Origin of the sequence: Uliginosibacterium sp. sgz301328 (genome assembly GCF_041807905.1) — a bacterium.
Taxonomy (GTDB): domain Bacteria; phylum Pseudomonadota; class Gammaproteobacteria; order Burkholderiales; family Rhodocyclaceae; genus JBGVSA01.
The window spans coordinates 228,462-283,783 of the sequence record NZ_JBGVSA010000002.1; the positions used below are offsets into that span (position 1 = coordinate 228,462).

Sequence of the window (55,322 nt, forward strand, 5' to 3'; positions counted from 1 at the left end):
CATCGCCCTCGCGCTGAGCATCCTGACTCTGCCCTTGGTTCTATTGACCAAGGTGTCAGTCGGGTCGAGCCAGTTCTCAGTATCGTATCTGTTCATTTGTGTCGTGCTCGGCTGGACCGCGCTGGCAGCGCTGCATCGGATCAGCCCGCGTCAGCGCTCGACCCTGGGCGGCGCAGCTGCATTACCGGCCGCGTTCTTCTTCACGGTGGTGCTGTACACGATCGCGAACGGCGTAGACACTGCGTTTCTGATGAATATGCTCTTCTGGATCGGGGCTAGCTATTTGGGCCTGTTGATGGATCCTGACTTGGCCAGAAAACTAGCAAAACAGATGCGGGCAATCACCTTTTTTGCAGCTATTCTCGGGATCTTTCTCTACGTGGTGAATTTCCCACTTCTCGATATCGAATCGCTGGCCAGCGACATGTATTTCGTCAATGACTGGGGACACTATCGTGCAGCATCAATTTTCCTGAATCCAAACAGCTTCGCCTACTTTCTGGTCTTTTCTTTTTGCATTTATCTTTTCGGCCCCGATCGGCTGAATATGTGGCGGATCTTGAGCCTTGCGTGCGGCCTGGTCGCATTTGTTCTGACGGGCTCGCGGTCTGGTTTCATCGCCTTGGCGGTGCTTGTATGCTTTTGGATGGCCCGCTGGCTGAGACCGGGTCCTCGCTTCATTTTATACAGCATCACCAACTTGGCATTACTGTCCTTGCTCGTGATCCTTGTGATCCTGAGCGAGTACCTAGTCGGCTACGATGTGCGCTTCGAGAAGTGGGCATTTTCGGTTGAGCTGTTCCTGAGATCCCAAGAGTTTTGGCTTACCGGCATGCCGGTTGACGTTCAATTGGAGAATCTCGGGATGTTTTTCAGCGATAACATGTTTCTCACCTTCCTGTTTCGGATGGGAGTTTTTGGCTTCTTGTTCTTTGGGCTGTATTACCTGTACATCCTTTGGCGTGCCATGCAGTGTCTGATCTGGGGTGAGCCGACGGCGCGGCCCTTTGCCGCATTTTCGATAGTCTGTTCGATCCTCTTGTTTTACTCTAATTTCTTGTATCTTTATCCGTTGGTCTTACTGCACGGAATAGCTGTTGGGCAGGTATTGCGCGCCGAAAAAGGATCTCCATCTACGGTTTCTATAAAGGTTGTGCAATGAAAGTTGCGATCGTACACGAGTGGTTTGTGAATTATGCCGGCTCCGAAAAAGTGGTCGAGCAAATGCTTAAGTGTTTTCCCGAGGCGGACCTTTTTGCCGTCGTGGACTTTCTTCCGCCGACAGAACGCGGCTTCATCATGAACAAGCCGGTACAGACCTCGTTCATCCAGCGTTTGCCGTTCGCAAAGACAAAATACCGTACTTATTTACCTTTGATGCCGCTCGCCGTCGAGCAGTTCGATCTGTCTTCCTATGATCTGGTGCTGTCAAGCAGCCATGCTGTATCGAAGGGGGTTCTCACCGGCCCCGATCAGCTCCATATCAGTTATGTGCATTCGCCGATCCGCTATGCGTGGGACCTGCAGCACCAGTACCTGCGCGACTCCGGTCTCAATGGTGGTCCGAAAGCGATGCTAGCGCGCGCGCTGCTGCACAAGATTCGCATGTGGGACACCCGCACTGCAAGCGGCGTTGATCACTTCCTGGCGAATTCCCAATTCATCGCGCGCCGGATCAACAAGAGTTATCGCCGCCAAGCCGAGGTTCTGTATCCGCCAGTTAATGTCACCGGGTTCGAACTGAAAGAAAAGAAATCGGACTTCTACCTGGCAGCGTCCAGAATGGTTCCGTATAAGAAAATGGACCTGATTGTCGACGCTTTTACCGGCATGCCCGACAAACAACTGGTCGTCATTGGAGAAGGTCCGGATTTCGAAAAGGTTGCAAAGCGGGCCGGGTCGAACGTGAAGCTGCTCGGTTACCAGTCGTTTGCGGCGCTGAGGCAGTACATGCAGGACGCTAAAGCCTTCGTTTTTGCGGCGGAGGAAGATTTTGGCATTACACCGGTCGAAGCGCAGGCGTCCGGCACGCCGGTCATCGCTTTTGGCAAGGGGGGGGCGCTCGAAACGATTCGTCCCGTCGGCGTCGAACGCCCAACGGGGATATTCTTCACGGACCAAAATGTCGAGTCCATTCAGCAGGCGGTCGCCAGGTTCGAGGATGTTGCCGCGCAGATCACACCGACGAATTGCCGAATGAACGCAATGCGCTTCAGCGAAGAAGCGTTTCGCGAACGCTTCACCGCAGCGGTCGACCAAGCATATCGTTCGTTCAGCGAAGCCAAGGCCGTTGACTACGACGCCATCGGGCACCTGGTCTCGATTTGAGTCGTAACGTCGCCGAGTGCGCCAAGCGGCGAGCCCGTGGCGCGGCGGTGGGAGAGGGCCGCGCCAGTTGTTCGTGCCCCGCGCGCCAGGTGCTTAAGCGTGGCCGTACAGGTCCCAGAGCCGAACGATCTCGTCTTCGCCGAGGTAGCTGCCCGATTGTGCTTCGATAAGCTCGAGAGGCACCTTGCCCGGTCTTCGAGCGAGTGGACCACGCCAACCGGGATGTGGATTGGTTGGTTTTCCGTCAACAGGGGCTTCGTTGCACAACACCCCCACGCAGTGTGAACGAGCAAGCCCTCACTGCCTGATTCAAACAGACCTGCAAGTGTCCACTATCGAAACTTCTTGGATTTGATTTTGAAGAGAATTACTGAATTAACAGGCCTAAGATGCCTCGCAGTCATGATGGTCGTAATTGGTCATGCACAGCAAACAACTCAAGGGGGGTATAGTGGTTGGTTGTTGCCACTAAAATTATTCTCCAATGGATACCAAGGGGTTTTAATATTCTTTGTGTTGAGTGGATTCTTAATTACAAGCATATTAATATCAGAATATGGCAATACTGGAAAAATTGATTTCGTAAGGTTTTATTGCCGTAGGGCCTTAAGGATTTGGCCGGCGTCTTATGCTGTTATTCTGGCCATCGTTCTATTATCAGCGATTGGACTCATTAATGTCGCACGGCAGCAATCAGTATTTGCGGCCCTTCATTTATGGAACTACTCCGGCCCATTAGGCCTAAAAGAAGTACATGCCTCCCATCCTGATGGTGTTTGGTATTTTGGCCATTTTTGGAGCCTTGCACTCGAAGAGCAGTTCTATTGGGTCTGGCCGCCCCTGCTTATCTTTCTACTCCGGTTTAAAAATGAGAAAATCTTACCTGGACTCATCATTTTAATTCCAATTGTACGTATGGCAACCTACGTGCTATTTCCAGGTCTTCGTGACTATTTAGGTATGATGTTGCACACTAGTGTGGACGCCATGCTGATTGGATGTTACGCAGCGTTAAAACAAGAGAAGATAAAGAGTATGATGGATTCATCAAAGCACACCAATATTTTCTGTACAATATCAATTGTAATCTTGTTCTTCGCTATGCCTTCGATTGCAAATAATTATGGAGGCTACTGGAATGCGACCTACGGAAGAACAGTTGAAGCAATACTTGCTGCGGTTCTCATGCTATCAATTATTAATATTGAAAATTTCTGGCTATCGAAAATTCTTAGGGCTAAAATTTTCGTTTTTATTGGAACGATTTCATTTAGTCTGTACTTGTGGCAGCAGGTGCTTCTTGGGAAGGGTGCGCCGTTGGCATTTAAGTTTCCATTTAATATAATTCAGGCGGTTTTGCTTGCAAGTTTAAGCTATTGGTTTATAGAAATGCCATTTTTGCGAATAAAAAACAAAATCAAATTAGAGGATAATATTTGAAATAATTAGTCGTCCCTGAAGTGCCTAGGGCGACTGCATCTGTTCGTCATGGCGACTTCACGACCAGCACTGTGCCCGTTCTTCATCGTCCCATGCTCACCGTCATTCCCTCGATTATCACGTGAGCATGATCCACTGGGTCAATACAGACCTCGGCTGGTACTGGGAAATTCCGGAGGCCGGGATTGAGTATGATTGCAGGACTCGAGATTTGAAGTATCAGGAGATACTGTATAAGTTGCTTGCCAAGCAATATGAGTTGGCCAAGCTGGACGAGGTCCGGGGATAGCGGTGCGGGCATTCAAGTCTTGGGCAGGGCGGTAGTGCCACAGAATAAGGCACGCCCGAAGGACGCTGATCGTCGTATTATCTTTTTTTTGGAGACGCTTTCCTGAGGATCGTCCTCGCTTTCCTGAAGAGGGATGGCCGCGCTTAGCAGACAAGCCGGATCAGCGCGCCCGTCTCGATTAGATTCGGGCTGCATGGAAGGGACGACTCTCCTAAGGCCTAGGGCGTGGCTCTGTTCTGTGAAACAATCGCACGCCGACTTGACGCGGTGATGTTGTCAGCCGGCCCAAAGGCATGGTCATTGAATTGCAGAACGAATCTTCCAGCCCATTTGTTGACCTCGTCCACCAAGGACAACCCGCCCTTGTCGTCGACGAGGCGCATCCGCTCGCGCGCATCTACGGCGAGCCGATGGTGGAGATGCCGACGGATCTGTACATTCCGCCGGACGCGCTGGAGGTGTTCCTCGATACCTTTGAAGGTCCGCTCGACCTGCTGCTGTACCTGATCCGGCGCGCCAACCTGAACGTGCTCGACATCCCGATGGCACCGTTGACGGCGCAGTATTTGCAGTACGTCGAGGCGATGCGGGCGAGCAATCTGGAGTTGGCGGCTGAATACTTGCTCATGGCGGCGATGCTGCTGGACATCAAGTCGCGCATGCTGCTGCCGCGTCCGCCCAAGGAGAAGGGCGACGACGCCGAGGCGGAGGACCCCCGTGCCGAACTGGTCCGACGCTTGATGGAGTACGAGCGCATCAAGCGCGGGGCACAGAATCTCGCGGTGCTGCCGCGCGTGGAGCGCGACTATGAGTGGACGGCGGTGCACATTGCGACCGTGGCCGTGGAGCGACTACCCGATGTGAGCCTGGCGGATCTGCAACACGCATGGCTCGGATTGCTGCGGCGTGCGCGCCTGAATCAGCATCACCGCATTCATCGCGAGGAGCTGTCGGTGCGTGAGTACATGACCGAGATCCTGCGTGGCCTGCAGGGGCGCCACAACGTACCTTTTACGGAACTGTTCGACCTGTCGCACGGCGTGTCGAGTCTGGTGGTGGGCTTTCTTGCGGTGTTGGAGTTGTGCAAGGAGCGCCTGATCAACATTACGCAGAACGCGCCGATGGAACAAATCTATGTCCGACTTCCCCAGGAATCCAACGATGCAGGATGATAACGTCATCCCGCTGCATCCCGACGAAGCCGCCAACGACCTGAGCACCGACGACGAGATCATTCCTGCCGAAGAGGGTGGGGCGCTCGCGCCATTGGGGGATGCCGAAGCCGGTATCGATGTGGCGCTGGCGCGGCAGGTGCTCGAGGCCGCCCTGTTGTCGGCAACCGATCCGATGAGTACCGGTGAACTGCGCCGCATGTTTGAACCCGATCTCGGCGCAGAATTGGTAAACCGGCTGCTGGCGGATGTGCAGCGCGACTGGCAGGGCAAGTCGGTGGAGTTGGTGCGGCTGGCGTCCGGATGGCGTTTTCGCACGCGGCCCGAGCTGCAAATTTATCTGGACCGGTTGAAGGAAACCCGTGCTCCGCGTTATTCTCGCGCAGTCATGGAGACGCTGGCGATCGTGGTTTATCGCCAGCCCGTCACACGAGGCGACATCGAAGACATTCGCGGTGTCGCCGTTTCCAGCCAGATCATCAAGCTGCTGGAAGGGCGCGGTTGGATCGACACAGTCGGTTACCGCGACACCCCGGGCCGTCCGGCCCTCTACGCTACGACCAAAAAATTTCTCGACGATCTTGGTTTGCGCAGTCTCACCGAGCTGCCGCCGTTGACCGAGATTGAAGGAGTCCTGGACCTTGTCGACACAGCACAAAACACCGAAGCGCCCTCCGTCGAAGGCGCGCGGGAACTCCCAGCGCCGGTCGGATCGCCCGAGCGGTCCGCGCCCGAGCACCCCGAGGCCGGCGACGAGCCGCCCGAGGAGCGCGGCGCAGAAGAATAACGGTCCGCGCCGTCCGCGCGTACCGAATGGTGAAACCCAGGCCGATTTTGGTCTGATCGATCTTGAACCGCGCTACGACGACGAATTCGACGACGGCGATGACATGCAGCCCGGTGCGGTTGCGGCGGAATCCGATGCCGATGATGGCACTGCGGGCCGCGGTCGCAATGCCAAGGGTGGTGGCGCCAATGGCAAGGACGACGGCAGCGTAGCCGAGCGCATCCAGAAAAAGCTGGCCGAAGCGGGGGTGGCGTCGCGCCGCGAGATCGAAGACTGGATCGTTGCCGGTCGCGTGAGCGTAAATGGCTTGCCGGCCTTCCTTGGTCAGAAAGTCAGCGCAGGCGACCGGGTAAAGGTCAATGGCAAGCTCGTTAATCTGCGCTTTGCCGAGCGCGCCGCCCGCGTGCTCGTGTATCACAAGCCCGAAGGCGAAATCGTCTCGCGCGACGACCCGGAAGGTCGCCCCAGCGTATTCGATCGCTTGCCCGCACTGCGTCGCGGACGCTGGATCGCCATCGGGCGCCTGGACTTCAATACCAGCGGGCTGCTGTTGTTCACCGACAGCGGTGATCTGGCCAACCGTCTGATGCATCCGCGTTATGAACTCGAGCGCGAATACGCGGTGCGCATCATGGGGGAACTGACCGAAGAGCAGGCCAAGAGCCTGACCGAGGGCATTCAGCTCGAAGACGGTACCGCCCGTTTCAATAGCCTTCGCGATGAAGGTGGCGAAGGCGCCAACCACTGGTATCGCGTGACGATTTCGGAAGGCCGTAACCGCGAAGTGCGCCGTATGTTCGAATCTGTCGGCCAGATGGTGAGCCGCCTGATCCGCGTGCGCTATGGCGCCGCGGAATTGCCGCGCCGACTCAAGCGCGGCATGTACGAAGAAATGAGTCCCGAAGGCGTGGCTGCGCTGGGCGGCAAGGTATTGCCCAAGAAGCAGCAGCGCCCCGGTGATCGCCGCACGCCGAAGGGGCCGCGCTCCACGCGCCCGCATCGCACTCCCAAGGCGGCGGACGCTCCCAAGACACCGAAAGCGCCCAGGGCACCCAGGGCGCCCCGCGCTCCGCGCGCTGGCCGCTGAATCTTCGACGACACCTGCCCGGACGGGCGAAGAGGGCGGCTACATGCCGTCCCCGCCCGTCTGAGGCGCGCGTGCGCATTTACTGAGCAGGCGTCAGCGTGTTATCATCTCGTTGATTCGTTGGTAAGTCTGCTGACGGAACCTGAAACAGGCAGCCGTTTTTGGCGGGTCGGGATGGGCGTTATGCCCATTTTTTATTTGTAGCGCGCAAATGACATTCTTGAACAACGTCGAAGCAATCGTAGACAGTGCCGTGACCGGCCTGGGTTACGAACTGGTCGATCTGGAGCTGTCGCCCAAGGGGCGCTTGCTTCGTGTCTTCATTGACATCGACCGGGGCATCAACGTGGACGACTGCGCCACGGTGAGCAATCACCTGCAGCGTGTGTTCGAGGTAGAAGGCGTCGACTACGACCGACTTGAAGTGTCCTCGCCGGGGCTCGATCGTCCGCTCAAGAAGGCAGCAGATTTCGAGCGCTTCGCCGGCCAGGATGCCCAGGTTCGTATCCGCATTCCCGTGGGTAATCAGCGCAACTTCGCCGGCACGCTGGTGGGTGTGCGCGACGGTGCGGTGGTCATGACGACCGACAAGGGCGAGGTCAGCTTCGCCCTCGATCAGATAGAAAAGGCACGCCTCGTGCCGAAATTCGATTAAGCGATTTCGGGAGTTTTCAAACAATGAGCCGCGATATTCTGCTGCTTGTGGACGCACTGGCGCGCGAGAAAAACGTCGCTAAGGACATCGTCTTCACGGCCCTCGAACAGGCATTGGCCTCGGCGACCAAGAAGCGCATCCATGACGACGCCGACGTGCGTGTGTCCATCGACCGCGAGACGGGCGACTATGAGTCGTTCCGCCGCTGGCTTGTGCTGCCCGACGCTGAAGTCGAGAACGACGAAGCACAAATGGGCTTGATCGATGCGCGTGACCAGTTCGCCGACATCCAGGTCGGTGAATACGTTGAAGAGCCGCTCGAACCGATCGACTTCGGTCGCATCGGTGCGCAGGCAGCCAAACAGGTCATTCTGCAAAAGATCCGCGACGCTGAGCGCGAGCAGATCCTGAATGACTTCCTCGATCGCAAGGAACACCTCGTCACCGGCAGCGTGAAGCGTGTCGAACGCGGCAATGCCGTGGTCGAAGTGGGCCGCCTCGAAGCGCTCCTGCCGCGCGATCAGCAGATCCCGAAGGAAAACCTGCGCGTCGGCGACCGTGTGCGCGCATATCTGCTGCGCATCGATCGCAGTGCGCGTGGTCCGCAACTGATCCTGTCGCGTAGCGCGCCGGAGTTCATCTCGAAGTTGTTTGAGCTTGAAGTGCCCGAGATCGAAGACGGTCTTCTCGAAATCAAGGCAGCCGCTCGCGATCCGGGCCTGCGCGCCAAGATTGCCGTCAAGGCCAACGATCCGCGCATCGACCCGATCGGCACCTGCGTCGGCCTGCGCGGTTCGCGCGTCACCGCCGTACGTAACGAATTGGGCGGCGAGAACGTCGATATCGTGTTGTGGAATGCAGATCCGGCGCAGTTCGTGATCGCAGCGTTGGCACCGGCCGAAGTGAGTTCGCTGGTGGTCGACGAAGAAGCGCACAGCATGGACGTCGTGGTCGACGAGAGCAATCTGGCAATGGCCATCGGCCGCGGCGGTCAGAACGTCAAGCTCGCATCCGAGCTGACGGGCTGGACCATCAATCTGATGACCGAGACCGACGCCGTCGCCAAGGGCGAAGAAGAACGTGGCCGTCTGCGTGCCCTGTTCTGCGAAAGGCTGGACGTGGATGAAGAAGTTGCCGACATCCTGATCGAAGAGGGTTTCTCGTCGCTGGAGGAAGTGGCCTACGTGCCGCTGGCCGAAATGCTCGAGATCGAAGCCTTCGACGAAGAAACGGTCAACGAGCTGCGCCAGCGTGCACGCAATGTGCTGCTGACCGAAGCGATCGTCTCCGAGGAGCAGCTTGAAAACGTCGCTGACGATCTGCTCAGCCTCGAAGGTATGGACAAGCAACTGGCAGCCAAATTGGCCAGCGGTGGTATCAAGACCCGCGACGACTTGGCCGATCTGGCAGTGGACGAGTTGATGGAGCTGGCCGAGCTGTCTGAAGACGCGGCCAAAGAATTGATCACCAAGGCGCGCGCGCACTGGTTCGAGTAAGCAGGGAGAAGTTAAGTATGGCGCAAATGAGCGTGGCGGATTTCGCCACCGAACTGAAAATGCCGGCACCTGTGCTGCTTGAACAGTTCCAGAAGGCTGGCGTCGCCAAGGCCGGAGAAAAGGATGCTGTGAGCGAGCAGGATAAGGCGCGCCTGCTTGACTACCTGCGCCGCTCGCATGGCGAGACGGCGGGCAAATCCAAGATCACGCTGACGCGCAAGCAGACCAGCGAGATCAAGGCATCCGACTCCACGGGCCGAGCCCGCACCATCCAGGTCGAAGTGCGCAAGAAGCGCACCTTCGTCAAGCGTGATGACACGGCGGACGAGGGCGTGCTGGCGAGCGAAGGGCAAGAAGAAGCGCTGGTCGCCGCACCGGATGTCGTCGAGGAACCCATCCAGGTGGTTGCTCCCGAGCCGGTCGTTGAAGAGGCTGTGGTCGCCGAGCCCGAAGTGCTGGCTGTCGAACCCGAACCGGTTGCTGAAGTCATTGTCGAGCCTGAACCCGAACCGCAGCCGGAACCCGAACCCGAGCCGGTTGTTGAAGCCGCGCCCGAACCTGAGCCCGTGCCCGAGCCGGAGCCCGAAGTCGAATCCGTCGCCGAAGATGCGACCGAAGCCGCTGCGGCATCGCCCTCTGGCCCCCGTTCGTTCCTGACCGAACGCGACATCAAGCGACGCGAAGAAGAAGCTCGTCGCCAGGCCAAGCTGCGTGAGCTGCAAGAAGCCGATCTGCGCGCCAAGCAAGAGCGCGACGCCGCCCGTAAGGCTGCGGAAGAGGCTCGCAAGGTTGCTGAAGAAGCCGCCCGTGCCAAGGCCGCTGCCGATGCCGCCCGCAAGGAAGCCTCCGCCGGTGCGCCCGGCAAGAGCGGCACCCTGCACAAGCCTGCCAAGACGGAAGACAAGGGCGCCAAGAAGGCAGTCGCCGGCAAGGAGAAGACCGGCGGTTCCTTCCAGGACGAAAACTCCAAGCGCCGTACCATCAAGACCCGTGGTGACGCGGGCGGTGGCACGGGCAACTGGCGTTCGGGCCCGCGCGCCGGCGGTCGTCATGGCCGTCAGCAAGACAGCGGTTCCAGCTTCCAGGCGCCGACCGAACCGGTGGTGCGTGAAGTGCACGTGCCGGAAACCATCTCCGTGGCGGACCTCGCCCACAAGATGTCGGTGAAGGCGACCGAGGTCATCAAGAAGATGATGATGCTGGGCCAGATGGTCACCATCAACCAGGTGCTGGACCAGGAAACCGCCATGATCGTGGTGGAAGAAATGGGCCACACTGCGGTCGCCGCGAAGCTGGACGATCCGGAAGCCTTCCTCGATGAGTCCGCACAAAAGGATGTCGAAGAACTCCCGCGTGCGCCGGTCGTCACCGTCATGGGCCACGTCGACCACGGCAAGACCTCGCTGCTGGACTACATTCGTCGCACCAAGGTGGCGGCGGGCGAAGCCGGCGGCATTACGCAGCACATTGGCGCGTACCACGTCGAGACGGAGAAAGGCATCATCACCTTCCTCGACACCCCGGGTCACGTCGACCACGGCAAGACCTCGCTGCTGGACTACATTCGTCGCACCAAGGTGGCGGCGGGCGAAGCCGGCGGCATTACGCAGCACATTGGCGCGTACCACGTCGAGACGGAGAAAGGCATCATCACCTTCCTCGACACCCCGGGTCACGAGGCCTTTACGGCCATGCGTGCTCGCGGTGCGCAAGCGACTGACATCGTGGTGCTGGTGGTTGCCGCCGACGACGGCGTGATGCCGCAGACGCGTGAAGCCATCCACCACGCCAAGGCGGCCAACGTGCCCATCGTTGTGGCGATCAACAAGATCGACAAGCCCGAAGCCAACCCGGACCGCGTCAAGCAGGAGCTGGTTGCCGAAGGCGTGATCCCCGAAGAATATGGCGGCGACGCCATGTTCATGCCGGTGTCAGCCAAGGCCGGGACAGGCGTCGATGCGCTGCTCGACGCGATCCTGCTGCAAGCCGAAGTGCTGGAGCTGAAGGCTCCGGTGGAAGCGCCTGCCAAGGGTATCGTCATCGAAGCTCGCCTGGACAAGGGCCGTGGTCCGGTGTGCACGCTGCTGGTTCAGTCCGGCACGTTGCGTCGTGGCGACGTGATCCTGGCCGGTGCGACGTTCGGCCGCATCCGCGCGATGCTGGACGAAAACGGCAAGCAGATCGCCGAAGCCGGTCCGTCGATTCCGGTCGAAGTGCTGGGCCTCTCGGACGTGCCGGGAGCCGGTGACGAAGTCATGGCGCTGTCGGATGAGCGCCGTGCGCGCGAAATCGCGCTGTTCCGCCAAGGCAAGTTCCGCGACGTGAAGCTGGCCAAGCAGCAAGCCGCCAAGCTCGAGAACGTGTTCGACCAGATGAAGGACGGCGAGGTCAAGACGCTGCCCCTCATCGTCAAGGCCGACGTTCAGGGCTCGCAAGAGGCGCTGGTGCAGTCGCTGCTCAAGCTGTCGACGGACGAAGTTCGCGTCAATGTCATCCACGGTGCCGTGGGCGCCATCACCGAAACCGACGTCAACCTGGCGCAGGCTTCCGGTGCAGTGATCATCGGCTTCAACACGCGTGCCGATGCGGGTGCGCGCAAGCTGGCCGAATCGTTCGACGTCGATATCCGTTACTACAATATCATCTACGACGCGGTCGATGAGATCAAGGCGGCCTTGTCGGGGATGCTGGCTCCGGAGAAACGCGAACAGGTCATCGGCGAAGTCGAAATCCGCCAGATCTTCCGCATCTCGAAGGTCGGCGCGATCGCCGGTTGTTACGTGCTCGACGGTGTCGTGCGCCGCAACTCGCTGGTGCGCCTCATCCGCGACAACATGGTCGTCTTTACGGGCGAACTCGATTCGCTCAAGCGCTTCAAGGATGATGTCAAGGAAGTGCGAGCCGGCTTTGAGTGTGGTTTGTCGCTGAAGAACTACAACGACATCCAGGAAAGCGACCGGTTGGAAGTGTACGAAATCCAGGAAATCGCGCGCACGCTGTAAAGCACCGCTCGCGCGTGGGCCGGCGCTCGCCGGTCCGCCCGGATTACCCGCGAAGCGCACCACGGCATCCGCCCGGTGCGCTTTGTGGTTTTTGCAAGAAGCATTGTGCGGCGCCCTCGTTGTGCCGCCTGGAGCAACACCATGCCAAAAGATTATTCGCGCAGCTCGCGCGTGACCGAGCAGATCCGTCGAGAACTCGCCGAACTCATCCGGCTTGAAGTGAAGGATCCGCGTGTCGGCTTTATTACGTTGACCGACGTCGAGATCAGCGCTGACTACGCCCACGCAAAGGTGTTCTTTACGTCCATGAAAGGGCGTGAGGGACTGGACGAGATTCTGATTGGCCTGCGCCGCGCCAGTGGATTCCTGCGCCGCGAGCTGGGTCGCCGCGTGCGCATTCACACCACGCCTGAACTGCATTTCGTTTATGACGAATCGGTGGAGCGCGGTTCGCACCTGTCGGCGCTGATCGACAAGGCGCTGGAGACTTCGTCTGTCGAAGAAGAAGCGGCACCCGATCCTGATCTGCAGAACACCGGCAAGAAAGACTGATCGCCCGCGTTCGTTGCTGGCGGTCGCCAGTGATCGATGCGACGATTGGGACGCCTGATCCTATCTCCATGAGTAAAGCTTCCATGCGCCGCCGCTGGCAGCAGGTCGACGGCGTTCTGCTGCTCGACAAGCCGCGCGGTTTGAGTTCCAACGACGCACTCCAGAAGGCGCGTCGCGTCTTCCAGGCCGCCAAGGCGGGCCACACGGGTACGCTCGATCCGCTGGCGACAGGCCTGTTGCCGGTGCTGTTCGGCGAGGCGACCAAATTCTCGAATCTGCTGCTGGATTCGGACAAGACCTACGAAGCTACGCTTCAGCTTGGTGTGACCACCACGACGGGTGACGCCGAAGGGGAAGTGCTCGACACCCGGCCGGTGACGGTGGACGAAGCAGCCATCCGCGCTGTGTGTGCGCGCTTCATCGGCCCCATCAGCCAGGTGCCGCCGATGTATTCCGCACTGAAATACGAGGGCAAGCCGCTGTACGAGTACGCACGGCAGGGCATCCACATCGAACGACCCGCCCGTGAGATCACAATCCATGCGCTCGACGTACGCCGCGTCGCGGGTTCGCAGATCGATATCGTCGTGCATTGCTCGAAGGGCACGTACATTCGCACGCTGGCCGCGGACATCGGCGCTGCGCTTGCATGTGGCGCACACCTGACCGCGCTGAGGCGCACGCAGAGTGGTGGCCTCGATGTGGCTGACGCATACACGCTTGAAGGCTTGCTGGCGATCGAGGAGAGCGCACGAAGCAACGTTCTGCGCCCCGTCGATAGCTTACTTGCGCATCTGCCGCGCATCGATCTGGAGCCCGCGCTCGCGACACGTTTCGGCCACGGACAGGCGTTGCGTGCGCCGATCGACGCGCGTGGCCCCGTGCGCGTGTACGGCGAGCGCTTCATTGGAACGGGCGTGATCGACGAAGGCGGCGCGCTGCGTCCGCAGCGACTCGTCTCCCAGATCGATACCGACGCCGACTAAGGACCTTGCCGACCGGGCAACAAAAAGCCGCCACGTGAGAACGAGGCGGCTTTTTTTCGCGTGTCACGCGGAGCATCGAAGCGACCTTCCGGCCGCTGTCCGCTCCGCGCGGACATGTAGTGCGATCAGTTGCGCGTTTCGACTTGCTGCAACGGTTCTTCGCTGGCTGCGGCCGCCGGACGAGAGCGACGGCGAGCCGGGCGCGGAGCCGGTGTCTCTTCAGCGATAACGGGCGCCTTGGCCGTGCCGGGCACGGTTTCGACCATCTCAAGGCTGCTTTGGGCCAGGATGGCTTGCAGATCGAACGCTGCCGGAGCGACTGCCGCCGGGGCGACCGGAGCCTCTTCAGGCAAGGCCGGAGCGGTTTCTGCCACGACGGCCGGAACGGGTTCAACCGGTGCCGGTTCGGCAGCGACTTCCGTGGCGGGCGCCCCTTCGACTGCTACCGTCGGCATCGGCGTTTCAACGGCAGGAGCAAACACCAGATCTGCCGTAGGCGCCGGTTCGGTGACCGGAGCCGGCTCATGGGCTGCTGGGACCGGAACTGCGTCAGCGACAGGCGGCGCTTCGCGAACGGTTTCGACGCTGGCCACAGCGGCCTCGCGTTGCAGTTCGGCGGTGGTTTCCGTTGCGACTGCTTCGGTGACCACTGCCGGTTGTTCGACAGCGCTCACGGTCTCGCCGTGCGCGATTTCCACAGCGGCGGTGGCAGCTGCCGGCGTGGATTGGACTTCTGCAGCAATGCCTTCTGCCTCGACGCCCTCTGCGCCAGACTCGACGACACCCTCTGCCGTTGCCGCTGCGTTTTCGCCACGGCCACGACCACGGCCGCGACGGTTGCGGCGACGGCCGCTGCCTTCGCGTTGCTCGCCTGCCACGGTTTCGACGCCGGCGGTGGTTTCTTGCTCGGCGGCGCCTTCATTGACGGCAACCACGGCTTGCACGGCCAGCGCTTCCTCGCGGGCTTCGCGCGCCTCGCGGCTTTCACGCGGCTGGCGCTCGCGGCGTTCGCGCTGCGGCTTCTGTTGTTGCTGGGCGCCTTCGGCGGCTGCGGCAACTTCAGGGCGTTCCTGACGCGGCTGCTTTTCCTTACGTTCGCGCTGTTCGGTGCTGGCCTGGCGAGCTTCGTTCCGATTGCGCTCACCACGTTCTTCGCGGCTCTGGCGCTCTTCGCGTTGCGGACGCTCCTGACGCTGTTCGTCGCGACGATTCTGGCCCTGCTGGGCTTGGGCTTCGCGACGGCCCTGGCCTTCACCGCGCTCGCCACGTTGCTTGCGCTCGCCGCGTTCGCCGTCGCGGCGACGCTGGCCGTCACGACGGCCGTTGCCGTTGCCCTTGGCTGGTGCGGCGGGTGCCTGAGCCGCTTGTGCCGGTTCGCCGCGCAGCCATTCCATGATGCGTTGGAAGAAGCCCTTGGACGGGGCGGCCTCGGCCTTGGACGGTGCTGCCGCCACCGGTGCAGGCTGCGCAGGCGTGATGCCTTTGATGGCGGCTTCCGGGGCCTTTGCGGGTTTTTCCAGGTTGGCCGAGGGCGGCACGTAAGTCGCGTTGGCCGGTGTCGTGGCCATGCGATAGCTGGGGATTGCCGTCTCGTCCTGGTTGAGCTGGTCGTGGCGCAGGCGGATGATCTCGTGCGCCGGCGTTTCGAGGTGGCGGTTCGGGACGATCAGCAGGTTGACCTTGTGGCGCAGCTCGATCTTGGCGATGTCGTCGCGTTTTTCGTTGAGCAGGAAGGTGGCCACGTCGACCGGCACCTGACAGTGCACGGCGCCCGTGTTTTCCTTCATCGCTTCTTCTTCAAGGATGCGGACGATGTGCAGCGCGGCCGATTCCGTCGAGCGGATATGGCCGGTGCCCGTGCAACGCGGGCAGGTGATATAGCTGGTCTCGGCCAATGCCGGGCGCAGACGCTGGCGCGATAGTTCGAGCAGGCCGAAGCGGCTGATCTTGCCGGTCTGCACGCGGGCGCGGTCATAGCGCAGCGCGTCGCGCAGGCGGTTTTCGACTTCGCGCTGATTGCGTGGGTTTTCCATGTCGATGAAGTCGATGACGATCAGCCCACCCAGGTCGCGCAGGCGCAACTGACGGGCGATTTCGTCGGCGGCTTCGAGGTTGGTGCGAGTGGCCGTGTCTTCGATGTCCGAGCCGCGCGTGGCACGGCCGGAGTTCACGTCGATCGACACCAGTGCTTCGGTGTGGTCGATGACGATGGCGCCGCCGGAGGGCAGATTCACCTGGCGTGAGTAGGCCGATTCGATCTGGTGCTCGATCTGGAATCGCGAGAACAGCGGGACGTCGTCGCGGTAGCGCTTGACGCGGTTCGCAGTGCCCGGCATCACATGCGACATGAATTGCTGGGCCTGCTCGAAGATCTCGTCGGTGTCGATGAGGATTTCGCCGATGTCAGGCTGGAAGTAATCGCGGATGGCGCGAATGACGAGGCTGCCTTCCTGGTAGATCAGGAAAGCGCCGGTCTGCGCCTGTGCCGCGCCTTCGATGGCACGCCACAGTTGAAGCAGGTAGTTCAGGTCCCATTGCAGCTCGTCGGCGGAATGGCCGATGGCCGCGGTACGGGCGATCATGCTCATGCCGGAGGGGACTTCCAGCGCGTCGAGCACTTCGCGCAGTTCGGCGCGCTCGTCGCCTTCGACGCGGCGCGAAACACCGCCGCCGCGCGGGTTGTTGGGCATCAGCACCAGATAGCGGCCGGCCAGCGAGACGAAGGTCGTCAATGCGGCGCCCTTGTTGCCGCGCTCGTCCTTTTCAACCTGGACGATGAGCTCCTGGCCTTCGCGCAGGGCTTCCTTGATGGTGGCGCGCGAGGCGTCGACACCTTCCTTGAAATAGGCGCGGGAGATTTCCTTGAAGGGCAGGAAGCCATGACGCTCTGCGCCATAGTCGATGAACGCGGCTTCGAGGCTGGGCTCGATGCGCGTGATCACGCCCTTGTAGATGTTGCTCTTGCGTTGTTCCTTGGTGGCCGATTCGATATCGAGATCGATCAATTTCTGACCATCTACGATTGCGACGCGCAGTTCTTCGGCCTGCGTCGCGTTGAAAAGCATGCGCTTCATGTAGTTCTTCTCCCGCGCGCGAAACACGGGGCGCACAGAATCCTTGCCGCCTCGGGGTATGTGAGGCGGCGCATTCAGTCAGCTTGTCGGAGTCCGGGTTGGCATCGAGTCCGTGGGGCAGAGTGAAAACAGGGTTCAGTGAGTCTTCTTACACCTTGGAGCCAGGCATCCAGGCCGGCGTTCCAAGGCGGCAATATCTGCGTTCGCGCGCTAAATGGTGTCGATCAAATTGGTTTCGTATTACCATCGCGGCCCCATCCGGATGCGGATGCGGGAGCGGCGTGCGTTGCCGGCGACTGACCGAGGTCGTTATCGAATGACGTGATTCCGCGCGCGGAACAAGCAGGTGCGGCGAGGGCGGTGACCGGGGCCGGATCGTCTTGCCGTGGGCCTCGCGCTCGGGGAAGAATCGACCTGAGGGGCGCACTGCATTGGCACGGTCTGGAGCGCATATGTGCGGCGGAACGGGAATACCGCGTTCGACGGCCTGCAACGCTCGTGACCAGCTGACTGGAAATCCCGGACCGGTGACGCTCTCATGCACGGCAGACCGCGCGGATAACGCCAAGGACTCAGAGCCTGGACAACTGCCGCAGTATATTGGAAAAACATGACTATAGGCAAAGCCCATCCGGCGGAATCCCGCAGCACAGCGACCGTTCGCAAAGTGAGCATCGGCGAAGAAGATGCCGGGCAGCGGATCGACAACTTCCTCCTTCGCGAATGTAAGGGCGTGCCCAAGAGCCACATCTACCGCATCCTGCGTTCGGGCGAGGTGCGGGTGAACGGCGGGCGGGTGGCCCAGACATACCGTCTGGCGGCGGGTGACGAGGTACGTATCCCGCCCGTAAGGGTAGCCGAACGGCAGCCGACGGCGATTCCCCGCTCCGCCTTGGCCACCCCGCTGGAAGTGGTTTTCGAGGACGAGGCCCTGTTGGTGATCAACAAGCCGGCGGGTCTCGCAGTGCATGGCGGCAGTGGTGTGAGTTTTGGTGTCATCGAGCAATTGCGTCAGCAACGGCCGACCGCGAAGTTTCTGGAACTGGCGCATCGGCTGGACCGCGAGACTTCGGGCCTGCTCATCGTCGGTAAGCGCCGCTCCGCACTCAACGCCGTGCAGGACCAGATGCGCGCCGGGAAGATCGAGAAGCGCTACCTGACCATGGTGGCGGGGCGCTGGATCAATCCGATGCAGCATGTGAAGCTCGCTCTGCACAAATACCTGACGGAGGACGGCGAACGCCGCGTGGTGGCCAGCGAAGACGGCAAGCCGGCGCACAGCATCGTGCGTCTGCTCAAGCGTTGGGAGTCGTACAGTCTTCTGGAAGTCGAGCTCAAGACCGGCCGAACGCACCAGATCCGCGTGCACCTGCAGTCGCTCGGCTTTCCACTGTTGGGTGACGACAAGTATGGTGACTTTGCGCTCAACAAGGCACTGGTCAAGGAAGGCTTGCCCCGCATGTTCCTGCACGCGGCCATCCTGCGCTTTGCCCATCCGGTCAGTGGTCAGACGCTGGAACTGACTGCGCCGTTGCCGGCACAATTGCAGGACTTCGTCGCCCGGGTCGATGCGCAGCAGCGCAGCGATTTCACCAAGAAGGACCACGCAACGCATGAATGAGAGGGATCGCCGCTTCGACCTGATCGTGTTCGACTGGGACGGCACGCTGATGGATTCGACCTCGCTCATCGCACGGTCGCTGCAGGCTGCCTGTCGCGATCTGTCGCTGACTGTGCCGACGGTTGAGCAGGCCAATCACGTGATCGGGCTTGGCTTGGCCGAAGCCATTCATTACATCGCGCCCCAGTTGCCGCTGGCCGACCATTCGCGCCTGGCCGATCGCTATCGCCATCACTATCTTGGGCAGGACATCGAGTCCGAACTCTTCGTCGGTGTGCCGGAGCTGTTGGCCGAATTGCGCGATGCGGGCTACAACCTTGCCATTGCGACCGGCAAGGCGCGGCGAGGGCTCGATCGTGTGCTGACGCACACCGGCTTGCAGTCGCTCTTTCATGCGACGCGCTGTGCCGACGAGACTTTTTCCAAGCCGCATCCGCAGATGTTGCTCGAATTGATGGATGTCCTCTTCGTTGAGCCCGGACGCACGCTCATGATCGGCGACACGACGCATGATCTACAGATGGCTCGCAACGCTGGCACGTACGCCCTGGGCCTGACGCAGGGGGCGCATCCTGCCGCCGAACTGGCTGAGCTCGAACCGCTGGCGGTCCTGTCTTCCATCGTCGAACTGCGGACATGGTTGCGCACCAACAACTGATTTGTGCTTCTGCGGATCTGGTCGACGGTGGCGATGGCGTGCGGTTTGTTGTCGCGACCGACCGTGGTGAGGCTGCGGCTTTCGTGGTTCGCCATGAGGGGTGTGCGCACGCCTACCTGAACCGCTGTGCCCACGTGTCCGTAGAGCTCGACTGGACGCCCGGCCAGTTCTTTGATGAATCGGGTTTATACTTGGTTTGCGCAACTCATGGCGCGCTCTATGAGCCGTCGTCGGGGCGTTGCGTCGGCGGGCCTTGCACCGGCGCCCGCCTGCAAGGGCTAGCAGTGGAAGAGCGCGACGGTGCCATCTATCTATCAATGACTCCCCCTAATGAGTGATCTGAACGAACCCGGCTGGGAACGCAAACTGCTCGAAAAACTGGCCTTCGAGAATCTCAAAGAAACGCGCCGCCGTCGCCGCTGGGGTGTTTTCTTCAAGCTTGTCGGCTTTGCTTACGTGGGCTTCATTCTCTTCCTGACCTGGGCCTGGCAGAACGGCACTGATTCAGTCAGCGACGGCGCGGCGCATACCGCGATGGTCGAGATGAACGGTGCCATTGGTGTTGGCGATGCAGTCAACGCAGAACAGGTGAATCTCGCCCTGCAATCGGCGTTCGAGGACGCCGGGACCAAGGGCGTGATCCTGCGAATCAACAGTCCAGGCGGCAGTCCTGTGCAGGCTGGCATGATCAACGACGAAATCCGGCGCCTGCGCGCCAAGTACAAGGACATTCCGCTGTACGCGGTGGTCGAGGATATCTGTGCCTCCGGTGGCTATTACGTAGCCGCCGCCGCCGACAAGATCTTCGTCGACAAGGCCAGCATCGTCGGTTCGATCGGTGTGCGCATGGACGGATTCGGCTTTACTGGCGCGATGGAGAAGCTGGGTGTCGAGCGCCGCCTGGTAACGGCTGGCGAAAACAAGGCTTTTCTTGATCCGTTCTCACCGCAGGATCCGAAGCAGGTTCAATTTGCGCACGACATGCTCGAAGAGATCCACCAGCAGTTCATCGATGTCGTCCGCAAAGGGCGCGGCGCCCGCCTGCATGAGACGCCCGACATGTTCTCCGGCCTGTTCTGGACGGGCTCGAAGAGTATCGAACTGGGTCTTGCTGATGCCTACGGCACGGTGGACTCCGTTGCACGTGACGTAATCAAGGCCGAAGAGGTGCGCGATTACACGCAGCGTGAGAATTTTGCCGAGCGTTTCGCCAAGCGTTTCGGGGCGGAAGTGGCAGGTGGTGCGACGCAGGCATTGAGCCGCGTGGGTATCAAATAACCCGCCATGTCGCGTGGCAGGACAAAAGAAAGGGGCATCTGCGGATGCCCCTTTTTGTTTGTGTGCTGCACGGTCAGCTTGCCAGGAGCAGGAAGACTGTGGGCTGTCGTGCGAGGTCCGGCCGGGAGGACTTCTTCCATGCGCCGATCGAGCGAGTGGAGACCCACTCGTCGGACGTCGTCAGTGCGCGCGCCACGCATAGCAGCGTGCTCGGTTCGCAGGCCTGGAGCAGGGCGTCGAACATTGCGTCGTTGCGGTAGGGCGTTTCGATGAAAAGCTGTGTGCGCTGCAACTTGGCCGATTCGCGTTCGAGTTGCTTGATGCGTTGCGTGCGTTCGCCAGCGGCGACCGGCAGGTAGCCATGGAACGCAAAGCTCTGGCCATTCAGGCCCGACGCCATCAGTCCGAGCAGCAGTGACGAGGGGCCCACCATCGGTGCAACGCGGATTCCACGCTCGTGTGCGCGCCGGACGACCAGCGCGCCGGGGTCGGCGACGGCGGGGCAGCCGGCTTCGGACATCAGGCCGATGTCGCGGCCCTCGCGCGCCGGAGCAAGCAATTCGTCGAGAGTGCGGCCATCAAGCCGTTCGGGTAGCTCGGTGATCGTGAGCGACTGGATCGCCGCGGGATGACCAAGGCGCTTGATCTCCGCGCGGGCGGTCTTGGCGCGCTCGACAATGAAACAATCGAGCTTACCGAGGACCGCCGCGACGCCGGCGGGCTGAGTGCTGGCGACGTCCGACGGGCCAAGGCCTACTGGAATCAGGTAGAGCGTGCCGGTCGCCATGTCAGGGAACCTGCACGCCTTGCGCCTGGAGCATTCGCGCAAGTGCGATCAGCGGCAAGCCGACCAGCGCATTGGGGTCGTCGCCGCGCATGTATTCGAGCAGAGCAATGCCAAGCCCTTCGGATTTGGCGCTGCCGGCAACGTCCAATGGGCGTTCGCGTTCGACGTAGCGGATGATTTCATCGTCAGTCAGCTTGCGGAAGCGCGCTTCGGTCGGAACGGCGTCCAATTGATGCTGGCCGCTCGCGGTGTCCAGCAGGCAGAGCGCCGTATGGAAAACAATCGTGCCGCCGCTCATGACGCGCAGCTGAGCAATCGCGCGCTCGATCGTGCCCGGTTTTTCAAACCGTTCGTCGCCACGGTAAGCGACCTGGTCGCTACCGATGACGAGCGCGTTCGGAAACTGCGCCGCGACAGCCTGGGCCTTCTGCAGCGCTAGGCGTTCCGCAGTGCGGGCCGGGTGCTCGCCGGGCAGAGGTGTCTCATCTACGTCCGGGCGGGCCGTTTCGAAGGGCAGGCCGAAGCGTTCGAGGAGCTCACGACGATAGCGCGAGGTGGAAGCCAGCACGATCTGGCGCGTGGAACTGTTGGACATGGCATACTCGCCGCCGCACGCAAGCACGACGATGGACGGGCTTTGACAGAGATAGCCAAAAATAATACCATTCGCCGTTTATGTCGCACCAGCAGAACGATACGCCGGCCACAATCGCCGACCCATTCGAATTCGCACGCCGTGGCGGGCGCATCGAAGGGGTGGTGGATGCTGCCGGGTTGCCGCGCCTGATCGACATGCTGCGCTCCACCGCGAGCCAGCCTGTGGGTTATGTGGTGACGGGCGAATCGGAGAAAAGCGCGCTGGGCGAAAAGCTGTTCCTGCATGTCCAGGCCGGCGGCGAGCTGGTGTTGGGCTGTCAGCGCTGCCTGGAAGAGCTGCCCTACGTCGTAGACGTGGATGCACGCTTGTTGTTGGTGTCGGCCGACGAGCCGCTGCCTGACGATGAACTGGAGGACGATAGTCACGATCCGGTTCACGCCGGGCGTGATTTCGACGTGCGGCAGGCGTTGGAAGAAGAATTGATTCTGGCGTTGCCGCTGGCGCCGGTGCATGACGTATGCGATGCCCCGGTCGAAGCGGTGCGCGATGAAGACGCTTCACCGTTTGCGGCTCTCAAGAGCCTCAAGCGCGGGAAGCCGGATTCACAATAAGTTAAAGCAGCTCGGTCTCGCCGAGCGAGATTGAGTAGAGCGTTTTAAGGAGCAATATCATGGCCGTTCAACAGAATAAAAAGTCCCCGTCCAAGCGTGGCATGCATCGCGCCCACGACTTTCTGACCGCGCCGGCAACGGCCGTCGAACCGACCACGGGTGAAGTCCACCTGCGTCACCACATTTCGCCGACGGGCTTCTACCGCGGCAAGAAGGTCCTCAAGACCAAGGGCGAATAACTCGCCTGTCACTCGCAAAAAAAGCCACGTGGCACGCCGCTGCGTGGCTTTTTGTGCGGTGAACGCATCAAAACTCCCCGCAACAACGCTAAGCCGAGATGGAAATCACCATCGCGATTGACTGCATGGGTGGCGATCATGGCCCCTCAGTCACGCTTCCGGCCGCCATCGAATTCCTGCGCGACGACCACGACGCCCGGGCCATCCTGGTTGGCTTGCCTTCCGCCTTTGAAGGCAAATACGCTCAGGCGCTGGCCCAATTTGGCGATCGCGCCATCGTTCGCCACGTGACCGAAGTGGTCGAAATGGACGACGCACCGGCTGTGGCCATGCGCGTCAAGAAAGACTCATCGATGCGTGTCGCGATCGATCTGGTCAAGTCGGGCGAGGCCGGGGCCGCCGTGTCGGCGGGCAATACCGGCGCACTGATGGCCATCTCGCGCTTTGTACTGAAGACCCTGCCGGGCATCGATCGGCCGGCGATTGCCACGATCCTGCCAGCGATGAAGGGCCACACCTATGTGCTGGACCTCGGTGCCAACGTCGATTGTTCGGCCGAACATCTGCTGCAGTTCGGGCTGATGGGCGCCATGCTGGTCGAAGCGCTCGAACACCGTGAACGCCCCACCGTAGGCCTGCTCAACATCGGCGAAGAAGAAATCAAGGGCAACGAAGTCGTCAAACAGGCGGCCGATCTGCTGCGCGAAAGCGGCTTGAATTTCTACGGCAACGTCGAAGGCAATGACATCTACAAGGGCACGACCGACGTGGTCGTGTGTGATGGCTTTGTCGGCAACGTCGCGCTCAAGGCTTCCGAAGGCCTGGCCCAGATGATCGCCACCACGCTGCGCGAGGAATTCACGCGCAACTGGCTGACCAAGGTCATGGGTCTGCTGACGATGCCGATCCTCAAGGGCTTCAAGCACCGCGTCGACCATCGCCGGTACAATGGCGCCAGTCTTCTCGGCTTGCGCGGAGTGGTGGTCAAGAGTCACGGTTCGGCCGACAGCTTTGCCTACCTTCAAGCGCTGCGCCGGGCGGCCGAGGCTTCCCGTAACCGCCTCATCGAGCGTATCGAGCATCGCATGAACGAATACGTCTCTGAGCACAGCAAAGCGGCCCAATCAGCATGATCTTTTCCCGTATCGCGGGCACCGGTGGCTACGTGCCGGGTGCTCCCGTCAGTAACGACGACCTGGTTGCACGCGGCATCAATACTTCGGACGCCTGGATCATCGAGCGCACGGGTATCCGTCAGCGGTATATCGCCGACGGCGAAACCACCAGCCAGTTGTCGATCAAGGCCGCCCAGCGCGCGCTCGAGGCTGCCGGTTGTTCGGCTGCCGATATCGATCTGGTCGTGCTGGCGACCACCACGCCAGACATGACCTTTCCCAGCACCGCGTGTCTGGTGCAGGCGGAGCTGGGCGTGCCGGCGGGCGCCACCGCTTTCGACGTCCAGGCGGTGTGCAGCGGCTTTGTGTACGCGCTGACGATCGCCGACAAATTCATCCGTTCCGGCAGCCACAAGCGTGCGCTGGTGATTGGCGCCGAAACCATGTCGCGCCTGATCGACTGGAACGATCGCTCCACCTGTGTTCTGTTCGGCGACGGTGCCGGCGCCGTGGTGCTGGAAGCCTCGGATCAGGCAGGCATTCTTTCGTCGGCCCTGCATGCCGATGGCAGCCACAGCAACATCCTGTACGCCAGCGGCGCCATCTCGGCTGGTCAGATCGCCGGCTCGCCGTTCCTGTATATGGATGGTCAGTCCGTGTTCAAGCTGGCGGTGCGCCTGCTGAGCGACGTGGCGATCGAAGTGCTTGAGCAGGCCAACATGCCACAGGCCGATCTCGACTGGTTCATCCCGCACCAGGCCAACATCCGGATCATGAATTCCGTGGCGAAGCGCCTGGAGTTGCCCGCTGCTAAGGTGGTAGTGACCGTCGATCAGCACGGCAACACCTCGGCTGCATCCGTCCCGCTGGCGCTGGATGCCGCGATCCGTGACGGCCGGATCCAGCGCGGACAATCCGTCCTCTTGCAGGGCGTGGGTGGCGGTTTTACGTGGGGCGCCGTGCTGGTGCGCTACTGAGACGACGAATCCGATTCCCGAATCTGTTTTCCAGGACTGAAACGTGAAGAAATTTGCGGTCGTTTTTCCCGGTCAGGGCTCCCAGTCGGTCGGCATGATGGCGCCTTATGGCGACCTCGCCGTCGTGCGCGAGACCTTCGCCGAAGCCTCCGAAGCGCTGGGCCAGGATCTGTGGCAGATGGTGGCCGAAGGCCCCGCTGAGCTGATCGCCCAGACGGTCAACACCCAGCCCATCATGCTGACAGCCGGCATCGCCGTGTGGCGCGCCTGGCAGCAACAGAACGGCGCTGCGCCGGCCATGGTTGCGGGCCACAGTCTTGGTGAGTATTCCGCGCTTGTGGCGGCAGGCGTGATCAAGTTCGCCGACGCCGTGAAGCTGGTGCGGTTTCGCGCCCAGGTGATGCAGGAGGCCGTTCCTGCCGGGGTGGGGGCCATGGCTGCCATTCTCGGCCTCGAGCCGGCCGACATCGAAAAGGTGTGCGCTGAATCGGCACAGGGCGAAGTCGTCTCCGCCGCCAACCTGAATTCCTCCGGTCAGATCGTCATTGCCGGCCATGTCGGTGCCGTCGAGCGCGCCATGGCTGCGGCCAAGGCGGCCGGCGCCAAGCGTGCAGTCCAGTTGCCGGTCAGCGCTCCGTTCCATTGCACCCTGATGAAGCCGGCGGCCGAAAAGCTGGCTGTGCGACTGGCCGAAGTCGATTTCGCCGCGCCGTCCATTCCGGTCCTGAACAACGTCGACGTCGCGTTGCCGACCGACCCGGCGACCATCCGTGATGCGCTGGTCCGTCAGGCGTATAGTCCGGTGCGCTGGATCGAAACCGTGCGCGCCATGCGTGCGGCTGGCATCGAAGCGGTATATGAATTCGGTCCGGGCAAGGTTCTTGCCGGCCTGGTCAAGCGTATCGAAGGTGATCTCGAAATCGAGGCGATCGTCGATGCGGACAGTTTCAAGCGCGTGCTCGAAGCCGCCTGATAAGGAGAATTGCATTGGCTCAACTCGAAGGGCAGATCGCCCTCGTCACCGGCGCCTCGCGCGGCATCGGCCGCGCGATTGCACTTGAGCTGGCGCGCGAAGGCGCCATCGTGGTCGGCACTGCCACCAGCGAAGACGGCGCGGCCGCGATTTCGGCCGCGCTGCGCGAAGCCGCTGCCAAGGGGCGCGGCCTGGCGCTGGACGTCACGGACGCGGCAGCATGCGAAGCCGCCCTGGCCGCGATCGAGTCGGAATACGGTTCAGTTTCGATCCTTGTCAACAACGCCGGCATTACGCGCGACAACATCGCCATGCGGATGAAGGATGAGGAGTGGGACGCAGTCATCGATACGAACCTCAAGGCGGTTTTTCGCATGTCGCGCCTGGTCATGCGCGGCATGATGAAGGCCCGCAACGGCCGCATCATCAACATCACGTCGGTGGTGGGCAGTTCCGGCAACCCGGGCCAGGCCAATTACGCCGCCGCCAAGGCCGGCGTGGCAGGCATGACCCGCGCGCTGGCGCGCGAGCTGGGTAGCCGCAATATCACGGTGAATTGCGTTGCGCCGGGCTTCATCGATACAGACATGACGCGCGATCTGCCAGACGCACAACGCGACGCGTTGCAGAATCAGATCGCTCTGGGTCGCCTCGGCAACCCGCAGGAGATTGCCGCCGCCGTGGCGTTCCTGGCATCGAAGGGTGCCAGCTACATCACGGGCAGCACCCTGCACGTAAACGGTGGTATGTATATGGCATGAACGCCGCCGATCCAGGCTGAACGTTGGCTGAAGATCGGCGCCGTTTTTTGCTAATATAGGCAGGTTTTTCGGTATAAACGCTTTAACAGGGAAGGAGCAATTCATGGAGAACATCGAGCAGCGCGTTCGCAAGATCGTCGCGGAACAGCTTGGCGTTAATGAGGCCGAGATCAAGAACGAATCTTCGTTCGTCGACGATCTGGGCGCCGACTCGCTGGACACCGTCGAATTGGTGATGGCTTTGGAAGAGGAATTCGAGTGCGAAATCCCTGACGAAGAAGCCGAAAAGATCACCACCGTTCAACAGGCGATTGACTACGTCAGCGCCCACCTGAACAAGGCGTAAAAACCTTTCGGGTCGCCGTCATTCCGCAATTCTGCGCGGTCATCGACGGAAATCACGGCCTGGACGGGTTTCAACAAGCCGATAGACAACGCCTCGCCGTCGCGGTGAGGCGTTGTCCTGTCGACTGCATCAGAAATCAAGGAAGGAGACCGCGTTGACGCGTCGCCGAGTAGTCGTGACAGGTCTGGGCATCATCAGCCCTGTCGGTAATTCTGTAGCCACGGCTTGGGACAACATCATCAACGGTCGTTCCGGCATCGGGCGCGTCACGCGCTTTGACGTGAGCGGCTTTCCGACGCAGATCGCCGGAGAGGTCAAGGACTTCGACGTGGCGAACTACCTGTCGCCCAAGGAAGCCCGCCGCTACGATACGTTCATCCACTACGGCCTGGCCGCCGCGATCGACGCGTTGAAGGACGCCGGTATCGCTGAGCAGCCTGAGAACGCTGAGCGCATCGGCGTGTGCATCGGCTCCGGCATCGGCGGTCTGCCGATGATCGAAGACACGCACGAAGCTGCGCGCGAAGTGGGTGTGAAAAAGATTTCCCCGTTCTTCGTTCCCGGTTCGATCATCAACATGATCTCGGGCATCCTGTCGATCAACTACGGCTTCAAGGGTCCGAACTTCGCCACCGTCAGCGCGTGCGCGACGGGCAACCATTCGATCGGCGAAGCACAGCGCCTGATCGAATACGGCGATGCCGACATCATGATCGCCGGCGGCGCCGAATCGACTGTCTCGCCGTTGGGGATGGGAGGCTTCTGCGCAGCCAAGGCGCTGTCCACGCGCAATGACGATCCCGCCGCGGCCAGCCGCCCGTGGGACATGGGACGTGATGGTTTCGTGCTTGGCGAAGGTGCCGGCGTGCTGGTGCTCGAAGAGTACGAACACGCCAAGGCTCGCGGTGCCAAGATCTATTGCGAACTGGCAGGCTATGGCATGAGTTCGGATGCCTATCACATCACGGCACCGAGCGAAGGTGGCGAGGGCGCGTCGCGCAGTATCGTCAACGCGCTGCGCAATGGCCGCACCAACGCCGACGAGGTCAACTACGTCAATGCCCATGGCACTTCGACGCCGCTGGGCGATATCGCCGAAACGCTCGCTGCCAAGCGCGCCTTTGGCGACCACGTCAAGCACGTGGCGATGAGCTCGACCAAGTCGATGACCGGCCACTTGCTTGGGGGCGCTGCTGGTATCGAGGCGGTGTTCTCGACGCTGGCGATCCACCATCAGATTGCGCCGCCGACGATCAACCTGATCGAGCCGGATCCTTCGTGTGACCTGGATTACGTGCCCAACGTGGCGCGCCAGATGAAGATCGATGTGGCCATCTCCAACTCGTTCGGCTTCGGCGGCACCAACAGCACGCTGGTTTTCCGCAAGATCTGACGGATCTCTTTCTGAGATCCTGCCGCGATGAGCGGCGATCCATCACGGGGCAGTGGCGCCAGCGCGCCATTGCCCCGAATTTCTTTGAGTCCTTCCCGGTGCCTGCGCGTCGTGGCGTGGCTGGCTCATCTCGTGCCTTGTCTGGCGGCGCTATCGCCGGGGATTCCGATGCCCGTGAGAGTCGCAGTCTTCGCGCTGGCTGCGTGCTCTGCCGTGATCACGAAGCGTCGCCATCGGCGCTGCGAAAATGACTGGCTGGAATTGCAGGGGGCTGGTGCGGCGCGTCTGGTGCGTGGCGGCGATGTGCATGACATCGACATTTTGCCCGGTTGTACGAATCTGGGCTGGGTCGTCGTGCTGCATTGGCGCGCGCCGGATGGGGCGATCGTGCGGCATGCCTTCGCACGTGACGGCATGGACGCCGCGCTGTGGCGACAACTACGCATCTGGCTGCGATGGACGGTACAGCCCTTCGAGGCCGGTGCCGGCGAGTCAAAGTAAGGAGAGTATTGCCCCGCGCAGCGAAACACCGCGCGGGCATTCCATGCGGAAGGTGTCAGGGCTGGGCTGTCCAGCGTTGCACGCCCTTCGGGAAGCGCGAATTGTTGAGTACCGTCGGGCGCGCCACAGGCGCCAGATCCGGATAGTCGCGCGAGAAATGCAGCCCGCGGCTCTCTTTGCGGCGCAACGCGCTGCGGACGATGAGATCCGCCGTCGTCACGAGATTGCGCAACTCGATCAGGTCGTTCGTGATGCGGAAGTTCGTGTAGTACTCATTGATCTCGCGCTCGAGCAGACGGATGCGATGTTGCGCGCGTTCCAGTCGCTTGTTGGTGCGCACGATGCCCACGTAGTCCCACATGAAGCGGCGCAGTTCGTCCCAGTTGTGAGAGATCACCACCTGTTCGTCGGCGTCCGACACTCGGCTCTCGTCCCAGGCGGGCAGGGCGCGCGGCTGCGTGCGCGGATTGGCGAGGATGTCCTCTGCCGCCGCGCGACCGAACACCACGCATTCGAGCAGGGAATTCGACGCCAGTCGGTTTGCGCCGTGCAGCCCTGAACAGGCGGTTTCGCCGATGGCGTACAGGCCAGGGATGTCAGTGCGTGCTCGCAGGTCGGTCTGCACGCCGCCGCATGTGTAGTGCGCCGCCGGCACGACCGGAATCGGCTGCTGTGTGATGTCGATGCCCAGTTCCAGGCAGCGTGCGTAGATGTTCGGAAAGTGCCCGCGCAGAAAGTCCGCCGGCTTGTGGCTGATATCGAGAAAGACGCTGTCGAAACCGCCTTTCTTCATCTCGAAGTCGATGGCACGTGCCACGACGTCGCGCGGCGCCAGCTCACCCCGCGCATCATGCGCCGGCATGAAGCGCGTGCCGTCCGGTAGCTTGAGCAGCCCACCTTCGCCGCGTACGGCCTCGGAGATCAGGAAGGACTTGGCCTGTGGATGGTAGAGACAGGTCGGGTGGAACTGGATGAACTCCATGTTCGCCACGCGGCAGCCCGCGCGCCACGCCATCGCGATGCCATCCCCAGTCGCCGTGTCGGGGTTGGTCGTGTACAGATAAACCTTGCCGGCGCCGCCGGTCGCCAGAACGGTGTGGGAGGCAGCCACCGCGCGCACGTGACCGCTCTTGAGGTCGAGCAGATAGGCTCCCACGCAGCCGAGTTCCGGCTTGCCGATCTTGTGACCGACGATGAGGTCGACGGCCACGTGTTCTTCGATGATGTGGATGTTCGGGTGCGTGCTGACGCGTTCGGTCAGCGTTTGGTGTACCGCTGCACCGGTGGCATCCGCCACATGCACGATGCGCCGATGGCTGTGGCCGCCCTCGCGCGTGAGGTGCATACCCCAAGGGGCGGCCTGATCGGGCGTAAACGGAACGCCTGTCTCGCGCAGCCACTGGATCGCCTCGGCGCCGTGTTCGATGACAAAGCGCGTCGCGGCGACGTCATTGAGTCCGCCGCCCGCTACGAGGGTATCGTCAAAATGTGCTTCGACCGAATCGGCCGGGTCGATGACGGCGGCGATGCCCCCCTGGGCCCATGCCGTCGCGCCGTCTTCGATGTGACGTTTGGTGACGAGCGCCACCTTTTTGTGATCTGCGAGTCTCAGTGCAAGGGACTGGCCGGCAAGGCCGCTGCCCAGGACGAGAACGTCGAATGCTTGCAAGGTGGTGCTCCGGATTGTCAAAGAATGAAGCGCGATGAATATATCACGCGCTCCCGGTCTTCCGGCGCCATTTGACCGCTGAACTTATCGCATGCCTCCCGGTCTCACAGGCCAGATTGGGCCGCCTCATCGGATATACTTGCGCGGTTTATGACGTCGGTTCGCCGACACCTACCACCGTAGCCGATGAGCGATCGAGAGATAGACCAGCAGTTGGTTGAGCGTGTACAGCGCGGCGACAAGCAGGCATTCGGCCTGCTCGTGTCGAAGTATCAGCGCAAGCTCGGCCGTCTGCTTTCGCGGATGATTCGCGATCCGGCGGAAGTGGAGGACGTGACGCAGGAGGCCTTCATCAAGGCTTACCGTGCGCTGCCTTCGTTCCGCGGTGACAGCGCGTTCTATACGTGGCTGTACCGGATCGGCATCAATACCGCCAAGAACTACCTGGTGTCGCAGGGGCGGCGCGCGCCGACGTCGACCGAAGTGGATTCGGAAGAAGCCGAAACCATGGATGACGGTGATCAGCTGCGCGATATCGATACGCCAGAACGGCTCTTGCAGACCAAGCAGATCGGCCAGACCGTTAACGCCGCCATGGAGGCGTTGCCCGAGGAATTGCGCACCGCGATCGTGCTGCGCGAGATCGAGGGTTTGAGTTACGAAGAGATTGCAACTGTCATGGGGTGCCCCATCGGCACCGTGCGGTCGCGGATTTTCAGAGCGCGCGAGGCGATATCCGAGCGCTTGAGGCCTATGTTGGATATCGCGCCTGACAAAAGGTGGTAGTGATGGCGAAGGATCAATTGTCTGCATGGATGGACGGCGAACTGGCCGCCGAAGAATCCGCGCACGTTCTGGCGACGCTCGCGCGTTCGCCGGAGCAGCGTGCAACCAGCGAGGCGTATTGGCTGATCGGCGATGTGCTGCGTGACGAAACGCCGCTGTCGAACGACTTCACTCATCGCGTGATGGCCGCCCTCGATAGCGAACCAACGGTATTGGCGCCGGTGACGCGCCCGATCGAGCGCCGTCCCGCTCCGCGCTGGATGCCGATGGCGGCGGCCGTGGCGGGTGTGGCCGTGGTCGGCTGGATGTCGCTGTCGCTCACCAAACAGACCGAAGCGCCCGCGCCGGGCGGCATGACGATGGCCCTGCAGGATGCCGTGCCGGTCTCCGCCAAGATGGTGTCGAGCGTGCGCGGTGGCTACGACGACGACCGCGCCTACATGATGGCGCATCAGAACTACGGCGTGGGCTCCGCCCTGCCGAGCATGGCGGGTTACATCCGTACGGTGGGTGACGAACAGGTGGATACGCGGCGATGAGACTGTCTGGCGCGTTGGTGGCGTTCTTTGCTGCCACTATCGCCTGCACCGCGGGCGCGCAATCTCAAACGAACAGCGGACTGGATGCACAAGCCTGGTTGCAGCGCATGAACCAGGCGGCGCGTAGCGTGAATTTCTCCGGCGTTTTCGTGTATCAGAGTCACGGACGCAGCGAGACATCGCGCGTGACGCACGTGGCCGACGCTGCGGGCGATCACGAGAAAATCGAAACGCTCGACGGCGGACCGACCCGTGAAATCGTCCGTACCAACGACGACGTGATGACCTACCTGCCGCAGGACCAACTGGTCATCATCGATCGTGCCGAAACCGGCCGTTTCCCCGGCCGTCTGCTCAATGCGATCGGCGCGCTATCCGACTACTACACCATTCGCCTTGGCAAGACCGACAAGCTGGCTGACCGCGATGCACAGCAGATCGTTCTGGAGCCGCGCGACGAAATGCGCTATGGCTACGAACTGTGGCTCGATGCCAGCAGCGGTCTGCTGATCAAGGCCCGCGTGGTGGACGATCACGACAACGTCATCGAGCAGTTCAGTTTCAAGGAACTCACCGTCGGCAACATCGACCGTGAAGCCGTCAAGCCGCGCTACAACCGTTCGGCCGACTGGCGCGTGGTCAACGCGCGCGGTCAGGATGTGCGTGCCGACGATGTGAACATTCGCTTCCGTGGGGTGCCCAGTGGCTTCCGCCAGGTGTCGTTCGTGCGCCGCCCCCTCAAGCGTGATGGTCCCGAAGCCTTCCACGCTGTTTTCTCCGATGGTCTGGCGACCATCTCCGTCTTCATTGAGCCTGCCTCCGGCCGCAACATGAGCGTGCCGCCCTACACTGGGTCATCCGGCGCGATTGGCATCTACAAGCGCGTCACCGGTGATTACCAGGTCACCGCCATCGGCGAAGTCCCTCTCCGGGCGCTGCGGCGTGCCGCAGAAAGTGTCGAGCTTCGTAAGAAGTAAGGCTAGAATCCGCGCTTGAACGCGACCGCAGGCCGCGCCGCAAGGGGCGGTGCGTGACGGTCGCGCAGGCGGAATCGTGATGCAAGTCGAAGCAGTGGTGACGCGGATCGACGCCCGGCAAGCCATCGTCAAGGTGGTCAAGACCGATGGCGGCTGCGGCCGTTGCGACGAGCCCGGGGGGTGTCGGAGCGCGATGCTGGGTGAGGTATTGGGGCCACGTTGCGGCGAATATGCCGTCGATAACGTGCTGGCCGCCGCGCCTGGTGCTCGCGTGACGCTCGAAGTCCCTGACAGCGCCCCATTGCGGGCGGCCGTACTTGCCTATCTGGTTCCCCTTTTACTGATGCTGTGCGGTGCCGCCGTCGGCCAATGGCTGACGGGCAGCGATGCATGGGCCGCGGTTGGCGCAATGGTTGCCCTGGCGTTGTCGCTGGGCATCCTGCGCCGCGGCCGGGCGCACCACTCCATGCAATCGTTCCAGCCGCGGATGGTGCGCGTCCTCCCCAAACGATGAACCGGATCGACATGTCCAGACCCCATTTCATGGATACCCACGAGTGCGGCGGCACTATTCCACAGCGTTGCCGCCAGATGCGGCGCCTGCTCCCTGGTGCGTGTTGCGCACGCAACGCCTCTCGAGGGAATGCGTGAAATGAGTTCCAACACCTTTCACGGCATTGCCGCCGCCCTGGCGCTCGTACTGACGCTGACCGCGCCCGCAGAGGCAATGGCGGCGCCCGCCGGCCGCGCAGCCAGCAAGGCCACGCCCACAGTCAACGTCGGCGGCCGCGAATTGCCGGCTTTTGCCGAGCTGGTCGCCAGACACGGGCCGGTGGTGGTGAACATCAGCGCGACGCAATCCTCGCGTGCGCCCCGGGCGCCTTATCTGCAGAACGACGAAGACAGTCTCGAAGTGCCTGGCTGGCTGCGTCGTTTCATTCCCAAAAAGGCACCGTCCGAACCTTCGACGCCGCGGGATGAAGAAAACCAGTCGCTGGGCTCCGGTTTCATCATTGGCGCCGATGGTTATATTTTGACCAATGCACATGTGGTCGAAGACGCCGACGAAATTCTCGTGCGCCTGTTCGACAAGCGCGAATTCGCCGCCCGCGTGATCGGCACCGACAAGCGCACCGATATCGCGTTGCTGAAGGTGGATGCCACCAATTTGCCGCAAGCCGTGCTCGGCGACCCCGAGCAGTTGCGCGTGGGCGACTGGGTGCTGGCGATCGGCTCGCCATTCGGTTTCGAAAGCTCCGTGACGGCGGGCATTGTCAGTGCCAAGGCCCGTTCGCTGCCCGATGAAACGCTGGTGCCCTTCATCCAGACCGACGTGGCGATCAACCCGGGCAACTCGGGCGGACCGCTGTTCAACCTCAAGGGCGAGGTGGTCGGCATCAACTCGCAGATCTACTCGCGCTCGGGCGGATTCATGGGGATTTCGTTCGCCATCCCGATCGACGTGGCGATGAACGTCCAGCAGCAATTGCGATTGGACGGTCGCGTCGCGCGCGGCCGCATCGGCGTATTGATACAGGATGTGACGCGCGAGATGGCCGACAGCTTCCGTCTGCCGCGTGCCGAGGGGGCATTGGTCAGCGGCATCGATCCAGGTGGCCCGGCGGACAAGGTCGGCATCAAGGTCGGAGATGTCATCCAGGCATTCGACGGCAAGGCAGTCGCCAACTCGGTGGATCTGCCGCGCCTGGTAAGTGCGACCCGGCCGGGAACCCGTGCGGTCATGCAATTGTGGCGTGCGGGTTTGACAAAGCAGGTGCCGATCCTGATCGGCGAATTCCCGGACGACGGCGCACAGGCCATGCAGCGCCCTCAGCCACGCACCCCCGTAGGCGCCAACAAGCTGGGGCTGGTGACGCAGGATCTGTCGCGTGACCAGAAGAGAGAGCTGAAATTGTCCGCTGGTGCGTCGATCCGCGAGGCCAGCGGCGTGGCCGCCCGCGCCGAATTGCGCCCCGGCGACGTGATCACGGCGGTGACGGCGCAAGGCGTATCGACCGAAATCCGCTCGGCCAGCCATTTCAATCAGATTGCCAACGGGCTGGGGCAGGGGAACGCGATCACGTTGCTGGTTCGGCGCGGCGATACACAAAGCTTCGTCGGTATGAAGGTGCCGGCGGGGAAATAGGTATAATCGCTGGCTAACTTACTGATTATCTTTGGGTGCTAGGCTGCAACGCCAGCACCCTTTTAATTCATGCAGCATATTCGCAATTTCTCGATCATCGCCCACATCGACCACGGCAAATCGACCCTGGCCGATCGCATCATCCAGCGCTGCGGAGGCCTGTCCGACCGCGAGATGGAGGAGCAGGTGCTTGACTCGATGGACATCGAGCGCGAGCGCGGTATCACCATCAAGGCGCAGACCGCGGCGCTGACCTACGTGGCGCGCGACGGCCAGAAGTACAACCTCAACCTCATCGACACTCCGGGGCACGTCGACTTCTCGTACGAAGTCAGCCGGTCGTTGTCGGCGTGCGAAGGTGCGCTGCTGGTGGTGGATGCGTCGCAAGGCGTCGAAGCGCAGACGGTTGCGAACTGCTACACAGCGCTCGAGCTCGGCGTCGAAGTCGTGCCCGTGCTCAACAAGATGGATCTGCCGCAGGCCGATCCGGACAACGCGCGCCAGGAAATCGAAGACGTCATCGGCATTGACGCCACCGATGCGATCCCCTGTTCCGCCAAGACCGGCATGGGCATCGACGACATCCTCGAAGCCGCCATTGCACGCATACCGCCCCCGCAGGGCAGCCCTGCCAATCCGCTCAAGGCATTGATCATCGACTCGTGGTTCGACAACTACGTCGGCGTGGTCATGCTGGTGCGTGTGGTCGACGGCGTGCTGCGCCCGAAGGACAAGATCCTGTTCATGTCGACCGGCGCGCAGTTCCTGTGCGAGCAGGTCGGAGTGTTCTCGCCGAAGTCGATCTCGCGCGACGCGCTCTCGGCCGGCGAAGTGGGTTTCGTCATCGCCGGCATCAAGGAGCTGAAGGCCGCCAAGGTTGGCGACACCATCACGCTGGCCGGCACACCGGCGCCGGAGCCGCTGCCCGGTTTCAAGGAAATCAAGCCGCAGGTCTTTGCCGGTCTGTACCCGGTCGAGTCCTCCGAGTACGACCAACTGCGCGAATCGCTCGAAAAACTCAAGCTCAACGACGCCTCGCTCCAGTACGAGCCCGAAGTCTCGCAAGCGCTCGGTTTTGGCTTCCGCTGTGGCTTCCTCGGCCTGCTGCACATGGAAATCGTGCAGGAGCGCCTGGAGCGCGAGTTCGACATGGATCTCATCACCACCGCGCCGACCGTGGTGTATGAGGTCGTCATGAGCAGTGGCGAAGTCATCAAGATCGAAAATCCGTCCAAGCTGCCCGATATCAGCAAGATCGAAGAAGTCCGCGAACCGATGATCACGGCCACGATCTTCCTGCCGCAGGACTACGTCGGCTCGGTCATGACGCTGTGCAATCAAAAGCGCGGCAACCAGGTCGACATGCACTACCACGGCCGGCAGGTGAAGCTGGTCTACGAAATGCCGATGGCCGAAGTGGTCATGGACTTCTTCGACAAGCTCAAGTCGGTGTCGCGCGGCTACGCCTCGCTCGACTACGAGTTCAAGGAATATCGCTCGGCCGACGTGGTCAAGCTCGACATGCTGGTCGGCGGCGAAAAGGTCGACGCCCTGTCGGTCATCGTCCACCGCGCCAACGCGCAATATCGTGGCCGCGAACTGGCCGCCAAGCTGCGCGAACTGATCCCGCGCCAGATGTTCGACGTCGCCGTGCAGGCCGCCATCGGCTCGCACATCATCTCGCGCGAAACCATCAAGGCGCTGCGCAAGAACGTGCTGGCCAAGTGCTATGGCGGCGACATCTCCCGCAAGCGCAAGCTGCTCGAAAAGCAGAAAGAAGGCAAAAAGCGCATGAAGCAGGTCGGCAACGTGGAGATCCCGCAGGAAGCCTTCCTGGCCGTGCTTCGCACGGACGAAAAGTAAAGCAGGTCGAGCATTGTCGACCGATTGTCGGGCCGCGCCGAACTCCGGCCGCGGCCTTTGTCCAAGAACCGTTCTTAACGGGGTTTTCCGCCTTTCGGGGGGATTGTGGATTTTGCGCTGATTCTGTTCTTGCTGAGTGTCGTCACCGGCATCCTGTGGTGTATCGACGTGTTTTACGCCCGCAAGCGTCGCCAGGCGCGTGCCAAGACCTTGCTGGGTCGCGCGGCGGACGCGCGCCGCGGCGGCGAGCACTCCAAGGCCGAGATGCTGCTGACGGCCGAAGGCATCAGCCAGTCCGATGCCCGCAACGCGTTGCGCGGCCTCGAAGGGCCCGACGCCGACAAAGTGACCGTGCGGCTGCCCGATCCATGGTGGGTCGAATACGGTGCCAGCTTTTTCGCGGTGATCCTGCCGATCTTCCTGCTGCGTTCATTCTGGATCGAACCGTTCCGCATTCCGTCCGGCTCCATGATCCCGACGCTGCTGGTCGGAGACTTCATTCTTGTGAACAAATACACCTACGGCGTGCGCCTGCCTGTGCTCAACAAGAAAGTCATCGAAGTCGGCTCGCCGCAGCGTGGCGATGTATTTGTCTTCCGCTATCCGTACGACACCACACAGGACTACATCAAGCGTGTCATCGGCGTGCCGGGCGACAAGGTGGCCTACATCAACAAGCGTCTGACCATCAACGGACAGCAGATTCCCGTCCGTCCGCACGGCGATTACCTTGATCCGCAGACCTTTGGCGTGTCCCAGGCCTTTGAGGAAAACTTGAACGGTAAGGTGCATCAGATCCTGAATGATCGCGATGCCCCTGCGTTCGTGCCGGAAGGCATCGTCAAGCAATTCCCTCATCGCGAGAATTGCACCTACAGCGGTGAGGGTGTGACCTGCACGGTGCCGGCCGGCTACTACTTTGCGATGGGCGACAACCGTGACCAGAGCGCTGACTCGCGCATGTGGGGCTTCGTGCCGGACGAAAATATCGTCGGCAAGGCCTTCTTCATCTGGTTCCATGCGGACAGCATCCTGCCGCCGAGGGGCATCCGGTTCGACCGCATCGGCAGTTTCAACTGACGTCGCCGCCACTACGAAAACCCGGGGGAACACCATGAAACGCCAGAAGGGGCTTACGCTGATTTCCACCTTGATCGTCGGACTGGTGCTGCTGGCAGCGCTGCTGCTGGCGCTCAAGCTGGTGCCGGTCTACAACGAATTCTTTTCGGTGAAAAAGGCGTTCAACAACGTCGTCCGTTCGGTCGACGTCTCGTCACCGCCGTCAGCCTTCCGTTCCGCCTTCCAACGCTACCAGGAAGTCGACGATATTGAATCGGTCGATCCTGAAACCATCGTGGTGACCAAGGAAAACGGCAAGGCCTATCTTTCCGTCGATTACCAGCGCAAGGTCAAGCTGTTCGGCAACGTCAGCCTGTTGTTCGATTTTTCCGTAGGCTCGGCTGGCGCACCGGCTGCCGCCGATTGAGTGTCTGTTTCGTGAATCTGTCCGCCCTCGAACGTGCGATCGACTATCGGTTCCAGCAGCCCGGACTGCTGCGCCAGGCGGTGACGCATCGCAGCTTCAGCGCCGATAACAACGAGCGGCTCGAGTTCCTGGGCGACAGTATCCTGAACATGGTGGTGGCAATGGCCCTTTACGGGCGCTTTGCCACGCTCAAGGAAGGCGAGCTGTCGCGCCTGCGTGCAAGCCTCGTGCGGCAGGAGGCGCTCCAACTGATTGCCGAGCGCATCGGCGTGGGCGAAGCGCTGCGGCTGGGAGAAGGCGAACTGCGCAGCGGCGGACACCGCCGGCCTTCGATCCTGGCCGATGCGACCGAAGCCATCTTCGGCGCAGTGTTCCTCGACGGCGGGTTCGACGCCGCCCGCCGCGTCATCGATCGCCTGTATATCGACACGCTGGACGGTCTCGATCCCGCCGTGTCGCGCAAAGACCCCAAGACCGCCTTGCAGGAATACCTGCAGGGCCGCCGCATGTCGCTGCCGCGCTACGAACTCGTCCACATGCGGGGCGAGGCCCACGCGCAGGAATTCGAAGTCGAATGCGTGATGGGCGAACTTGATCTGCGCACGCGTGGCGTGGGCGGCAGTCGTCGCGCAGCCGAACAGGCGGCCGCCAAGGCCGCACTCGACCAGATCGCCTTGCTTTGAGGCGATTCCACCGGGCGCGGCGCGAGCCCTTGTGGCACTCGCCGGCTGCCGCGCGAAGGCGTAGCATCCCGGCGATCTCCGCGCCCACGCGCGGTTTGTAGCACCCATGGCCGGTAATGTTGCCGGTGATCACCTGTCTGAAGGATTTCCCATGACTGAAAACATGCTTCCGCACACCGGCTTCGTCGCCATCGTCGGGCGCCCCAACGTCGGCAAGTCGACGCTCCTCAACCGTCTGATCGGCCAGAAGATCAGCATCGTCTCGCGCAAGGCGCAGACCACGCGCCACCGCATCACGGGCGTGCTGACCGAAGGTTCTAACCAGTTCATCTTCGTCGACACGCCGGGTTTCCAGACGCGTCACCGCAATGCGCTCAACCGCGGGATGAACCGCACCGTCACGCAGGTGCTGTCGGAAGTCGACGTCATCCTGTTCGTGATCGAGTCCGGCCGCTTCGGCGCCGAGGATCGCCAGGTACTGGAGTTGATGCCGAAGGGCGCCCGCGTCGTGCTGGTCATCAACAAGGTCGACCTGTTGGAGGACAAGGGCGAACTGCTGCCGTTCATCCAGAAAATGAACGATGAATTCCCCTTTGCCGACATCGTTCCGGTCAGCGCCCAGCGCGGCAACAACGCGCCCGAACTGCTCCGCACCGTAGGCCAGTATCTGCCGCAAGGCGACTGGATGTTTGGCGAGGAAGACATCACCGACCGCAGCGAGCGCTTCCTGGCGTCCGAATTCCTGCGCGAAAAACTCTTCCGGCTGGTGGGGGAAGAGCTGCCTTACGGCATGGCGGTGGAAATTGAAAAATTCGAAGTCGAAGGCAATCTGCGCCGCATCCATGCCGCCATCATCGTCGACAAAGAGGGGCACAAGGGCATCGTCATCGGCAAGGGTGGGGAGCGTCTCAAGCGCATTTCCACCGAAGCGCGCGTCGATCTCGAAAAACTCTTCGACGGCAAGGTCTACCTCGAAGTGTGGGTGAAAGTGAAGAGCGGCTGGGCCGACGACGAACGTGCGCTGAAGAGTCTCGGCTACGAATGATGCCGAGCCTGCCCACGTAACGCCGCGCGTGGGCGTGTGCGGCGACGTCGCCGCTACACAGTGATTTCGATCCGGTTGCCTTCCGGATCGAGAATCACGCTCTCGTAGTATCCGTCCCCCGTGCGTCGCGGCCCATCGAGCCGCACGCATCCTTCTGCCTCAAGCTTCCGTGTCAGCGCGTCGACCTCCTGCTCGGAGCCGACCGAGATTGCCATGTGGGTGTATCCCATCTGCATGACATGCGGGTCATCCCCAGCCGGAAGAATGTCCGGCCGCTGCATGAGTTCCAGCCGCGCGCCCGAGTCGAAACTCAGGAATATCGAGGCGAAACGTTTCTTTTCATTCACGTATCGCGGCGAGGCCATCGCGCCGAAGTGGCGCACGTAAAACGCGCTCAGTCCGTCGACGTCGCGGGCCCAGAGGGCAATGTGTTCGATGCGCATGAAAGACTCCCAAGGTGGCTGCTGGAGATTGTCCGTCACCGATTTCCTTCGGGCGGTGACATCCATCCGACGACTCGCAGATTGTGCGCCGGGTGTTCGAAACATTCTGTATTCGTTACTCGGACACATCTGACTTTGCTGGAAGGATGTCCCGATATTTGCTCTTGTTCTTGCCTTGCACAATCCGCGTCCAATGACGTCAGGGTCATCCCTGAACGACAAACGCGGAGGAGCGACAGTGAGCACTCGGTTTTGGGCAGCAGCAATCGTTTGGACGACGGTGGCCCTGTGTCTGAAGACACAGGTCGCGCACGCCGGCTGCCTGTACCAGGCCTCCACGAGCACCAATAACTGGTCGCTGGCGCAGAACCAGCCCATCGGCCCGTCCTCGCTGACGATCTACCCGCTGCGTTTCCAGCCGGCCGGCACGGTGCTGTTCGATCGTACCTACGATATGAGCGAACTGCTCGCGGCCGACCCGGAAGTCGTGCTCTACAAATGCCAGAACGCAAACGACGCGGCGACCTCCTTTGCTGCCCTGCGGCTGGATGACACCTACCAGTACGGCGGCTTCACCGCCAACGGCACGCAGTATTACTTCATGCAGTACGTCTACCCGGCGCAGGCGCCGGCGACGCACCACACCACCACGGGTTGGGCCTTGTTCGGCGTGAATCCGGATGGAACCGAGCGCGCAATGATCTGGCGCGACGACACGTCGTTGTCCAACACGGCCGTGCAGTTCTCGGTGAGCGGCTACGAGGCATCCACGCTGTCGGACAAGGCGACGTACCCCTATGTCGTGAAGGTCAAGCACTTTCCGCGTGTGCGGCTGGTGTTCGCTCGCGCACCGTATGACGAAAACAAGTTCGCCGTCGTGAGCGACGGACTCATCGGCCGCATTGGTTACGGGGCGTACGCCGGCCTTTATTCGACCGACGCGACCTACGGCTACATCAAGTTCGGCAACTACCAGCCCACGGCCACCGCCGCGTGCGGCGTGTCGGACGTGCCGCGCACCGTGAACCTGGGTACGCATGCCAAGGCCACGATCGTCGAGGACGGCGGCGGCGACTGGGTCAGCTTTCCCGTGCAATACGAATGCAGCGGCACCAACTCGCCGATCGGCAGCCTGCGCGTCGGATTCGAGCCGCAGAACCGCAACCGGCTGGTATCGGGCGATCCGCGCTTCCTGTTGTCGGATGACAGCGGCACCAACGCCACCGGCGTGGCCATCGTGCATCGCCGCAGCGGCGAAACGAGTAACCGCAACTGGGTGCAGAACTCCGGCTGCAACGGCGTGAGCACCAGCACCGAAAACCACTCGAACTGCCCCCTGGCATCGGGGCAGGGGCAGGCCGATGGCTGGTACCCGGTACAGCCCGTATCGAGCGGAACGAGCGACGGCCTGAACTACTACGGCGAAAACTTCGAGGCACGCATCGAGCATCTCACGGGCCAATCCGTGACGCCCGGAACGGTGCGCGCCACGGTCAATGTGCTGGTGAACCAGCCATGACGGGCGTAATGGCCCGCAACTTCCATGTCCGTGTCCGGCTTTCCGGGATGCGGCAGGACGCATGTCTTGCGCTGTGCAAAAGGCATGCAAATGTGTGTCGCCTGCCGTATGCAGCGCGAATTGACGACAAACCTCTTTGAATCGAGGAAAACCATGAAACTGAAGACCACTTTCTCCATTCTCGCTGCTACCGGCCTGCTGTCGCTGACGGGCGCTGCCTACGCGGACAACACCATCACTTTCGACGGTGAAGTCGTAGACACCACCTGCGAGCCGGCAGTCGCCAACGGCGACTACACCGTCGTGCTCGACCAGGTCGCCAAGTCGGAGCTGAGCGCCGTCGGCGTCTACAGCCGCGTGAGCACGCCGTTCTCGCTGCAGTTCATCAACTGCCCGGCAACCGCGACGCAAGTCGGCGTGGTGCTCAACTCCAGCACCTACGACGCCACCACCGGAAACCTGACCGACGTCGCCGGCTACGGCAGCGATGCCGTCCAGATCGCCGTTCAGGACGAAGCCGGCGACCCAGTCGTGGTCGGTGCCGCTGCGCCGACGTCGCTCGTACCGGTGGTCAATGGCACGGCGTCGATTCCGTTTACCGCCAACTACTACGTCAAGGACATCGCAGGCGTGACGGTCGGTCTCATCAAGACCACCGCCGTCTACTCCGTTCGCACGCAGTAATTCGTCCGCAGCACCCCCGCGCGTCGTTGATCGATGCGCGGGGCTTCATTCCGGGGAGTCGCATCGTGATCTTCAGGAAAGTCATGGCCACCGTGCTGGCCGCATGTCTCGCCCACGCGGTGCCCGCGTCTGCTGGCGTCGTCATGTACGGCACGCGCGTCATCTACCACGAAGACAATCGTACGGTCTCCGTGCGCCTGGCCAACAAGGACAACGTACCCAACCTCATGCAGGTGTGGGTGGATCATGGTGAAGGTCGTCCGCCCGAGGGCGCCGATGCTGTCCCGTTCGTCGTCACGCCGCCGCTGTTCCGTCTCGCGCCGCAAGGCCAGCAGAACGTACGCATCGCCTTCGACGCCGCTGCGGGCGCCTCGTTGCCGCGTGATCGCGAGTCACTCTTCTGGTTCAACTTCCTGCAAGTGCCGCCCACCGATGCTCACGCCCAGCAAGCCCAGGCGATGATGCAAATGGCATTTCACCAGCAGGTCAAGCTTTTCTACCGCCCCGCGGGTCTGCAGGGCGATCCGGCACAAGTGCCGGCCGCGCTGCGCTTCGCCATCGAGCCGGTGCCTGGCAAAAAGGGCGCATGGCAGATCGTCGTGAACAATCCGACGCCCTATCACGCGAGCTTTTCCGGGCGCGTTGCGCTGAGCGCGGGTGGCACCGAAACCGAGATCGACATGGGCGACCAGCCCACGGTGGCACCGTTCGCTTCGGTTTCGTGGCCGGTGACGAAGGTGCAGGCGCCTGCCGGCGGTGAGATCGCGTTCTCGCTGATCGGCGATCGTGGCAACCTCATGGCGGGCCGCGCGGCTGTCGCGGTACGGCAATGAGACGGCGGCGCAAGCGCGATCTCTGCCCGGTACGGCTCTCGTCGGCCCACCGCGCGGTGTGGCGCGCGCTGGCAGCGTGCAGCATGCTCGGCGTGGCCGGCGTCGCATGCGCGGCGGATCGGCGGCCCACGTCTGCCACGGACGGAGAGCAGGTGAGCTTCAACGGTGCCTTTCTTCGGGGTGCGGCAGCCAATGTCGATCTGTCCGTGTTTGCCAAGGAAGCGGCCCTGCCGCCTGGCACGCATGAGCTCGACATCTACGTGAACGGCAATTTCCTGCAACGTGCCAAGGTGCTGTTCGTGCAGCAGGACTCCGCCGTCGTGGCGTGCCTCGCGCGGCAGACCTTCCTCGATGCCGGCGTGCTCGAAGACGCCCTGGCGAAGACCGAAGGCGATGACTGCATGCCTGCGTCTCGCGCCGTGGAGGGGGGCCGGACGACGGTCGACGTGCCGCGCATGCGGCTGGACGTGCAGATTCCGCAGGCGCTCATGCATCGCACCGTGCTCGGCTATGTGCCGATGTCGGCGTGGGACGAGGGCGCGCCCGTGGGCTTCCTCAGATATTCCGGCAGCTACTATTCGCGCTCGGCCGGCAACACGGGCACCAATAATGAGTCCGGCTTCGTGAGCATCGACGCCGGCGCCAATCTCGGGCTGTGGCAACTGCGCAACCAGTCCAGCTATCGCTATTCGAGCGGCGGCGGATCGCAGTTCAACCTGGGCGGCACCTACGTGCGCCGCGCCCTGCCGAGCTGGCAATCGGAGGCGACGGCGGGCGAGATATCGACACAGGGCGGCATCTTCGATTCCTTCGATTTTCGCGGCGTGCGCCTGTCGAGCGACGATCGCATGCTGTCGCCCAACCGCCAGGGCTATGCGCCGGTGATTCGCGGTACCGCCAACACCAACGCACGGGTGGTCGTGCGCCAGGGCGTGTACGTGGTCTATGAAACGACCGTCCCGCCCGGGCCCTTCGTCATTGACGACCTCTATCCCACGCAGAATTCCGGCGATCTTCAGGTCGAAGTCACCGAGTCCGACGGGCAGGTGCGCAGCTTCGTCGTTCCCTACGCGGCAGTGGCCAACTCGCTGCGCCCGGGCCTGTCGCGATACGCCGTCCACGCCGGGCGCACCAACGTGCCCTACATCGGCGCCAAGGACGCCACCTTCGGGCAGGCCACCTACGAACATGGTCTCAGCAACGAGATCACGCTCAATGGCGGCGCGCAGGCTGCCAGCAATGGCTACTGGTCGGTCGCGGCCGGCGGCGTGTACGCGTCGAGCTTTGGCGCGCTGGGGGCCAACCTTGCCTATTCGAGCTCGAAGGTGGACGGGGCGCGCACGGGCGGCTGGCAGATGCGCGCCTCCTACAACAACACCTTCGCGCCGACAGGCACGACACTCACGCTGGCAGGCTACCGTTACTCAACGAGCGGCTACCGTACGCTGGCCGATTCGCTCAATGGAGGCAGCACGCCGTACTACCACCTGGACGATACCGGCGGCTATCTGCGTTCCAACACGTTCCGGCAGAAGAACCGCTTCGACCTCACGCTGAGTCAGAGCCTTGGCCAGTACGGCTCGATCAACGTGTCGGGCGTGCGCATGCAGTATTACGACGGCCTTCGCCCGTCCGACCAGTACGCGGTGAGCTACAACAACTCGCTCGGCAAGGTCGCCTACAGCCTGAGTCTGGCGCGCGAGCGCGTCAGCTCGCCCGAAGGCGGGCGTTCCCAGACGGCGGTAATGCTGTCGCTGAACATTCCGCTCGAAATCGGCAATCGTGGCAGCACCCTGGGGGCGAGCATCTCGCGTCGCTCCTCCGAAGGCACGCAGATGCAGAGCAGCCTGACGGGCACCGCCGGCGCATCGGCCGAATACTCGTACAACTTCAATGCTTCGCGCGATACCGGGGCCAACACCACCGGCGTGGGCGCCAACCTCACGCGTGCAACGTCGGTGGGCACTTTCGGCGCAGGCGCTGCGCGTTCGGACGGCAGCACGATTCTCTCGGGCACCGCGCGCGGCGCAGTCGTGGCGCACGAAGGCGGCATGCTGTTCGGTCCGTACATTGGCGAGACCTTCGGCATCGTCCACGCGCCGGGCGCGGAAGGCGCCCAGCTTCGCAACGCGCCGGGCGTGACCCTCAACGAGGACGGCTACGCATTGGTGCCTTCGCTCATGCCGTACCGCTACAACACGATTTCGCTGGACCCGGCCGACATGTCCGGCGATGCCGAACTCGAAGACACCCAGCGTCGCGTGGCGCCCTACGCCGGGGCGGTGCCGTACATCCGTTTCGAAACGCGGACCGGCCACGCGGTGCTGGTGAGCGTGCGCGACCAGCAAGGCGGTGCGTTGCCGCTGGGCGCCACGGTGAAGGATGCCGACGGGCGCGAAATCGGCGTGGTGGGGCAGGGCAGCCGGCTGTATGCCCGCGTGCCCGCTCGCGAGGGCGTCATGCACGTCTCGCGCGGCAACCAGCCGGATTGCGAAATCCCATACAGTCTGCCCTCGGAGCGCCTGGACGAGCCTGTCATTCGCTTCCAGGCGGCCTGTGCAGCGCCCGGCACGCGCCTGCGCGCCGATACCGCTGTACCCAACGTGGCGAGCCGATGATGACGGGCGTTCTACGAACACTTCTACGTACCGCCATCGCAGCCGTCTCGGCAGGCGTTTTCGCCAGCGGGCCGGCGGGCGCTGCGGCGGGCCTGTTCGTGGAGGGCTCGCGGCACATCTATCCTGCGGGGGCACAGCAGATCAGCGTGCAGGTGCACAACCCGAACGACCATGCCGTCATGCTCCAAAGCTGGATCGACGCGGGGGACGTCGACGGCGATCCGGACGACGCTGGTGTTCCGTTCATCGTCGTGCCACCCGTTACGCGCCTGCAGCCGGGAGAAACGCGCGCCCTGCGCATCATCGGCACTGCTGAGTCACTGCCTGAGGGACGTGAAAGCGTCTTCTGGCTGAATCTTCAGATGATTCCGCCGGTCGAGGAGGCGACAGGCTCTGATGTCCTCACCGTATCGGTGCGCCAGCGCCAGAAACTCTTTTATCGCCCGAAGGGGCTGGAACAGGGCTCGAAAGCCTGGATCGGACAACTTCGCTGCGTCGTGGAGCCTGGCGCTCCGGCGTCCGCTGCATGCAGGAACGATAGCCCCTACAACGCCACCATCGATCGGTTGCAGGTCGATACCGCAAACGGCGTGGCGACGGTGCCGGGGGCCATGTTGCCCCCCTTTTCCTCGCAGTCCTTCGCCCTGCCGGAAGGCGCCCGGGCGGTGCATGCCTTCGTCATCGATGACCGCGGCGCAGTCGTCCAGGCGTCTCCGCGCTAGCCTGCACGGCCATTTCCGCCCGAGCCCGCATCGCGGGCTTTTTTGATGGTTTCGCACGGCTCGTCCGGCACGAATTGTTACGAACACGCCGAGTAAGTTTGGCCGTGATCAAATTGCCACGTGATGAAGCAATTTCTAGGATATTTCTGAACTCATAGGGAGAACTTGCCTATATAGCCCATTCGCACCCAAAGAGAATATCCGCGCCTCGGACTCGTTCGCAGTGCTCCATAGGGCACATTCCCACAGCGAAACGGGCATAGAGAGTACGGAGGAGGTTGCATGAACTGGGAGCATGACACGCGGCCGCACTCGCGCGCCGATCGTTCCGCCGAACGGGCGATCGCGGCACTGCTGGCAACAGCCCCCCGCACGGGGCACGACACGAACGGTGGAGCCTTCGAGCAGGCTCTCACCCTTGCCTATACTGGAATCCGTCCTGCCTGCCGTGCGATGGGCGCTGTGGCGGTGCCCGGCCGATTCGACAAGCAAACGGGACATGGAGGTTGCGCATGTACAGCGTAGTACTGGTTGAAGACCATCCCACCATGAGAATGGCCGTCCGCTCGCTGCTCACTGCCGAAGCCGACATTCGCGTGGTACATGAATCCGGGCAGGCCGCCGATGTGATTGATTACATCCGCGAGCACCGGGTGGACCTCGTCATCCTCGATCTCGAGCTGCATGGTTCGAGCGGCCTGCCGCTGCTGGGCGAGCTTCGCACGCTGCGGCCCGGCATCAAGGTGCTGGTGCTGTCGGCGCAGGACGAAGAGATCTTCGCCTCGCGCGCGCTCATGGCCAACGCCAACGGCTACATCAGCAAGAGCAAGGAACCGGCCGAGATCATGCATGCAGTGCGTACTGTGCTGGGCGGCTACGTGTACTTCCCGGTGTCGGCACTGGCGCGCGAACGCCAGGCGCGCGGCGTGCCGGGTTCGGCGCTGACCAACAAGGAACTGACCGTGTTGCAGTTGCTGGCCAAGGGCCTGTCCAACCAGCAGATCGCACACGACCTGCAGATCAGTCACAAGACGGTCAGCACGCACAAGGCGCGCATCCAGGAAAAACTCGGTCTGCGTTCGTTGATCGATCTGGCTGAGTACGCCAAGGTCAACAACATCATCAAGGACCTGTGATGCGCAAACTGCTGCGGTGGCTGGCGATGGCGGCATTCGTGCCGCTGGCGTCGATGGCCGCCACCGAAAGCAGTGGGGTCTATCGGCCGACCAGCTGGTTGTCCGATGATTTCCCGGCGCCGCCCAGCGGCGCGCCGGTGATCCGCGTGGCGGCAGTGGGCAACGGCGACCTGCCTTTTCTCATTACTGCCACTCGCCACAACCGTGTGGAAGGCATCATCGCCGACTACCTGTACGTGATCGGCTCGCGTGCGGGGCTGCGTTTCGAAGTGCACACGTATCCGACCTTGAGCCGCGTGCTCGAAGCCGTACGCAGCGGAGAAGTCGAACTCGCCGCGGCCTTCGAATCGGACGGCCACGATGGACTGATTGCATCGATCCCGTATTTCGGCAACAGGCAGGTGATCGTCCGTCGCGACGATGCGGGCGACATATCGCGCCCGCGCGTGGCACTGGTGGCCGACCGCAATCGTTCGTCGGCCATCGACGCGGACTTCCCGCCCGAGCAGCAGGTATGGTTCGCCAATGCCGTGCAGGCAATGACCGCTGTGGCCAACGGCCAGGCGGATGTGGCCATCGCCAACGTCATCGCGGCCAATCACATCATTGATCAACTTCAGCTGCTCAATCTCAGCATCACCGATTTCGCCCCCTATTCGGAGAGCGCGTTCGCTTTCGTCGCGCGCGAGGACGAGGCGGGCCTCATCTACACCATCAACGACGTGCTGGTCGATCTGCCGATCCGCCTGGAAGGCGAGGTACGCAATCGTTGGGACGGCGCCGAGCGCCACTATCGCTTCGAGCGTCGCCCCACCTTGCGCGCCGAAGAAAACGCATGGATCGCCTCACACCCGGTCGTGCGCTACGCGGCCATGGCCGACGTGGCACCGTTCCTGTTTCTCGACAAAGATGGACGCAAGGCGGTCGGGATGTCGGTTGACCTGCTCGCGCGGATCTCGGAACGCACCGGATTGAGGTTCGAGCCCGTGTGGTACACGCGTGTGCAGGACGTACGCCAAAGCTTCAGCGACGGCAACGTGTGGCTGGTGCCGGTGGCGGTCGTCGATGGCAGCGACCCTTCGGTACGCCTGCCCACGCAGCGCTACGCGCAGACCCTGTGGGCGATTGTCACGCGCGCCAATGACAACTCGGTCTCCGGCCCGGGTGACCTGGCGGGCAAGCGTGTCGGCGTGCTGCCACAGACCACGCTGATGCACTACATGCGAGAGAACTTCCCGGCCGCCACGCTGGTGCCGTTCGACAACTTCTCGGCGCAGACCGAGGCGTTGCTCGACGGTCATGTCGACGCCGTGGTGCGCGAAATGGCGGGCGCCAACTACATCATCTCGCAGCGTTACCAGGGGCGGCTGCGCGTGGCGTCCACGCTCAACGACCAGCCGATGTCGATCGGCATGGCCGTGGTGCCGACGCTACCAATCCTGCGCAGCATCCTGGACAAGGCCATCGACAGCATTGCGCCGGAAGAAATGGAATCATTGCGTCGCGAATGGTCGCCGCGCCAGTCCAAGGAAATGCGTTACGGCCTGACCGAGGCGCAGCAACGGGCCGTGCCTATGGCCATACTCGGTTTGCTGGCCGTGATGGCGGCCGGCGGAGCCATCATGGGCTGGCGCATCTGGCGACGGCGCCGCAGCGAGCAGTTGCTCAAGACACAGGTCGAACGCCAGAACAGCTTGCTCGACGGCTTACCGTCGGCAGTATTCATCCGCGACGAATACGGGCGCGTGGTGGCCTGCAACGCGCGTTTTGCGGCCGATTATGGCCGTCCCCAGGACGAACTCGTCGGCCAACTGCTGACGGCTGGCGACTGGTCGACCGAGGCCCGCGCATTGAACAACCAACTGCAGGCCATCTGCGCGAAGGCGGCCGAGGCCGGAGAGGCCCGCTTCGAAGATGCCGAGGTGGGTCACGAAGGCCAATCCGGCAATCCGCGCTGGATCATGTTGTGGGCGGTACCGTTGCGCGATGGCGATCAGCCCACCGGACAAGTCATCGCTGGCTGGACCGACATCAGCGAGCGCAAGCGCGTGGAGCGCGACCTGGAGAGCGCCCGTCTCGAAGCCGAGACCGCCAATCGCAGCAAGAGCGCGTTCCTCGCCACCATCAGCCACGAAATCCGCACGCCGATGAACGCCATCCTCGGGCTGCTCGAACTGCAGCTCGACCGCGAAGGGCCTGCCGACAAGGACAGCCTGCGGCTGGTGCGCCAATCGGCCCAATCGCTGCTCCGTCTGATCAGCGACATCCTCGACTTTGCGCGCATCGAAGCAGGCAAGCTCAACATCGTGCTGGCGCCAGCCAGCCTCGCGGAAGAACTGGCGCGGCTGTCCGAGATCTACAGCCCCCTGGCGAGCGAGCGCCGCATCGGCCTGGACATCGACGTCGACGAACACGTGCCGCCGTGGCTCATGATCGATGCCATGCGCGTGCGGCAGGTGGTGGGCAATCTGCTCAGCAATGCCATCAAGTTCACCAACAAGGGCGGGGTGACGCTGACCGCCACGTGGACGCCGGATGGTGACGCTCGTGGCACGTTGCGCGTGGTTGTCCGCGACACCGGCATCGGTATTCGCGAGTCCGATCAGGCCGTCCTGTTCCAGCCCTTCAGCCAGGGTGAAGGCAATGCCGCGGCGCGCTTTGGCGGTACCGGACTGGGATTGTCGATCTGCCAGGGGCTCGTGCAAGGTATGGGCGGCACCATCCGGCTGGACAGCCAATACACCGTCGGGACCACGATCACCGTCGACATCCCGGTCAGGGTGGCCGCAGAGCCGGAAGTCGAAGCCGAGGCCCCTCCATCGTGCCGGATCATCGCCCCCGATCTGCGGGTGCTGATCGTCGATGACCATGCGCCGGGACTGATCCTGCTGACGCAGCAACTCAAGATGCTCGGTGTCAGCCCGGCCACCGCGAGCAACGGATTCGAAGCGCTGGAAGCATACGAGCGCAATCCGTTCGACGTGATCATCACCGACATCTCGATGCCGATCATGGACGGCTACACGCTGGCCCGTGAAATCCGCAGCGTGGAGAGGGCGCGCGGATTGCCGCCGTCGGTCATCGTCGGGTGCAGCGCCGATGCGCGGCCCGAGGCCGAGCGCATCGCCCGCGGCGCTGGCATGGACGAATGCCTGACCAAGCCGCTGGCGCTGGACACGCTGGCCGGCGTGCTGGAACGGCAAGTCGACCCGCCGGCGCCCGCTGAACAGGAACTCCACGACGATGGGCCGTTGCGCTTCATCCGCGCCTTCTCGTCGGGCAACGTGGCGGTCGAGCGCGAATTCCTGCAGTCCCTGCTCGGCAGCAACGCGGAAGCGCTGCAGGATCTTGCGGAAGCCGATCGCGTAGGCAACGTGCGCGCCCTGCGCGAGGTCGCTCACAAACTCAAGGGATGCGGGCAGATGATCGGGTCGAACAGCTTGATCGACGCCTGCGCCGCGCTGTCGCGTGAGGTGGAAGGCGACAGGCAGGCGGCAGTGGCCGCATTGCGTAGTGAAGTCGAGCGCACCAGCGAGCAACTCGAACGGCTGCTGCGCTCGCTGGAAGATACGCAACAGCCCGCGTAGCGCTCGGGCGACTGCCTCAGACCACGTCCAGCGGTTCGCGCGACACCGGCGGCGGGAACGCCGCGTCGATCCTTGCCAGATGGTGTGGGTCGAGCGCGATCGCGGCGGCGCCCGCATTTTCGCGCACGTGCGCGTCGCGTGCGGCCTTGGGGATAGCGATCACGTCACCCTGGCGGATGACCCAGGCCAGCGCCACCTGTGCGGGCGTGGCGCCGATTTCGTCGGCAATCCCCACGATGTCCGGGTGGCCGAGCAGATCTTCACGCAGGTTGCCGGCCTGCGCCAGCGGGCAATACGCCATCACCGGCAGGGCGTGCTCGCGGCACCACGGCAGCAGGTCGAATTCGATGCCGCGCGAGGCGGCGTGGTAGAGCACCTGATCGGTCGCACAGGCGTCGCCGCCCGCGCGCCAGAGTTCGCGCATGTCGTCGGTGTCGAGGTTCGACACGCCCCAGCGGAGGATCTTCCCGGTGTCGACGAGCCGTTCCATCGCGTCGATGGTCTCGGCCAGCGGCACGCTGCCGCGCCAGTGCAAGAGATACAGGTCGATGTAATCGGTGCCGAGCCGGCGCAGCGAAGCGTCGCATGCCAGCGACATCTTGCTGCGAGAGGCGTGATGCGGATAGACCTTGGAGACCACGAAGACCGAATCGCGCCGTCCGGCGATGGCTTCGCCGACCACCTTTTCCGCGCCGCCGTCGGCGTACATCTCGGCGGTGTCGATGAGCGTGAGCCCCAGATCGATGCCCAGTTGCAGCGCACGCACTTCCTGGCCGCGCGCACCGGCATCGTCGCCCATGTACCACGTGCCCTGTCCGATGGCGGGAACGGAGGTGCCGTCGGGCAACTGGACGTTTCGGGTTGTCATCGCAATGTTCCTCTCCGCCCAGCCGACCGGGGTGGGCATCAATAGATTTCGCGCGTCTCCAGGAAGCGCACGTTCGGATGGCGTTCCTGCGCCATCTGCAGATTCACGCGGTTGGGGGCGAGATACACGTAGTCGCCCGCGCCGTCCTGCGCCATGTTGCCCGGCGCCTTGTCGAGCAGCGCGCGAATGTCGTCGTCCTTGCCGCGCAGCCAGCGGGCCGTGGCCCACGCGCAGGGTTCGAACACGGCTTCGACACCGTATTCATGTTCGAGCCGGTGCGCGACCACGTCGAACTGCAGCACACCCACCGCGCCGAGAATCAGATCGTTCGACGCCAGCGGACGGAACAACTGCGTCGCGCCTTCCTCGGCGAGCTGCTGCAAACCCTTTTGCAACTGCTTCATCTTCAGCGGATTCCTGATCTGCGCGCGGCGGAACAGTTCGGGCGCGAAGGAGGGGATGCCGGTGAATTTGAGGTCTTCGCCCTCGGAGAAGGTATCGCCCAGGCGGATCGTGCCGTGGTTGGGAATACCGATGATGTCGCCCGGCCAGGCTTCGTCGGTGGTGTTGCGATCCTGCGCCATGAACGTGATGGCGTTGTTGATCGCCAGTTGCTTGCCCTGCGAGACCTGCTTGATCTTCATTCCCCGGGAGAACTTGCCCGAGCACACCCGCAGGAACGCGATGCGGTCGCGGTGCTTGGGGTCCATGTTGGCCTGGATCTTGAACACGAAGCCCGAGAACTTGCCTTCCGCCGGCTCGACCTGACGCGACTCGGCCGGCCGCGCGAGCGGAGCGGGGGAGAGATCCACGATCGCGTCGAGCACCGATTGCACGCCGAAGTTGTTCACGCCCGAGCCGAAGAACACCGGCGTCTGCTTGCCGGAGAGGTACTTGTCCTTGTCGAAGGCGTGGGACGCGCCGCGAACCAGTTCGACTTCCAGGCGCAGCTCGTCGGCCTGTTCGGCGATCAGCTCATCCAGGCGCGGATTGTCCAGCCCTTCGATGATCTCGGAAGTGCCCTTCTCGGCGTGCGGGTCGAAGAACGAGATGGTGTCGTTGTAGAGGTGATATACGCCGCGGAAGCGTTTGCCCATGCCGATCGGCCAGGTCATCGGCGCGCATTCCATCTCCAGCACCGATTCGATTTCATCGAGCAGATCGATGGGCGCCTTGCCTTCGCGGTCGAGCTTGTTGATGAAGGTAAGGATCGGCGTGTCGCGCAGGCGGCACACGCCGAGCAGCTTGATGGTCTGCGCTTCGACGCCGTTGACCGAGTCGATCACCATTACTGCCGAATCGACGGCGGTCAGCGTACGGTAAGTGTCTTCTGAAAAGTCCTCGTGCCCCGGCGTATCGAGCAGGTTCACGATGGCGTCGCGGTACGGGAACTGCATCACCGATGAAGTCACCGAGATCCCGCGCTGCTTTTCCAGCTCCATCCAGTCGGACGTCGCGTGGCGCGCAGCCTTGCGGGCGCGCACTTCGCCGGCCACCTGGATGGCGCCGCCGAACCACAACAGCTTTTCGGTGAGGGTCGTCTTACCCGCGTCAGGGTGGGAAATGATCGCAAACGTGCGGCGGCGGCGGATTTCTTGCTCGAGGGACATATCGGAATGCGGAAAAAGAGGTGCGACAGGCTGGTTTCCTGCGCCAGGCGCGGATTATACGGCAGGGCGAGGTGGCTCACCGATCCCTTGGCACTGGCTTTGACACATCGACCTGAATCCGCCGCGCCTTCACCGCGTGCGCCGCCACTGTAGAATCCCGCGGTTTCGCCACGCGCAGGTCGCCCCATGCCCCATACCGCCAATCGATTGCCCCGCGAAGGACTGATCCTGCTGCTCAGCCTCGCGCTGTGCTGGGGCTTCAACTGGTCGGCGATGAAGACCGTGCTCACCGAATTGCCGCCGCTGAGTTTCCGCGGCTTCTGCCTGATCTTCGGCGGCATCGGCGTGCTCGTCATCGCCCGTCTGAACGGCAAACCGCTGGCGATCCCGCGCGGCTATGGCGCAAAGCTGTTCTGGCTGGTGCTCTTCAACATGGTCGGCTGGAACGTGTTCGCCACTTACGGCGTCAAGCTCATGCCGTCCGGCCGAGCGGCATTGTTGGGCTACACCATGCCGCTGTGGTGCGTGCCGCTGTCGGTCTGGCTGCTGCACGAAGCGCTCGACGCCCGCCGTCTGGTCGCCCTGGCGCTGGGGCTGGGCGGTGTTGCCGTACTGCTGTCCCAGAGCCTGACCAGCCTTGCCAGCGCACCGCTCGGCGTAACGCTGATGATCGCGGCCGCATGGTGCTGGGCCACCGGCATCGTGCTGCTCAAGCTGTGGAAGATCCCCATGAATACCGTCGCCCTGACTGGCTGGATGATGCTGTTCGGCGGCATTCCGGTGATCCTCGGCGCCTTCTTCATCGACGGCTTGCCACAGAAGCCGCTGTCGCTGTGGCCAGCGCTGGGGCTCATCTACAACCTGCTGATCGGGTTCATGTACTGCTACTGGGCGTGGAATCGGTTGGTGTTGCTGGTGCCGGTGTCTGTGTCGTCGCTGTCGTCGCTGCTCACGCCGCTGGTGGGAATTGCGTCGGGGATGATTTTTCTCGGCGAGCAGCCGGGGTGGCATGAGGGGATTGCGGCGTTGTTGATTCTTGGGGCGGTGGGGGTGGTGTCGGTGGGGAGCGCCAAGCGGTTTTAGCGCTTTCTGTTTGTTTCGCCTCGGGGCGGAAGAGCACGGAGTGTCACCGGCCATTGCATCCCATGCGCGCGGTGATGAAGGCCCTTCCTTGCTTAGGGCCTGGTTTTTCTAGGCTTGGTCTCGACTGTTGGAGTACGTTGGCCGGGAGTTCGCCCCGGCGGGCGAGTCACTTTCTTGTTTTCGACAAGAAAGTAACCAAAGAAGCGACCCCACAGCGTCGTCGGCCTGCGGCCGATCCCCTGCGCTGCGCGGCCGAGAAGGCAGTGCGGCGTTCGTCGCTACGCTCCTCAGACAGTCCT

The 55,322-nt window shown here is 62.5% G+C and carries 48 protein-coding genes and 2 pseudogenes (1 of these 50 only partly in view); 42 read left to right on the forward strand and 8 right to left on the reverse strand.

All coding sequences use genetic code 11. The features are described 5' to 3' along the window. Both ACDA63_RS02480 and ACDA63_RS02485 read left to right on the forward strand, forming a co-directional pair. On the forward strand, positions 1-1,162 hold the 3' portion of the coding sequence (locus ACDA63_RS02480; protein WP_373661583.1) for an O-antigen ligase family protein. It extends 44 nt beyond the left edge of the window; the window shows 1,162 of its 1,206 coding nt (coding positions 45-1,206); its start codon lies beyond the left edge, outside the window; the stop codon is at positions 1,160-1,162. After that, the gene (locus ACDA63_RS02485) at positions 1,159-2,328 is read left to right on the forward strand and encodes a glycosyltransferase family 4 protein (RefSeq protein WP_373661584.1); all 1,170 of its coding nucleotides are present in this window, start codon (positions 1,159-1,161) and stop codon (positions 2,326-2,328) included. The genes ACDA63_RS02480 and ACDA63_RS02485 overlap by 4 nt, the downstream gene beginning before the upstream one ends. 93 nt (positions 2,329-2,421) lie before the next feature. On the opposite strand, the pseudogene cpsB reads toward ACDA63_RS02485, so the two are convergent. Continuing rightward, positions 2,422-2,579 (reverse strand): annotated as a pseudogene (gene cpsB, locus ACDA63_RS02490) (mannose-1-phosphate guanylyltransferase/mannose-6-phosphate isomerase); the annotation flags it as partial. 106 nt (positions 2,580-2,685) lie between these two features. Between cpsB and ACDA63_RS02495 the strand changes: the two are divergent. The 9 genes and pseudogenes from ACDA63_RS02495 (at position 2,686) to truB (ending at position 13,794) form a co-directional block, all read left to right on the forward strand. Continuing rightward, positions 2,686-3,768 (forward strand): acyltransferase family protein, encoded by a 1,083-nt coding sequence (locus ACDA63_RS02495; RefSeq protein WP_373661632.1) that lies wholly within the window; start codon positions 2,686-2,688, stop codon positions 3,766-3,768. Between the two features lie 582 nt (positions 3,769-4,350). Then, entirely contained in the window at positions 4,351-5,229 is an 879-nt protein-coding gene (locus ACDA63_RS02500) for a ScpA family protein (RefSeq protein WP_373661585.1), read from the forward strand. 115 nt (positions 5,230-5,344) lie between these two features. Further along, positions 5,345-5,923 (forward strand): annotated as a pseudogene (gene scpB, locus ACDA63_RS02505) (SMC-Scp complex subunit ScpB); the annotation flags it as partial. 196 nt (positions 5,924-6,119) lie between these two features. After that, a complete protein-coding gene (gene rluB, locus ACDA63_RS02510) occupies positions 6,120-7,103 on the forward strand; it encodes a 23S rRNA pseudouridine(2605) synthase RluB (protein WP_373661586.1) in 984 nt (327 codons plus the stop codon). Positions 7,104-7,314: 211 nt separating this feature from the next. Continuing rightward, complete coding sequence (gene rimP, locus ACDA63_RS02515) at positions 7,315-7,758, forward strand: ribosome maturation factor RimP (RefSeq protein ID WP_373661587.1); 444 nt, start codon at positions 7,315-7,317, stop codon at positions 7,756-7,758. A gap of 23 nt (positions 7,759-7,781) precedes the next feature. After that, positions 7,782-9,254 carry a transcription termination factor NusA gene (nusA, locus tag ACDA63_RS02520; protein ID WP_373661588.1) on the forward strand — a complete coding sequence of 491 codons (1,473 nt, stop codon included), beginning with the start codon at positions 7,782-7,784 and terminating at the stop codon, positions 9,252-9,254. A 17-nt stretch (positions 9,255-9,271) separates the two neighbouring features. Beyond that, positions 9,272-12,256, forward strand: a complete 2,985-nt coding sequence (gene infB, locus ACDA63_RS02525; RefSeq protein WP_373661589.1) for a translation initiation factor IF-2 — start codon at positions 9,272-9,274, stop codon at positions 12,254-12,256. A 141-nt stretch (positions 12,257-12,397) separates the two neighbouring features. Continuing rightward, the gene (rbfA, locus tag ACDA63_RS02530) at positions 12,398-12,808 is read left to right on the forward strand and encodes a 30S ribosome-binding factor RbfA (RefSeq protein WP_373661590.1); all 411 of its coding nucleotides are present in this window, start codon (positions 12,398-12,400) and stop codon (positions 12,806-12,808) included. Positions 12,809-12,876: 68 nt separating this feature from the next. Then, the gene (gene truB / locus ACDA63_RS02535; RefSeq protein ID WP_373661591.1) at positions 12,877-13,794 is read left to right on the forward strand and encodes a tRNA pseudouridine(55) synthase TruB; all 918 of its coding nucleotides are present in this window, start codon (positions 12,877-12,879) and stop codon (positions 13,792-13,794) included. 125 nt (positions 13,795-13,919) lie between these two features. Here truB and ACDA63_RS02540 read toward each other — a convergent pair whose 3' ends face one another. Continuing rightward, positions 13,920-16,868 (reverse strand): Rne/Rng family ribonuclease, encoded by a 2,949-nt coding sequence (locus ACDA63_RS02540; RefSeq protein ID WP_373661592.1) that lies wholly within the window; start codon positions 16,866-16,868, stop codon positions 13,920-13,922. A gap of 610 nt (positions 16,869-17,478) precedes the next feature. On the opposite strand from ACDA63_RS02540, the gene ACDA63_RS02545 reads away from it, so the two are divergent. From ACDA63_RS02545 to ACDA63_RS02560, 4 genes are read left to right on the forward strand one after another with little or no spacing between them, the layout of a single operon-like run. Beyond that, entirely contained in the window at positions 17,479-18,489 is a 1,011-nt protein-coding gene (locus ACDA63_RS02545; RefSeq protein ID WP_373661593.1) for an RluA family pseudouridine synthase, read from the forward strand. After that, positions 18,482-19,147, forward strand: a complete 666-nt coding sequence (locus tag ACDA63_RS02550) for an HAD-IA family hydrolase (protein WP_373661594.1) — start codon at positions 18,482-18,484, stop codon at positions 19,145-19,147. The genes ACDA63_RS02545 and ACDA63_RS02550 overlap by 8 nt, the downstream gene beginning before the upstream one ends. After that, on the forward strand, positions 19,126-19,485 hold the full coding sequence (locus ACDA63_RS02555; RefSeq protein ID WP_373661595.1) for a Rieske (2Fe-2S) protein: 360 nt from the start codon (positions 19,126-19,128) through the stop codon (positions 19,483-19,485). Before ACDA63_RS02550 ends, ACDA63_RS02555 begins: the two co-directional genes overlap by 22 nt. Beyond that, the gene (locus ACDA63_RS02560) at positions 19,478-20,425 is read left to right on the forward strand and encodes a S49 family peptidase (RefSeq protein WP_373661596.1); all 948 of its coding nucleotides are present in this window, start codon (positions 19,478-19,480) and stop codon (positions 20,423-20,425) included. Before ACDA63_RS02555 ends, ACDA63_RS02560 begins: the two co-directional genes overlap by 8 nt. Positions 20,426-20,498: 73 nt before the next feature. Here ACDA63_RS02560 and ACDA63_RS02565 read toward each other — a convergent pair whose 3' ends face one another. Both ACDA63_RS02565 and ACDA63_RS02570 read right to left on the reverse strand, forming a co-directional pair. Beyond that, positions 20,499-21,212, reverse strand: coding sequence for an SAM-dependent methyltransferase (locus ACDA63_RS02565; protein WP_373661597.1), 714 nt, complete (start codon positions 21,210-21,212; stop codon positions 20,499-20,501). 1 nt (position 21,213) lies between these two features. Then, complete coding sequence (locus ACDA63_RS02570) at positions 21,214-21,807, reverse strand: nucleoside triphosphate pyrophosphatase (RefSeq protein ID WP_373661598.1); 594 nt, start codon at positions 21,805-21,807, stop codon at positions 21,214-21,216. 80 nt (positions 21,808-21,887) lie between these two features. Here ACDA63_RS02570 and ACDA63_RS02575 point away from each other — a divergent pair, with 80 nt between their 5' ends. The 9 genes from ACDA63_RS02575 (at position 21,888) to ACDA63_RS02615 (ending at position 28,726) form a co-directional block, all read left to right on the forward strand. Then, a complete protein-coding gene (locus tag ACDA63_RS02575) occupies positions 21,888-22,421 on the forward strand; it encodes a DUF177 domain-containing protein (RefSeq protein WP_373661599.1) in 534 nt (177 codons plus the stop codon). Between the two features lie 59 nt (positions 22,422-22,480). Then, positions 22,481-22,660 (forward strand): 50S ribosomal protein L32, encoded by a 180-nt coding sequence (gene rpmF / locus ACDA63_RS02580; protein ID WP_373661600.1) that lies wholly within the window; start codon positions 22,481-22,483, stop codon positions 22,658-22,660. A 98-nt stretch (positions 22,661-22,758) separates the two neighbouring features. Beyond that, a complete protein-coding gene (plsX, locus tag ACDA63_RS02585; RefSeq protein WP_373661601.1) occupies positions 22,759-23,793 on the forward strand; it encodes a phosphate acyltransferase PlsX in 1,035 nt (344 codons plus the stop codon). Further along, positions 23,790-24,752, forward strand: coding sequence for a beta-ketoacyl-ACP synthase III (locus ACDA63_RS02590; protein WP_373661602.1), 963 nt, complete (start codon positions 23,790-23,792; stop codon positions 24,750-24,752). The genes plsX and ACDA63_RS02590 overlap by 4 nt, the downstream gene beginning before the upstream one ends. A 43-nt stretch (positions 24,753-24,795) precedes the next feature. Beyond that, a complete protein-coding gene (gene fabD / locus ACDA63_RS02595; RefSeq protein ID WP_373661603.1) occupies positions 24,796-25,725 on the forward strand; it encodes an ACP S-malonyltransferase in 930 nt (309 codons plus the stop codon). A 14-nt stretch (positions 25,726-25,739) separates the two neighbouring features. Then, entirely contained in the window at positions 25,740-26,486 is a 747-nt protein-coding gene (fabG, locus tag ACDA63_RS02600) for a 3-oxoacyl-ACP reductase FabG (protein ID WP_373661604.1), read from the forward strand. Between the two features lie 103 nt (positions 26,487-26,589). Further along, positions 26,590-26,832 (forward strand): acyl carrier protein, encoded by a 243-nt coding sequence (gene acpP, locus ACDA63_RS02605; protein ID WP_373661605.1) that lies wholly within the window; start codon positions 26,590-26,592, stop codon positions 26,830-26,832. Positions 26,833-26,986: 154 nt separating this feature from the next. After that, on the forward strand, positions 26,987-28,225 hold the full coding sequence (fabF, locus tag ACDA63_RS02610; protein ID WP_373661606.1) for a beta-ketoacyl-ACP synthase II: 1,239 nt from the start codon (positions 26,987-26,989) through the stop codon (positions 28,223-28,225). A 27-nt stretch (positions 28,226-28,252) separates the two neighbouring features. Continuing rightward, positions 28,253-28,726: a protein YgfX gene (locus tag ACDA63_RS02615; protein ID WP_373661607.1), complete on the forward strand. Its 474-nt coding sequence runs from the start codon at positions 28,253-28,255 to the stop codon at positions 28,724-28,726. A 55-nt stretch (positions 28,727-28,781) separates the two neighbouring features. Here the strand turns inward: ACDA63_RS02615 and nadB are convergent, their stop codons facing one another. Further along, entirely contained in the window at positions 28,782-30,395 is a 1,614-nt protein-coding gene (gene nadB / locus ACDA63_RS02620; RefSeq protein WP_373661608.1) for an L-aspartate oxidase, read from the reverse strand. Between the two features lie 186 nt (positions 30,396-30,581). Here nadB and rpoE point away from each other — a divergent pair, with 186 nt between their 5' ends. From rpoE to era, 10 genes are all read left to right on the forward strand, one after another. Then, entirely contained in the window at positions 30,582-31,181 is a 600-nt protein-coding gene (gene rpoE, locus ACDA63_RS02625) for an RNA polymerase sigma factor RpoE (RefSeq protein WP_373661609.1), read from the forward strand. 2 nt (positions 31,182-31,183) lie between these two features. Next, positions 31,184-31,720, forward strand: coding sequence for a sigma-E factor negative regulatory protein (locus ACDA63_RS02630; protein WP_373661610.1), 537 nt, complete (start codon positions 31,184-31,186; stop codon positions 31,718-31,720). Then, entirely contained in the window at positions 31,717-32,697 is a 981-nt protein-coding gene (locus ACDA63_RS02635) for a MucB/RseB C-terminal domain-containing protein (RefSeq protein ID WP_373661611.1), read from the forward strand. Before ACDA63_RS02630 ends, ACDA63_RS02635 begins: the two co-directional genes overlap by 4 nt. Positions 32,698-32,776: 79 nt before the next feature. Beyond that, positions 32,777-33,211, forward strand: a complete 435-nt coding sequence (locus ACDA63_RS02640) for a SoxR reducing system RseC family protein (protein WP_373661612.1) — start codon at positions 32,777-32,779, stop codon at positions 33,209-33,211. Between the two features lie 138 nt (positions 33,212-33,349). Further along, positions 33,350-34,843 (forward strand): Do family serine endopeptidase, encoded by a 1,494-nt coding sequence (locus ACDA63_RS02645; protein ID WP_373661613.1) that lies wholly within the window; start codon positions 33,350-33,352, stop codon positions 34,841-34,843. A gap of 69 nt (positions 34,844-34,912) precedes the next feature. Continuing rightward, a complete protein-coding gene (lepA, locus tag ACDA63_RS02650; protein ID WP_373661614.1) occupies positions 34,913-36,706 on the forward strand; it encodes a translation elongation factor 4 in 1,794 nt (597 codons plus the stop codon). 105 nt (positions 36,707-36,811) lie between these two features. Next, complete coding sequence (gene lepB, locus ACDA63_RS02655; protein ID WP_373661615.1) at positions 36,812-37,786, forward strand: signal peptidase I; 975 nt, start codon at positions 36,812-36,814, stop codon at positions 37,784-37,786. A 34-nt stretch (positions 37,787-37,820) separates the two neighbouring features. Then, a complete protein-coding gene (locus ACDA63_RS02660) occupies positions 37,821-38,192 on the forward strand; it encodes a DUF4845 domain-containing protein (protein ID WP_373661616.1) in 372 nt (123 codons plus the stop codon). An 11-nt stretch (positions 38,193-38,203) separates the two neighbouring features. Continuing rightward, positions 38,204-38,875 (forward strand): ribonuclease III, encoded by a 672-nt coding sequence (gene rnc, locus ACDA63_RS02665; protein WP_373661617.1) that lies wholly within the window; start codon positions 38,204-38,206, stop codon positions 38,873-38,875. Between the two features lie 151 nt (positions 38,876-39,026). Beyond that, complete coding sequence (era, locus tag ACDA63_RS02670) at positions 39,027-39,920, forward strand: GTPase Era (protein WP_373661618.1); 894 nt, start codon at positions 39,027-39,029, stop codon at positions 39,918-39,920. Positions 39,921-39,973: 53 nt separating this feature from the next. On the opposite strand, the gene ACDA63_RS02675 is transcribed toward era, so the two are convergent. Continuing rightward, positions 39,974-40,363: a VOC family protein gene (locus tag ACDA63_RS02675; protein WP_373661619.1), complete on the reverse strand. Its 390-nt coding sequence runs from the start codon at positions 40,361-40,363 to the stop codon at positions 39,974-39,976. Positions 40,364-40,601: 238 nt separating this feature from the next. Here ACDA63_RS02675 and ACDA63_RS02680 point away from each other — a divergent pair, with 238 nt between their 5' ends. The 7 genes from ACDA63_RS02680 to ACDA63_RS02710 all read left to right on the forward strand — a co-directional run bounded on the left by ACDA63_RS02680 (position 40,602) and on the right by ACDA63_RS02710 (position 51,462). Beyond that, positions 40,602-41,882 (forward strand): fimbrial protein, encoded by a 1,281-nt coding sequence (locus ACDA63_RS02680; protein ID WP_373661620.1) that lies wholly within the window; start codon positions 40,602-40,604, stop codon positions 41,880-41,882. A gap of 153 nt (positions 41,883-42,035) precedes the next feature. After that, positions 42,036-42,566, forward strand: coding sequence for a fimbrial protein (locus ACDA63_RS02685; RefSeq protein ID WP_373661621.1), 531 nt, complete (start codon positions 42,036-42,038; stop codon positions 42,564-42,566). Between the two features lie 65 nt (positions 42,567-42,631). Beyond that, positions 42,632-43,399 (forward strand): molecular chaperone, encoded by a 768-nt coding sequence (locus ACDA63_RS02690; protein ID WP_373661622.1) that lies wholly within the window; start codon positions 42,632-42,634, stop codon positions 43,397-43,399. Beyond that, complete coding sequence (locus ACDA63_RS02695) at positions 43,396-46,017, forward strand: fimbria/pilus outer membrane usher protein (RefSeq protein WP_373661623.1); 2,622 nt, start codon at positions 43,396-43,398, stop codon at positions 46,015-46,017. Before ACDA63_RS02690 ends, ACDA63_RS02695 begins: the two co-directional genes overlap by 4 nt. Continuing rightward, positions 46,014-46,739 carry a molecular chaperone gene (locus ACDA63_RS02700; RefSeq protein ID WP_373661624.1) on the forward strand — a complete coding sequence of 242 codons (726 nt, stop codon included), beginning with the start codon at positions 46,014-46,016 and terminating at the stop codon, positions 46,737-46,739. Before ACDA63_RS02695 ends, ACDA63_RS02700 begins: the two co-directional genes overlap by 4 nt. A gap of 512 nt (positions 46,740-47,251) precedes the next feature. Next, positions 47,252-47,875 carry a response regulator gene (locus ACDA63_RS02705; RefSeq protein WP_373661625.1) on the forward strand — a complete coding sequence of 208 codons (624 nt, stop codon included), beginning with the start codon at positions 47,252-47,254 and terminating at the stop codon, positions 47,873-47,875. Then, positions 47,875-51,462, forward strand: coding sequence for an ATP-binding protein (locus ACDA63_RS02710; RefSeq protein ID WP_373661626.1), 3,588 nt, complete (start codon positions 47,875-47,877; stop codon positions 51,460-51,462). The genes ACDA63_RS02705 and ACDA63_RS02710 overlap by 1 nt, the downstream gene beginning before the upstream one ends. 16 nt (positions 51,463-51,478) lie before the next feature. Here ACDA63_RS02710 and ACDA63_RS02715 read toward each other — a convergent pair whose 3' ends face one another. Together ACDA63_RS02715 and ACDA63_RS02720 are read right to left on the reverse strand one after the other, a co-directional pair. After that, the gene (locus tag ACDA63_RS02715; protein WP_373661627.1) at positions 51,479-52,330 is read right to left on the reverse strand and encodes an aldo/keto reductase; all 852 of its coding nucleotides are present in this window, start codon (positions 52,328-52,330) and stop codon (positions 51,479-51,481) included. A gap of 38 nt (positions 52,331-52,368) precedes the next feature. After that, positions 52,369-53,940: a peptide chain release factor 3 gene (locus tag ACDA63_RS02720; RefSeq protein ID WP_373661628.1), complete on the reverse strand. Its 1,572-nt coding sequence runs from the start codon at positions 53,938-53,940 to the stop codon at positions 52,369-52,371. A 186-nt stretch (positions 53,941-54,126) separates the two neighbouring features. Between ACDA63_RS02720 and ACDA63_RS02725 the strand changes: the two genes are divergently transcribed. Beyond that, positions 54,127-55,023, forward strand: a complete 897-nt coding sequence (locus tag ACDA63_RS02725) for a DMT family transporter (RefSeq protein ID WP_373661629.1) — start codon at positions 54,127-54,129, stop codon at positions 55,021-55,023. The last annotated feature ends 299 nt before the right edge of the window (positions 55,024-55,322 follow it).

Excerpts from the sequence above, each read along its gene's own strand:
- ACDA63_RS02500 (WP_373661585.1), top strand. The coding sequence starts at position 4,351 with ATGGTCATTGAATTGCAGAACGAATCTTCCAGCCCATTTGTTGACCTC.
- ACDA63_RS02715 (WP_373661627.1), bottom strand. The coding sequence starts at position 52,330 with ATGACAACCCGAAACGTCCAGTTGCCCGACGGCACCTCCGTTCCCGCC.
- ACDA63_RS02560 (WP_373661596.1), top strand. The coding sequence starts at position 19,478 with ATGAGTGATCTGAACGAACCCGGCTGGGAACGCAAACTGCTCGAAAAA.
- ACDA63_RS02645 (WP_373661613.1), top strand. The coding sequence starts at position 33,350 with ATGAGTTCCAACACCTTTCACGGCATTGCCGCCGCCCTGGCGCTCGTA.
- ACDA63_RS02590 (WP_373661602.1), top strand. The coding sequence starts at position 23,790 with ATGATCTTTTCCCGTATCGCGGGCACCGGTGGCTACGTGCCGGGTGCT.
- ACDA63_RS02615 (WP_373661607.1), top strand. The coding sequence starts at position 28,253 with ATGAGCGGCGATCCATCACGGGGCAGTGGCGCCAGCGCGCCATTGCCC.
- ACDA63_RS02635 (WP_373661611.1), top strand. The coding sequence starts at position 31,717 with ATGAGACTGTCTGGCGCGTTGGTGGCGTTCTTTGCTGCCACTATCGCC.
- truB (WP_373661591.1), top strand. The coding sequence starts at position 12,877 with ATGAGTAAAGCTTCCATGCGCCGCCGCTGGCAGCAGGTCGACGGCGTT.
- rpoE (WP_373661609.1), top strand. The coding sequence starts at position 30,582 with ATGAGCGATCGAGAGATAGACCAGCAGTTGGTTGAGCGTGTACAGCGC.
- ACDA63_RS02545 (WP_373661593.1), top strand. The coding sequence starts at position 17,479 with ATGACTATAGGCAAAGCCCATCCGGCGGAATCCCGCAGCACAGCGACC.
- acpP (WP_373661605.1), top strand. The coding sequence starts at position 26,590 with ATGGAGAACATCGAGCAGCGCGTTCGCAAGATCGTCGCGGAACAGCTT.
- lepA (WP_373661614.1), top strand. The coding sequence starts at position 34,913 with ATGCAGCATATTCGCAATTTCTCGATCATCGCCCACATCGACCACGGC.
- ACDA63_RS02720 (WP_373661628.1), bottom strand. The coding sequence starts at position 53,940 with ATGTCCCTCGAGCAAGAAATCCGCCGCCGCCGCACGTTTGCGATCATT.
- ACDA63_RS02640 (WP_373661612.1), top strand. The coding sequence starts at position 32,777 with ATGCAAGTCGAAGCAGTGGTGACGCGGATCGACGCCCGGCAAGCCATC.
- ACDA63_RS02675 (WP_373661619.1), bottom strand. The coding sequence starts at position 40,363 with ATGCGCATCGAACACATTGCCCTCTGGGCCCGCGACGTCGACGGACTG.
- plsX (WP_373661601.1), top strand. The coding sequence starts at position 22,759 with ATGGAAATCACCATCGCGATTGACTGCATGGGTGGCGATCATGGCCCC.
- ACDA63_RS02660 (WP_373661616.1), top strand. The coding sequence starts at position 37,821 with ATGAAACGCCAGAAGGGGCTTACGCTGATTTCCACCTTGATCGTCGGA.
- ACDA63_RS02710 (WP_373661626.1), top strand. The coding sequence starts at position 47,875 with ATGCGCAAACTGCTGCGGTGGCTGGCGATGGCGGCATTCGTGCCGCTG.
- ACDA63_RS02725 (WP_373661629.1), top strand. The coding sequence starts at position 54,127 with ATGCCCCATACCGCCAATCGATTGCCCCGCGAAGGACTGATCCTGCTG.
- ACDA63_RS02685 (WP_373661621.1), top strand. The coding sequence starts at position 42,036 with ATGAAACTGAAGACCACTTTCTCCATTCTCGCTGCTACCGGCCTGCTG.
- rimP (WP_373661587.1), top strand. The coding sequence starts at position 7,315 with ATGACATTCTTGAACAACGTCGAAGCAATCGTAGACAGTGCCGTGACC.
- ACDA63_RS02485 (WP_373661584.1), top strand. The coding sequence starts at position 1,159 with ATGAAAGTTGCGATCGTACACGAGTGGTTTGTGAATTATGCCGGCTCC.
- ACDA63_RS02540 (WP_373661592.1), bottom strand. The coding sequence starts at position 16,868 with ATGAAGCGCATGCTTTTCAACGCGACGCAGGCCGAAGAACTGCGCGTC.
- ACDA63_RS02555 (WP_373661595.1), top strand. The coding sequence starts at position 19,126 with ATGGTTGCGCACCAACAACTGATTTGTGCTTCTGCGGATCTGGTCGAC.
- ACDA63_RS02705 (WP_373661625.1), top strand. The coding sequence starts at position 47,252 with ATGTACAGCGTAGTACTGGTTGAAGACCATCCCACCATGAGAATGGCC.
- infB (WP_373661589.1), top strand. The coding sequence starts at position 9,272 with ATGGCGCAAATGAGCGTGGCGGATTTCGCCACCGAACTGAAAATGCCG.
- nusA (WP_373661588.1), top strand. The coding sequence starts at position 7,782 with ATGAGCCGCGATATTCTGCTGCTTGTGGACGCACTGGCGCGCGAGAAA.
- rpmF (WP_373661600.1), top strand. The coding sequence starts at position 22,481 with ATGGCCGTTCAACAGAATAAAAAGTCCCCGTCCAAGCGTGGCATGCAT.
- ACDA63_RS02565 (WP_373661597.1), bottom strand. The coding sequence starts at position 21,212 with ATGGCGACCGGCACGCTCTACCTGATTCCAGTAGGCCTTGGCCCGTCG.
- ACDA63_RS02695 (WP_373661623.1), top strand. The coding sequence starts at position 43,396 with ATGAGACGGCGGCGCAAGCGCGATCTCTGCCCGGTACGGCTCTCGTCG.
- ACDA63_RS02700 (WP_373661624.1), top strand. The coding sequence starts at position 46,014 with ATGATGACGGGCGTTCTACGAACACTTCTACGTACCGCCATCGCAGCC.
- ACDA63_RS02570 (WP_373661598.1), bottom strand. The coding sequence starts at position 21,807 with ATGTCCAACAGTTCCACGCGCCAGATCGTGCTGGCTTCCACCTCGCGC.
- ACDA63_RS02550 (WP_373661594.1), top strand. The coding sequence starts at position 18,482 with ATGAATGAGAGGGATCGCCGCTTCGACCTGATCGTGTTCGACTGGGAC.
- era (WP_373661618.1), top strand. The coding sequence starts at position 39,027 with ATGACTGAAAACATGCTTCCGCACACCGGCTTCGTCGCCATCGTCGGG.
- rluB (WP_373661586.1), top strand. The coding sequence starts at position 6,120 with ATGCAGCCCGGTGCGGTTGCGGCGGAATCCGATGCCGATGATGGCACT.
- rbfA (WP_373661590.1), top strand. The coding sequence starts at position 12,398 with ATGCCAAAAGATTATTCGCGCAGCTCGCGCGTGACCGAGCAGATCCGT.
- ACDA63_RS02630 (WP_373661610.1), top strand. The coding sequence starts at position 31,184 with ATGGCGAAGGATCAATTGTCTGCATGGATGGACGGCGAACTGGCCGCC.
- ACDA63_RS02575 (WP_373661599.1), top strand. The coding sequence starts at position 21,888 with ATGTCGCACCAGCAGAACGATACGCCGGCCACAATCGCCGACCCATTC.